Raw genomic sequence first — 57,671 nt, 5'->3', positions numbered from 1 at the left:
AGCCAGTCATTTAACGACAAATCTTTAGACAATCAGTCCTTTATCCTCAACAACGGTTTAAAGCTATTGATCCAAACCGAAAGCTGGCAGCCCGCCATGCTGGATGAATATCTGGCGCTTTATCATTCGTCCGGGATCAAGCGGCCACTCACCGACAAAGCGCGGATGGCGCAGCTGTTTGCCGGTGCCAACCTGACGCTGAGCGCCCGCATCGACGGCAAGCTGGTCGGGCTGGCGCGTTGTTTAACTGACGGCGCTTTTGTTTGTTATATCTCAGATTTACTGGTCACCGGCGATTTACAACAACAAGGTATTGGTCGGTTGTTGTTACAAGCAGTGGCGGAGACCACCGGGCCGCAGGTGCAACAGTTGCTGTTAAGCGCACCCAGTGCGATGGGTTATTATCCAAAAGTCGGTTTTAGCGCGATCAATAACGCATTTTCGGTGCAGCGCGAGCAATAGGCTTTGAGAGCAGCGGCCGTCATCGCAGTGCAATAATCAGAGGTTTGACATGATCCCGACGTACACCCCGGCACATTATTCGCTGGATAATCCCAAGCTTATCCGGCAATTTTTGCAGCAGCATTATTTTGGTTTGTTGTTAAGCCAGGATCTGCAGTTAAGTGCATTGCCGTTGTGGTTCGACTGGGATTCACCAACCGCGCTGACCGGTACTCTGTATTGCCATCTGGCGCGGCAAAACCCGCAGTTGGCAGCGCTGCAACAGGCAATGCAGCAAGGTGACAGCGTCAAAGTGGTGGTGCAGGGGCCGCATGCTTATGTTGCGGCCGAGTGTTATCGCGAACAACCGCAGGTCGCCACCTGGAATTACAGTCTGGTTGAAATATGCGGTACAGTGCGGTTGCTGGATCAAGCCAGCACTTTGGCGCTGGTACGCAAGCAACAGGCTGCAGCGAGTAAGGCATTGCCACAAGCGGTAAAAGATTCTTTTGCCAAGACGGCTGCTGAGCATCAATCCGATCGCGCAACTAACCTCGCTTACGAAAAACAGCTGTCCGCAGCCATCGTCGGTATCGCCATTTCAATCAACACTCTCAATGCCAAAATGAAATTATCGCAGAATAAAAACCAGGCTGCGCGCGACGACGTGCTGCAGTTTTTACAACAAACCGAACAGCCGCAAAGCGTCTGGCAACTGATGCTGGCGCAGGGCGGCGGCTAAACCTTTATACCCGTCATCCTTGAAGATGCGGGGGTGTTGGCCGCCTTCACTCACCCCAGTCACTTAGAACTGCTAAGCTCCTGGGGATTCGTTCAGTTGCCGCCTACCCGCATCTTCAATGATTTTGGGTATACCCGTCATCCTTGAAGATGCGGGGGTGTTGGCCGCCTTCACTCACCCCAGTCACTTAGAACTGCTAAGCTCCTGGGGATTCGTTCAGTTGCCGCCTACCCGCATCTTCAATGATTTTGGGTGTAGCTTGGAGCGACCTGAACAGTTGTGACAACATGGCGTGCAGGTCGCTTTGATCAGGCTTTCAGAAAGGTAAATAATGCCCGGTAATATTGGTCGGGTTGGTCCAGCCAGCCATAGTGGGCGCAGCCTTTGAGAATTTCCAGCTGGGCATTGGGGAAGCTATGTTGGGTCTTTTTGGCGGTGTCGATACTGATAATGTCCTGGTCGCCTTGCAGCACCAGCACTGGCTGCTTAAATTGCGTGAAACTCTGTTTGTGATCAAATTTGATTCGGGCCATATCGGCAAAGACCAGCTGATTCAATTTCATGTTAACCACTTTTAGCCGCGCCGCGATAAGATGCGCTTTGCTTTGATCCAACACATAAGCCTGCGCCAGAATATTTACCCGCTTTTCATTGGTGGCTGCGCTAGAGTCGCCAGCCGCCTGTTTCAGCTGATAAGCCTTCATTTCGGCTTGCTGTTTGATGCTCAGTTTTTGGTTGATGCGCGGTTGAATATCCGCGACAAAGTCCAAATCGAGGCCACCCGATGATGAAAACACCAGCTTTTCCACCTGCGCCGGATGTTGGCTGGCGTAATGTGCTGCCAACATGCCGCCAAAAGAATGTCCTAAAATAGTCCATTGTTTTAATTGAAGCTTTTTTCGGATTTTCTCCATATCGGCCACCATCAGATCCATGCTGACCGTGCTGTTATCAATAGCGGGTAACGGCGAACGGCCGGTACCCCGCTGATCAAACAAAATGGCCTGAAAACCTTCGGCCGCTATCGCTTTAGCAACAGTGGCAAAACCTTCACTATCCAGCCCAGGCCCGCCATTAATAATCAGCACCGGCTTACCTTCACCAAAGGTTTGATAATATATGCCATCGGCCATGCCTTCGGCGGCGTAAGCGGGGGCGATGATGCTCAGCACGGCCGTTAACAGCAAAACGACCCGGTGCGGGCGGCGCTTCGCTAGCCAGTTGAATAGGGGTGGGATTTGAGACTTTCGAACAAAAGAAAACGACATCACGGGCTCCGGTGTAGCGATACAGCTAAAAAAATTGCACGGGTTTGAACATGCAGTGGCCAGCCCACAACAAGGGCCGCTGGCAAAAGCTAACAGGTTCCGGGGTGTATGTATTGGGGCAGGCAGTTACTGCTTTGTAACAAGATTTAACCTTTGAAACATGCTGGGATGAGAGCGTTTTTGCATTCCGGCGCACTACCGCTAGCGCGGTGAGTGGCGCCCTACGCAAACGTCTGAATTTAATTGAAAAAGTAGGGCGGACTCGGCCGAAGGCTAGTCCGCCGTTGGGTTGCAACATTTGAAAACACCACTACAAAGCCTGGGCAAGTCCGACAAAACTCGCGTCAAGCAACAGTTGCAGTTGCTCAGGCGCAATCTCAATTTCCAGCCCACGACGGCCGGCACTGACATAAATCAGCGGTAAATTTTCGGCGCTTTGATCAATAAAAGTGCGTAGGCGTTTTTTCTGACCCAGCGGGCTGACACCACCCAAAACATAACCGGTACTGCGCTCAACTGCTGCCGGCGCGGCCATCGCCGCCTTTTTGCTGCCGGCGGCTTTGGCCAACTGTTTTAAATCGAGCATATGGCTGACCGGTAGCACAGCCACCACCAATTCGGTGGGTTCCAGCTGCAATACCAAGGTTTTAAATACCAGCTTTGGGTTTAATTGCAGCTTTTCTGCCGCTTCCAAACCATAGGACGAACTTTGGCTATCGTGCTGATAACTGAGCACCTGGAACGGGCAATTGCGTTTTTTAAGCAGTTCGATGGCTGGGGTCATGCTGGCTTCCGTGATATCAAATTCAGGCGCGGTTTCACTAAATACCCAGTTTAATCAAATATCAGCTGTTGCTGCAAAAAGCGGATAAAAGCGCTGATCCGCCCCGATAACGCGGAATGTCGATAATACACCGCCTGCACATTTTCGCGCGGATGGGGGCTTTGCAGCTGACCTGGCAACACTTCTATCAGTTCTCTGGATTTACGCTGTGGCGCCGTCATAAAATCCGACAATAGGGCAATACCATGATGCTGCAAACACAGCTGCAACAGGGTTTCGCCACTGCTGGCGGCCAGTGTTGGGGTGATGATTTGGGGTGGCAACAATGGCCAATGATTTAGCCTGCTGTGTTCAGAAAAACCTAATAACTGATGCTGCGCGAGTTGCTCCGGGCGCTGTGGTGTACCGAATTTTTCCAGGTAGCTGGCACTTGCCAGCAGTCGCAGTTTGCTTTTTCCAAGCAAGGTGGCGTGTAAATTAGAGTCCTGCAAGGCGCCGATGCGGATCGCAACATCGGTTCTTTTTTCAATTAAATCAATAAAGTTTTCACTGGAAATTAGCTCCAGCGTCATCTTTGGATACAAGGCGCGGAATTTCGCCATCAGCGGTACTAATTGATGCAGGATAAAAGGGCTGGCGGCATCCACCCGCAATAAACCGCTTGGTGAGCTTTGCTGCAGGTTCAGCTGCTCTTCGGCCAACGCCAGTTGTTGCAGCGCCGGGCGCACTTGTTCAATAAACAGCTGCCCATCGGCGGTGGCTTCTACCCGCCTTGTCGTTCGGTGAAATAAGCTCACCTGCAATGACGTTTCCAACCGTTGAATAGCACGGGTGACTTTGGCCACCGGCACATTCAGCTGACCAGCCGCCGCGGTAAAGCTACCGCTGTCGAACACCGCCAGTAACATTTCGAGATCGGCAGTTTGCGATATTATTGTCATAAGTGAAAAAGTGTTTTGTTGATTGTGCTATTTTTTGAAATAGTAGCAAGGCTCATACTGCGCGGCAACTTCATCTAAACCAATATCATTGAAGTTGCAGGTAGGCGACAAGTGAACGAGACCCCAGGAGCATAGTAGTCCTATGTGACTGGGGCGAGTGAGCGAAGGCAACAACCCTGCAGCTTCAAGGAGGAGATTGTTATGCCACTCGCTTTATGGGCGCTGACACTTAGCGCGTTCGCCATCGGCACCACCGAATTTGTGATTGTCGGATTGTTGCCCACCTTAGCCCGGGATCTGGGCGTGTCGTTACCTTCGGCCGGTTTACTGGTCAGTTTATATGCACTCGGCGTTGCCATTGGTGCGCCGGTTTTGACGGCGTTGACCGCCCGGTTTCCACGAAAAACCGTGTTGCTGGGACTGATGGCGCTGTTTATCGCCGGCAATCTGCTGGCCTGGTTGGCGCCTGGCTATCAAAGCCTGATAGCAGCGCGCATCTTAACCGGCCTCGCGCACGGGGTGTTTTTCTCAATTGGCTCGACCATCGCCACCGGTCTGGTCAGTAAAGACAAAGAAGCCAGCGCCATCGCGCTAATGTTTACCGGCTTGACCGTTGCTTTGGTGACCGGCGTGCCGCTCGGTACCTGGATTGGCCAGATGTTTGGCTGGCGCGCGACTTTCCTGATTGTGTCGGTGCTGGGTATGGTGGCGTTGATTGGCAGTGCTTTATTGGTGCCGTCGAATTTAAAACAAGCCAAAGCCGCGCCGCTACGCAAGCAACTACAGGTGCTGACCGAACCACGGTTATTGCTGGTATATGCGATGACGGCGGTTGGATATGGCGGTACTTTTGTTGCTTTTACTTATCTTGCGCCGATTTTGCAGCAAATCAGCGGTTTTGAAGCCGGTGCGATTAGTTTGATTTTATTGGTGTACGGCGTGTCGGTGGCGGTGGGGAATATCTGGGGTGGCAAGCTCGCCGACAAAGCCGGGCCTGTGACTGCGCTCAGTTATATATTCTCGGCTCTGGCGCTGGTGCTGTTTATCTTTACCTTCACTGCGGGCAATCCGATCACCGCCGTGCTGACCGTTTTAGTCTGGGGTGCCTTTGCGTTTGGTAATGTGCCGGGATTGCAGGTCTATGTGGTCAAACTGGCCGAAAAATATACTCCGGATGCGGTGGATGTCGCTTCGGGTTTAAATATCGCTGCTTTTAACGTCGGGATAGCGGCAGGCGCTTTGGTCGGCGGGCTGATTGTTGAGGAAATGAGTTTGCTGGATACCCCCTGGATTGGCGGCGTGATTGTGCTGGGCGCACTGGCGCTGACCCGTTGGTCAGGACGGTTGGATCAACAAACTGACTATCAACGGGGAGTTGCCACAAAGCCAGCGCCGGCCACGCTTACTGACTCACGCTAACTGACTCACGTTAACTACAATGGCGGGCGAGGGCTATCACTGCTTGTCTGCCCGCTTTTTTCTGCAAAATATGGTGTTGTTGCCAGCACTTCGCCCCCTCGGTAAAAATGGCGCTGCGGTAATTCTGCTGATTTCTGCCTACTTGCGCTTGACGGTAAGTCCGGCGCATTGGATAACTGTAGTTTGTAAGTGCTTACATGAGGTTTTCCGATGACATTTAGCCGTTGTAGTCTGCTGAGCTGCGCTTTGCTGCATGCTGTTTTCACCCGGCCGGTGCTGGCGCAAGATGCCGCGATGACCGCAGTCGCACCGGCAACATGCCAGGCGGCACCAGCAACAATGCACAGTCTGCACAAAAGGACATACGCTGATAAGGTCCATGGGTTCTGGCTGGGACTCAGTATCGCGAACTGGACCGGACTGGTGACCGAGATGGATAAAATTGGCGGTACTGGGCCGACCGGGGTCTTTTATACCCGCAAGGACTGGCAGGCCAAAGATCAGCCAAGTATTTGGGGACAGGGTATTCCAAGCCAGCTCTCAGCGACTATCGATTGGGTGGTGGCAGATGAAGACGAGATCTGGGGCTCGGATGATGACAGTGATATCGAATACATCTACCTGCAGCTGATGTATAACCATAAGCAGCCGCTACTGAGTGCCAGCCAAATTCGCGACGGTTGGCTGGCGCATATTTATCAGGACTCAAAGACGCCCTATAAAACGGCAGAAGGCAAACCTGAAAATTTTTTATGGGTGTCCAATCAGCAAGCCTTTGATTTAATGCAACAGAATATTCTGCCCCCCTTCACCGGCATGCCTGCGTTTAACCCCCATTACGACATGATTGACGCGCAGCTCACCACCGAACTGTTTGGCATTCTGGCGCCATTTAGGCCGGATATCGCGGCTCAGTTGGCCTATTTGCCGATCCGCACCACGGCCTATGGTGAAGCTGCCGATATTGCTGATTTTTATGTAGCGATGCACGCACTGGCCGCTGGGGTGGATCCGAAACAACCCATGGCGCCGCAGCTGCAACAGATCGCCCGGCAAGCGCGCCTGGCTTTGCCATCGAACCAATATCCGGCCAAAATGTTTGACTATGTCTGGTCGTTGTATCAATCGGGGATACCCTGGGAAGCCGCCAGAGATCAGCTATATCAGCGTTATCAGCTCGAATCAGAGGACGGTTATGAAATCACCGGCAAAAAGCTGTACTGCAATGGTTGTTTTGCCGCCGGGATTAATTTTGCGGCTAGTTTAGTCAGTTTATTTTATGGCGAAGGCGATATGCAGGAAACCATCAAAATAGCGGTGCTGGCGGGCTGGGATTCAGATAATCCGGCCGCAACCTGGGGTGGGTTATATGGTTACATGTTGGGAAAAACCGGTGTCGAGCAAGCCTTTGGCCGCCCCTTTTCGTCGAAGTTTAATATTCACCGCACCCGGACCGGCTTTGCCAATCAAGGTATCGATGATTTTTCTCAAATGGCAGCAAAGGCATCCGCCATCGTTGAGCAAATGCTGACCCAGCAGCTGGCGGTACCGCAGCCTGCTGCAGCTGAGTGCTGGCAGATCCCGAAGTTGCTACCACATAAGATAAGCCCATTGTAGCTTGGCGTTGTAGCGGGTAGACGCGCGTAATTGGCCTAAACGCTGGCTTTGTTGAATTGTTGCTTTTCACTGAAAGCGGAAATTTCAGGAAATCAAATTAACTGTACCTCTTGAATATTCAGAGACAACAGCGCATTGCCAACAAAGGTTAATAATGCGAGGAATATTCATATTGCGTTCCAAGATGTCATCGGTTTTTGGACTTTAACTCTATGTGACCTGATCCAATACTTTTGGACACCACGCTAAGTGAGTAAAATGACTTAACGAGATGAATATGACAACCAAAAAGACCAGCAAGACTCACACTGCTGAATTTAAAGCTGAAACCCTGAAACTAGCCGAACGTGTCGGTGTTGCTGAAGCGGCCAGGCAGCTCAAAATCTACGAACCACAACTTTATAACTAGCGCTCTGCCATTGAAAAGAAATCTACAACCAGCCAACGTGAAGCCGAGCTTGCTGCTGAAGTTGCCAAGCTAAAACGCCAGTTAGCCGACCAGGCCGAGGATTTAGCCATCCTAAAAAAGGCGGCTGACCTACTTCGCGAAGAATCAAAAGTAAACCGATTCGAATTTATGCTCGAACACCAGCACCTGTTTCGCCTAAAGCCAATGGCGACAGTTTGAGATTAATGCCTTTTTACGTTAACTTTGCAGTATATTAAAAAATAAAAGGGTTAACCCCGCTTTAAAACGTGGTTTTTCCTTTTGATGAAATTGTTCGGCAGACAGGACAATAGTGCTCTGAGGTACTGGACATGTACGAATTCCTAGCAGCCCTCCCCGCAATACTCGGCATTCTGGGCTTCGTGGTCTACCTTCTCCTGCGGTCGTCCGGGAAAGGTGACCCGGAGACTCTCAGAATCGTCGAGAAGCTTCGCGCCCAGCACCCGGAGGGCTTCGCAACCAAGAGCAAGTTGACATCGACGCAACTCTACGGATTGCTTCAAAGGAACCAGACACTGCAGCGTGAGGTCGGCAATCAGGACTTCGTCCTCCTTGGCCAAGCTCTGCGTCAGCAGTTTGTCAAGTCCCTCGTTGTCTACATAATCTGCGCACTCCTGTTCTTGGTCGGCGTTGCACTTTTCGTGTATCAAGTGAATCGCCCAGCCCCAACTTCTCTGTCGAATCTTCAGGTCTTGAGCTCGGAGTCTACCTCGGGAGGGCTACTCGTTGATCTCGACGCGTTGCGTGTAACGTGGCAAGCGGACGGCCGCGCGTCTGACATCGTGGTGTATTTGGAAAACCTCGACACCGGGCAACGAACGCGTGGTCTCCTCACACGTTCGGACGCTGGCGATGTCTCGCTTAAGCATGACGACTACACTTCTATCTTGAGTGAGCGTCGCTTTGGTCAATCAAATCGAGTTCGCGTTGTCGCCCAGTCTGGCGAGCGGGCTTTCTATTCTCGCGAGTTCCTTGTGCAAGTGGGTCTGACCGTGCTAGCCGTTGCATTCGACAAGAGCGTGAAGATTGCGGCAATTATCGACAACAGTCTGGTGCCGGGGTACAACTTTGAAGCTCGCCTCGTGGTTCCGATGAAGGGCGTCGTGGACTACCACTCGCTTGGCGGAAGCATCAGTGGCGGTCAGCAGGAGTACCCGATCGAATCCACGTCAATGTATGACTGGGCTTCAGCGAAGATCGCATACCTCGGGCCAGATGATCGTCGCTTAGTCCGATACGACATTGTGTATGAATAATCGCGTATCAAATGATTGCCGAACAACCGGTTGCCGCGGACGGACCGCTGCGCGGCCCGCCGCTGAACCGGAACGTTAGGATTTAAAATGGAGAGACAACTTGGCTCGTGATGATTTTACAAGGCCTTTGATAGAAAAGCTCAAGGCTAGAGTTGCACATAGGTGCTCTAATCCTGATTGTCGTGTTCCAACGTCCGCACCATCAGGCGAGGAGAAAGTAAATAATATAGGAGTGGCAGCGCATATAACTGCTGCTTCCCCTGGTGGTCCTAGATACGCTCCCACTATGTCTCAAGAAAAAAGAAAATCCATTGAAAATGCCATTTGGCTATGTGCTAATTGTTCAATAGATATTGATAGAGATGAAGATAGATACTCTACCGCTTTGCTAAATGAATGGAAGATAAAGGCAGAAGATATTGCACGAATCGAATTGGGTAGAAAACTACCTAGCAATGACGATGCAATTAACTCTGTTTCAGCGGCATTGACTGGGTTTCCAAAAAGTTATATTTCCACTGCTATATCAAATGTACACAAAGCTTCCGAAAAATCTCTGGAAATGCTAGATCCGCGATTTTTAGTAAAAACATCACATGATAACGGTAAAACATCAATCGGAATCTATGCTAAAGAAAATGTCCAATGCTCAATGAAAATTAGCAGTGAACATGCAAAGCAATATATAGAAAAATATCAGCAGCTATTCGAACATGGAAAAGACCTTGAAATTGATTCCGACGCAATTACCATCGAAGGTTCAAAGTTGCTAGAGGAAATTTTTGGAACAACTAAGGGTGTATTCAGTATTTCATCACGTAAGATGGAAGCAACTCAAAAGCTGTGGCTAGTTCAAGATGAAACTAACGTCATAGAATCATTTGATGATATCAAAGGTGTTATTTCATTCGGTGTGAAATCGTTTACGTTTGAAGGGGATTCGTGTAATAAGCTATTTAGCTTTAGTTATCAAAAGTCACTGGATGAAAAGGATGACAAAGCAAACATCAGCATGTCCCTTTGTTTTGAACAATGGGATGGTGCTAGCATAATGTTCTTGCCCTATTACGAAAAGCTATACTCCTTATATAAAAAGATGTCCGAAGGCTGGGTGTTATTTACATCACTGGAAATTAATGGAATAAGGGTGTTGTTAAGTAAAGGAATGACTGTTAGCAAGTGGGATTATGTCTTAGATACTGTTAGCTTTCTACACTATATAAATTACAGCAAGGTAGTTTCTGATTCATTTAATTGGGATATACGATTTGTCTCAGATGTTTCGTACACCTCAGACGAGTTTAGACAAATATGTGATGTTTCAGACGTTTTAAACGGGAAGCAAGTGTATGAGGAGGGGGCGATCACCAGCAATGCAACGTGCGAACTCATAGTGGGCCAGAACTGTTTAAATATTAATGAGTTGTCTAAAATTGACCAAGCCATAAGTATGAAGATGGTTCAGAGCGAAGGAGAAGATATATTAATCTTTGGAAAGCAGTTTACTCTACCCCCAAAGATAATCGCTTTAGATTACGTTCTTCCTAAAATTCATGCTGAAATAGCTACATTGAAGGAAAACGACATTGTAAAAGTTGAATGGCTGCCACAGTCTAACTTTAAATGCGAAGTTAAGTATGAAACCTAACAACCGCATACTGTAATGGCACACTGAATTCGGCCACCTAATAAGAAGTGTTATTGCATGCCGTGCTCTCGAAAAAAACGAACGTCTGCAAATAAGGCAGGCTGTGTAAAAACTCACATTTAAGATAATTGAGCCTTTATTCTCGGTCCAATAACTGCTCTATGCGCTTCAGGTGCGTTAAGAATTTTATGAGTAATAGCTGGTACAATTTTGGTAAGGGCACTAAATCGTTCTATAAACACGCTATAAGGTGAATAAAATAATAATGAAGCAGCTGTGTTAGCTGGTTAGCTGTCTCATTTTCAAAGACAGTGATTCAACGCCCCAGATAGACAGCATTCGTTTCAGGTTGTAAGCCAGAACATGCAAGCTCATTTCTGTACTGACGTTTTTAAATCGACGTGTCAGGAAGTGAGTTGCCCCCATCCACATTTTGATAGTGCCGAACGGATGCTCGACCGTTTGTCGGCGAAGGACTATCGTCTCTGGGTCTGCATCAAGACGTTCCTGCATATCCTCCATTTCATCTTCATGTACCCATCGGCGGATTTTTCTGGGACCACGTTTTGCTGTGGTGCATTTTGCCCGGCTTGAACAATTGCTGCATGCGATATTGTTAAAGTACATATCTTGCTCTAAGCCGTCCTCCATCACGGTGAAACGGTTTTGTAATTCCTGTCCTGTCGGGCAGATGTATATATCCTGCTCGCGATCATATTTGAAGGCTGAGCGGTTAAACAAGCCTTTGCCGTCAGCACCCGATGTATCGCCTTTTGGGATCATAGCTGTCACGCCTTCATCTTGTATGGCTTTGATATCTTTACGGCTGTAATAACCCTTGTCGGCTAGAACCGTCATATTCTTCTGACCAACTGCTTCTTGGGTTAATTTTGTGACTGCCAATAGTTGGCCACGATCAGTGGTGTTCGTCACTTCATGCGCCACTATCAGGTGGTGCTTCGTATCAACAGCTGCCTGCACGTTGTAGCAAACCTGCCGATTCATATGGTGCGTTTTCATCAACCGAGCATCCGGATCTGTCAGCGATAATTGCTTATCCGGCAACTGCTCCAACGTGCTTTGTATTTTTTGTAACTCACCAAGTCTTTGCTTCAGCCATGCCAATTTGGTAGCCATCAGCTCGGTGTTGGCATCGGATTGATGGTTTTTGTCTGCCTCATCAAGCTGGCACAGATACTTGTGAATGTTCTGCTCGATACGTTCGATATGGTCTTTTGCTTTTTGTAGCGTGAAGTTGTTCGGTTTACCGTTGACTGCCTTGAATTTACTGCCATCGATGGCGACAACGACATCGGTAAACATATGCATTTGTCGGCATAACTCGATAAAAGTGCGACAGGCATTTTTAATGCCTTTGCTGTTGTTCTTTCTGAAGTCAGCGATGGTTTTGAAATCAGGAGTCAGGCGCTCGAGAAGCCACATCAGCTCCACATTACGATGAGATTCTTTTTCCAGTCGGCGTGACGATTGAATGCGGTTTAGGTAACCATAGATGTAAAGCTTGAGCATCGTTGCCGGATGGTAACCTGGGCGCCCAGTCTGTTTTGCATCGACACCTTCAAAGCCGAGCGTTTTGAGCTGCAGGCTATTCACAAAGACGTCGATGACTCTGACTGGATTATCTTCGCTGACAAAATCATCCAGTGCTTCTGGCAGCAGCGTCACTTGGTATCTGTCCTGGCCTTTAATGTGTTCGGTCATTTTTAGCGCACACTATTTTAATTCGTATGCTGATAATTTTAGTATCTACAAACCAAGCAAGCTGAAGCATATCCAGACTGATTGATCATAAAAACCAGGTATTTAGACCAAAAGGTGATCAGCAGTTTTCACACAGCCTCAAGGCTAAGCAGAAATTGGTTTTTCGTGAGCGCCAAATCGAGAGCAACAAACTCACGCCAACACCTACTGGGTTTTTAACACCACCACCGGAATATCTTCCGGGTTTTTGATCAGTTGGCGTTGTGGTAGATAGGTCAATAAGATCGCGGTTTCTTTTTTCACCACTTCGTAGCATTCACAACTTAAGTGTTCCAGCTCGTCGCGGTCGATGACTTTAATCAGGCCGCGGGAATAGGAAATCACGCCCAGTTGCTGTAGTTTCAACGCTGCCTGAGTCACCCCTTCGCGGCGAACACCGAGCATGTGGCCGATAAATTCCTGAGTCATGGTTAAGTGGTTGTGTGACAAACGGTCCATCGACAGTAGCAACCAACGGCAGAGTTGTTGGTCAATTGAATGATGGCGGTTGCAGACGGCAGTTTGCGCGACCTGGGTGATCAAGGCCTGGGTATAACGCAGCATCAGCAGCAACAGCTGACCGTGGCGGTTAAATTCTTCTTTGACGTGCGGCCGGGGTAGCCGGTATGCGTATCCGGCGCTTTGTACCACCGAGCGGCTGGGGGTGCTTTCGCCGCCCATAAATAAAGTAATGCCGAGTAACCCTTCGTTACCGACCACCAGAATAGCGGTGGAGGCACCGTTTTCCATCACGTACTGCAGCGATACAATCGAATCGGTTGGAAAATACACATGGCTCATGCTGGTGCCTGATTCGTACATCAGTGCCCGCAAGGGTAAATGGACCAGCTCCAGATGCGGAAATAACCGGCTTTGGACGTCGGGCGACAACGCGGCCAGTAAATGATTCTGCTGGGGATTCGGCTGCGGCTTGGCAGGTGATCGTGGGGGCATATAAGTACTCGGTTAATGGACTGAACAGGCAGCATACAGCTGATGTCCCTCCAGCGTACTGTTTATATTTTTATCGCTCTGTGTGTTGTCGCACATAAGCTGGCGAAACTTGCTGGAAGGACATGTTTATATTGCATATAAACCTGATTTTTTCCAGTTTTGGTGGTTTTGGTCCGTTATTGAGAATGCTGCATTAATGCCGGCGATGCAGGCTAGAGAGCAGTAAATCCCGGTGTTGAACACCGGGCTTACTGCAGCTGCTGTTCAAACTGATGCTGCAAGGTGATCAGCACCGCAGCCGCTTCGTCAAAATCGTATTGATTAATGTGTTTGCAAAGTTCGGTTAAGGCGTTCTGACAGTTGCTGCCTGCGAGCAGTGGCTCCAGCTGTTCGGCGATATCGACCGCAGCGGTGTCGTTATCGGCAATCAGGTTATGCAGCTGTTGTAGCATACCGCGTAGCTGGTCCGGATCGACGGCCGGTTGTGGCGCCGGCGTCGCTGTGGTGCTGGTCAGTTTTGCTAAAGATTGCAGCACAATCAACAATGCATGGTTTACCGCTGCCAATGGTTCGGTCAACGACAGCTGTTGATTACAGGCTTGTTCCAACGTGGTTGCAGCACTTTGCACGGCGCGGGCACCGATATTACCGGCAGCGCCGCGTAAACTATGGGCGCAGCGGCTGGCGGCATGGGGGTCGTCACTTTGTAAGGCTGCGGCAAATTGCGCGGCGAAATTCTGGTTACTTTCCGAAAACCGCTGCAGTAATTTTAAGTACAGTTTGAGGTTTTGTTCAGTGGTCACCAGGCCGGCTGCAGTATCGATACCGGTCAAATGCGGTAAACTTGAGACAAGAGCGAAATCAGCGGCTTGCTGCTGCAACGCTGGCGTTTCGTCATGAGCTGAGCCATGTTCTACAGGAAGCTGCGTTAAGGTGTTCGCCGCAGCTTTGATCCATTTTGCCATCGTCAGAAACATTTCAGCGGGAAGAATAGGCTTGCTGATATGGTCGGTCATGCCGCTATCGCGGGCTTTTTGAATATCGGCGGCCATCACGTTGGCGGTCATCGCCAGCACCGGCAATTGCTGAAACTGCGGCATTGCCCGTAATGCTTTGGTAGCTTCGTAGCCATCCAGCACCGGCATCTGACAATCCATCAGCACGCCATCAAAATCTTGTTGCAACAGATGGCGCGCTTGTATTAAATCCAGCGCCTGCTGACCATCCTGCGCCAGCGTCACGTGCATCCCTTTACTGGTCAGCAGCTCAATGGCAAGCTCCTGATTTAGTTCATTATCTTCGGCCAGTAAAATATGGGCGCCCTGTAACTGGCGGATTGCAGTGGCTAACTTTTTTTCAGTGCTTGGTGTTTCAGCATACTGCTGCGATAACTCAGCCAGTTCGACCGGCGTGGTAGCCGTAGCATTTAACAGCGCCTGGCAAAACGCGCTGCGGGTGACTGGTTTACTTAAAAAACCATCAATGGTCAGATGGGCGGCGGCTAGTCTGGCATCTTCAGTGCTGTAAGCTGTGACCATCAATACTTTGGGCGGATGCTGCAGTTGTAATTGCGGCAGTTGCTCCAGGGTCTTGATGCCATCGAGCAGCGGCATTTTCCAGTCGAGACACCACAGCTGATAAGGCTCTAAAGCCGCATCAGCGCTGGCCAGCATGCTCAGCGCTTCGTGTCCGGAAGTGGTTGGCGTGACCAGACAACCTTGTTCAGTCAGCCACTGGCCAAGAATTTCGCGGGCAGTGGCGTTATCGTCTGTTACCAGCACCCGCAGATCCCGCAAACTTTCCGATGCGGTTTTCCAGAATGGCGCAGGCAGCGCATCCGGCGAGCCCTCACCCAACAAGACGGTAAAATGAAAAGTACTGCCTTCACCTTCAACACTTTCCACCCAAATCTGACCCTGCATTAATTCAGTTAAGGTTTTGCAGATGGCGAGCCCAAGTCCGGTGCCGCCATATTTGCGGGTGGTGGAACTGTCAGCCTGACTAAACGATTGAAACAAGCGTGCTTGTTGCGCTGGTGTCATACCGATGCCGCTGTCTTTCAGTGAAAAATGCAACATGATTTGCGGATTTGACTGGGAATTCAGCTGTCGACCAGGCTGACGTTGGCCGCTGACTGACAACAAAATTTCACCGGCTTTATCGGTAAATTTCACCGCGTTATTGCCAAGATTGGTCAGGATTTGCCCCAGCCGCAGCGGATCACCCAGCAACACCGGCGGCAGGTCGGCTTCGACCGCAAAATGCAGTTCAATCTGTTTCTCGGCGGCTTTTAAGCCAACTAAATCGGTCATGTTTTCCAGCACATCTTCCAGGCGAAACTCCACCTGTTCAATATCCAGTTTGCCCGCTTCAATTTTGCTGAAATCCAGAATGTCATTAATGATACCCAGCAATGACATGGCGCTGCGGTGTACTTTGTCGATGTAATTGCGCTGTTTACGATCAAGTTCGGTCTGCAGCGCCAGATGACTCATGCCAATAATGGCGTTCATTGGCGTGCGGATTTCATGCGACATGTTGGATAAAAAATCCGATTTGGTTTGGGTGGCGGTTTCGGCTTTTTCTTTGGCCTCCAACAGTGCCAGTTCCATGGCCTTGTGTTCGCTAATATCGAGCAAAATGCCAAACACTTTTTGCTGTACTTGTTTGCCCACCACCAATACCCATTTCCATCGGCCGCTGTGGCTTTTCATCCGCAGTTCGACCCGATAAATGTCGGTTTGCCCTTTTAAATGTTGTACAAAAGCGGTTCTCGCCATCGTCAAGTCATCGGGATGCACCAGTTGACTCAGTTGTTCGATGCCGTGGCCATATAAATCAGTCAGTTGCTGTGGGCTGTAGCCTAATAACGTCGCCCAAATCTCATTGGTGATAAGCTGCCCGGTTTCGTTATCGAGCTCCCAGGAACCAGCGTTGGCGCCGACCATGGCCATTTCAAACCTTTGCCGGGTTTCCGATAACTGTTGAAATGACAAAGCATTCGATACCGCAACTGCGGCATGGCTGGTGATGATCCGCACGATATTAATTTGGTCGTTATTAAAGGCGTGCGGCTGGTCACTTTGTAGCGTCAAAATGCCCAGCACCTGAGTGCCAGCGATCAGTGGCTCACAAATCACCGTTTGGGTGGCGGCGCCATTCAGGCAATCCGCGGCCTGCATACCAAACTTTGCCCAATCTTCCGGACAAGCGGCAATAAATTCCTGTTGCTGCTGTAAACACCAGGCGCTAGGGCGGCCGCTGGTTTGCTGATGGCTGCTTGGTGTCGGTAATCGCTGGCCTTTGTGCATGGCGAAGATAAAATCCACTTCATCCTGCGTTTGATTAAACAAGCCAATGGCAAAGGTATCGGTCGGCACTATCGCTTGCAGATGGTCATAAATTTTGCGGGCAATCTGGTCCAGCTCAAAGGTGGCGGCGATTTCTTTACCCACATCACCCAGCACAAAAATGTCGTGGGTGCGATGTTCAACTAATTTCGTTAGCTCACGCTCGCGTTGTTGTTGCGCCAGCAACCGAATACGCAAAAACGAGAAAATGGCCAGCGCCAATGTCAAAGGTGCCAGTACTAAAAACAGCGTGGTTTGATACCAGGCCGGTAGCACTTTGATCTGCAGGCGCTGCGGCAGTGGGTTCCAAACGCCATGATTATTGCTGCCAAGCACTTCAAATTGATAACTGCCATGTTCCAGCCTGCCGTAACTCTGCTGATGCTCACCGGTTCTTTTGCTCCAGCTGTTGTCGTAACCGACTAACCGGGTTTGATAACGATTATCTTCGGTTGCCTGAAAATCCAGCGCGGCAAAGTTGATGGTCAGATTTTTAAAATCGTTTGGCAGTTCCAACACCGCGGGCAGTGGAAATGGCTGCAATTTGTCGTCAATTTTCACTGAGGTAATTTCGACCGGTGGTTGCACCTGATTGACGAACACCTGGGCTGGAGAAATCGCGGTTACTCCACCGACACTGCCGAGAAATATCCGGCCATCGGCAGTTTGGGTCACCGCTCTTGGCATAAAACCGTTGCTGCTTAAACCATCATTGGTGCTGAAAAAGTTAAATAATCCAGGTTCCGGATCAAGGCGCGATACCCCATGCGAAGTCGCCAGCCACAACTTACCACTGCTGTCGATGCTCATCGACTGAATCGCGATCACTTCACCTTCAATCAAATGGTTAAAATGCTGCAGCTTACCGCTGGATTTTGCATATCTGTCCACGCCCTGGCTGCTGGCAAACCACAGGGTATCAGCGTCAGATTGCAGCATGGCGGTGATGGTATTGCTGCTCAGGTTATCCGCAGCGGCGCTGTTGTGCTGCAGCTGGTCAACCTTGCTGCGATCGTCGCTGATCCGAAAGGTGCCCTGACCAGCAGTGGCGACCCAGACTTCGTTCTGATCATCAACAAAAGTAAAAGTCGGGTCGACATCTGTTAAAAACTCACGGCGCTGATTGCTGAGCGGATCCCAGTTCACCACGGTATTGGAGGACGCCAGCACCAGCCACAGCTGATCCTGTTTATCTACATTCAGCGACTCAATGCCATCGCCCTGCAGGCTTAGCCAATCCAGCGATAATGGCCGGATCTGCTTGCTGGCAGCATCCATTGCGTACAGCCCGGTATCGGTATTGATATACAAAGTGCCATCGCTGGCGTAGACCATGTTTTTAATCCGAAACCGGGTCAGCTGATTGGGAAAATGACTGGACAGCAGTGGTTCAAAAAGTTGCTTGCCGTCAAAAGCCACCATGCCTTTACCAGTGCCAAGCCATAAACCACCTTCGGGCCGCGCCACGATCGACAGCACTTGGGAAAACAAGCCAGCCATCGAATGTTGTTGCAGGTAATTACTCCAGCCCTGAAAGGCTGGTAATCGCGGAAATACTTTCACCACCCCGGAATAGCGGGTGGCGGCCCATAAAATGCCAGTGGAATCAATCAGCACCTGACGCACATCGTAACTGGCAAGCAGCGACCAATCCCCGTTTAAGGCGGCGGGCACAAAGTTTTTTCTTTCCAAATCAAAATGGTACACCCCGGCTAAGGTCGCCAGCACCAAGAGTTTGCCCTGCGCCGACATACTATTCACGCTCGGCAACTCACCGTCTGGTAAGGCGTGGCGCTGATAGCTGTTGGTCGTAGGATCAAAATGGCCAAAACTGAGTCTGGTTGATACCCAAAGTTGGTCGTTGCTATCAATAAACAATGAACGTACTTCCGGGTGATCTAATGCGCCTTCGGCTACACCATAACTTTGAAATTGTTGAGTAGTGCGGTTGAGCTGATACAAACCGTTGGTGGTGGCGGCCCAAATATTGCCTTTGCTATCTTCGGCGATGCCCCAGATGCGGTCGTTGCCAATGCTGTGCGGGTCTTTTGGGTCGTGCTGATAACGGATAAAAGTGCCACTGCTTTCCTGATACAAATTCAGGCCACCGCCATTGGTGCCGACCCAAATCTCACCGCTGCTACTTTCAAACAACGATTGCACTTTGTCGGCGCCAAGCGAATTGGGTAAAGCTTGGTCGTGGCGAAAATGCCGGAATGACTGGCTGCTGCGTTGGTACAAATTCAGGCCACCGCCCCAGGTGCCAACCCAAAGCCGGTTTTTTGAATCATTCAGCATCACCCCAACATTGTCGTTGGCGAGTGAGGTTGGGTCATCTGGCTGATTGATAAAGGAGCTGAACTGATAACCGTCGTATCTTTTGACGCCCTCAGCGGTGCCAAACCATAAAAAACCATCATGGTCCTTTGCCACGCTAAACATTTGCGGGTTGGCCAGCATGCTGTAGACCGACAGTTTTTCGACTTTTTGCGCGGTACCGGTTTGATCGGCGGTGTTGGGGTGGGCGGCTAAAGCTGATGATATGGCCAATAAAATCAATGAACTTAACCAGCAGAGCATTGATCGTAATCGCAGGCGGCGTGGCAGATAGTGCGAGCAAAAAAGCATAATCATCCTTTGGTTACCGCTGGGTTTATTGATAGATCCCGTAGCATCCTGCAAAGTGGCTTTGGACATTTGGGCTGCACCGGCTGTTGCATGGGAAGTGCAAGCAACAACAGGTCTTGAACAACTGTCATGCATGGACGGATATTCGTCAAGTCAGCGGGTTGCGACGACTAGATATTCCCAATCGGGAAAAAAACTACTAACCTAAAACGACTCGCTAATGACCATTTCGCTATGGTCAACTGGTGCCATTGCGCAGGCAACGCCAAAACTCAAAGGACGGAACAATGGAATCGGTCGCCAACCCAAAAAAAACCTACCCGCAAATGACGGTACTGCTGGCCGATAGCAGCGATATTGTGCGGGATACCGTGGCCAATATGTTGTTGGATTTGGGTTTTGCGCAAGTACTGCAGGCGTCCAATGGCGAACATGCGCTGGGTATTTTGTCACAGCAAAAAGTCGACTTTATTATCGCCGAATGGGATATGCCGAAAGTCAGCGGCCTGGAGCTGCTGCAAAAAGTCCGCGCCGATAAACGAAACTCCAGCACGGTGTTTATGATGATGTCGGTGGTGATTGAACAAGCCGCCGTGGTTCAGGCGATCAAAGCCGGGGTGTCCGAATATGTGGTGAAACCTTTTTCCACCAAAATTCTGCGGGAACGGGTGCAACGGGCGATTGAAGGGCCACAAAAAGCCAGTGCTGGTGCGAAAAAGCCCAGTGACGCCAGCACCGAAACTGCGACCAGCGAGCCACAACAACTACGCATTCTGGTGGTAGACGATGTGGTGGATAACATTCAGGTGATCAGCGAAATCCTGCGCAAAGATTACAAAGTCGGCGCTGCCACCAGCGGTGAAAAAGCGTTAAAGATCTGCGCCGCCGAACCGCAACCCGATTTGTTATTGCTTGATGTAATGATGCCTGAGATGAACGGTTTTGAAGTCTGCAAAAGACTGAAAGCCAATCCGCTGACCCAGCATATCAGCGTGATTTTTTTAACCGCGCTCGATCAAACCGAAGATATGGTACGCGGTTTTGAACTCGGCGCACTGGATTACATCACCAAACCGGTCAATCCGCCGGTGGTCAAAGCCCGCGTAAAAACCCATGCCGCACTTATTCAAAGTGTGAAACAGATGCGCCAGCAAATTGATACGCTGCAGGAAAATTACCGGTTAAAACAACAGGTTTCCAGAATGCTGCAGCAACAAGTGTTACCCCAGCTGAGCACGATGCAGCAAAGCCTGCAGCAACTCGACCAAGCCCCTAGCGACAGTAACAACGTACAACAACAAAGCACCACGCTGCGGTCTTCTTGCTCCTATTTAGGCCAACAGCTGGAGGATTTATTGGCGTTGACCAAGCAGGATTAGTCAGTCAGTGAAGCCATTCGTTAAAGTCGGCTTGAAAGGTCGATCTGGCCACATGCGACTCAGCCTTCGTCGCCTACCCGCATTTTCAATGATTTTGGGTCTATATCGATATACCTGATAAAGTATGCACCTTAAAAACCAAATTTTCGTCCTTGCGGAGCAATTTTGTAACAGCAAAGTTGTGCAATCTCCGACCTGTAGTGAAGGGAAAACGTTAGAACCATGGCAATCAAAAAAACCGAACTCTATTCATCCTTGTGGGCCAGCTGCGACGAGCTGCGTGGTGGGATGGATGCCTCGCAGTACAAAGACTATGTGTTGACCATGTTGTTTATGAAGTACGTGTCAGACAAAGCTAAAAACAACCCTTATGCCATGATTGAAGTGCCGGACGGCGCCAGTTTTGACGAGATGGTGGCGCTCAAAGGTAAAACCGAGATTGGCGAAGGTATTAACAAAATTATTGCCAAACTCGCCGAGCAAAACGATTTAAAAAGTGTGATCGACATTGCCGATTTTAATGACGAAGACAAAATCGGCAAAGGCAAAGAAATGGTCGACCGCTTAACCAAATTGGTGGCCATTTTTGAAGGGTTGGATTTATCCGGCAATCGCGCCGATGGTGACGACCTGCTAGGCGATGCCTACGAATATCTGATGCGCCATTTCGCCACTGAATCCGGCAAATCCAAAGGTCAGTTTTATACGCCTGCTGAAGTGTCGAAAATTCTCGCGAAAGTCATTGGCATTAACGAACACACCTCACAAGAAGCATCGGTGTACGACCCAACATGTGGCTCGGGCTCTTTGCTATTAAAAGCCAACGATGAAGCCCCGCGTGGTTTGTCGATTTTTGGTCAGGAAATGGATACCTCTACCAGCGCTTTGGCGCGGATGAACATGATTTTGCATGATAACGCGACTGCAAAAATCTCCAAGGGCAACACCTTATCGGCGCCAGAGTGGAAAGACAGCAATGGCGAGTTGAAAACCTTCGACTTTGCCGTCGCCAATCCACCGTTTTCCAATAAAAACTGGACCAGCGGCATCAATGCCGAACACGATGAATTTAAACGTTTTGCCTGGGGCGTACCGCCGGAGAAAAACGGCGACTACGCCTTTTTGCTACACATCATCAAAAGCTTAAAAAGCACCGGCAAAGGCGCGGTCATTCTGCCGCACGGCGTGTTGTTCCGTGGCAATGCGGAAAGCCGTATTCGTGAAAACCTGCTGAAACAAGGGTATATCAAAGGCATTATTGGTCTGCCGGCTAACCTGTTTTATGGCACCGGTATTCCAGCCTGTATTGTCGTCATTGATAAAGAAACTGCGGTTAGCCGCATGCTGAAAGATCCGCTCGACCTTGGCAAAACCGCAGGCGGCATTTTTATGGTTGATGCCAGCAAGGGCTTTGCCAAAGACGGCAATAAAAACCGCCTGCGCGCGCAGGATATACATAAAATCGTTGATGTCTTTACCAAACAGCTGCAACTCAAAGGCTATAGCCGCTTAGTGTCGTTAAAAGAAATCGCTGGTAACGACTATAACCTGAATATCCCGCGTTACATCGACAGCAGCGAAGGCGAAGACTTACACGATTTATCCGCCCATTTAGCCGGTGGTATTCCAGAGCGTGATGTCGCTGCACTTGATAATTACTGGCAAGTGCTACCGAGTTTACGCGCGACTTTATTTGCCCCGCAGCGCCCAGGTTATCTAGACGCTAAAGTCGTCGCCCGCGATGTGAAACCTACCATTTTGCAACACACCGAATTTACAGCCTTTGCCAGCATGGCTGTTGCACCATTTCAGCAATGGTTTGCCGCAATGGCGCTCGACAACATTGATGGTAATGAGCTACCAAAGGCGCTGATCGATCGTATTAGCGAAGCGCTGTTAACTGCTTACGACAATATAGCGCTGCTTAGCAAATACGACGTTTACCAATTGCTGATGGATTATTGGCAAGAGGTGATGCAAGACGATGTCTATGTGCTGGTGCAAGACGGCTGGGACGCAGGCAAAAAGCTGCGTGAACTGATTGCTGTCAAAGGCGATGCTAATTCTTCTAAGAGCAGCGCCAGTAAAGAAGTGCCGGATTTAGTCATCGGTAAAGCCAAATACAAAGCCGAACTGTTGCCACCCAACTTGTTGGTGAAACGCTTTTTTTCCGCAGAACAAGCCGAACTCGACCACCTACAAAGCGAGCTGGATAGCATCAGCCAAGAGCTGGAAAGTTATATCGAGGAACAGAGCAGCGATGACGGCTTGCTGGCTGATGCGCTGAATGACAAAGACAAAGTCACCGCAGTATCCGTCAAAGCGCGGCTAAAACTGGCATCCGACCTGGACGAGCGCAAAGCCTTGCAACAAGTGCTGCGCCTGTTTGATAGTGAAGCAAGCCGCAAAAAAGCCGTGAAAAAGCAGCAAGACAAGCTCGACCTGTTGGTGTTTAAACGCTATTTCATGCTGACAACCGCTGAAGTGAAAACCCTATTGGTGCAAGACAAATGGCAAGCCACACTGCAAGCCAGCATCCAGGCCGAAATCGAACGCATGGGACAACAACTGGCCAGTCGAGTTAAAGACTTGGAAGAGCGTTATGCCGAGTCACTGCCGCAGATTAGTCAGTCGGTGGAAGTGTTAAGTGCCAAAGTTGCTGAGCATTTGAGGGCTATGGGTTTGGAGTGGTCGGTATGAATCCAGCTATCAGTGAAATGATCGCCACTTACCTAGTTGATGCTACCAATAGTGCTGTACCTCAAGGTTACAAGCAAACTGATGTTGGAATTATCCCGGATGATTGGTTGTGTACAGATATTGGGGCATTAAACCCCTTTGTAACAAGCGGTTCTCGAGGATGGGCTGAGTTTTATGCTGAATATGGGCAGCCATTCGTAAGGATCACTAATACAAAACGGCATTCTATCTATTTGGACCTTTCAGATCTGAAGTTCGTAAATTTGCCTGAAACTTCGTCTGAAGGGACAAGAACCTCTCTTTTAAACGGTGACGTTTTAATTTCAATCACAGCAGATATCGGTATAAGTTCATATGTTGATGACTCATTAGTTAAACCTGCCTATATAAATCAACATTTAGCCCTTGTACGATTCAACCTTGATGAAATCAACTCAAAGTTTGTTGCATACTTTTTATCCTCAGAAAACGTACAAAAGTTATTCCGTAGTACGTCAGACCAAGGTGCAAAGGCCGGGCTCAACTTAGATTCGGTAAGGAAAATTAAGCTTGCTTTACCTTCGCCCGACGAACAAACCACCATTGCCAATGCCTTATCGGATGTGGATGCGTTAATTCAGGAACTGGAAAAGCTGATTGCGAAAAAGCAGGCGATTAAAACTGCGACCATGCAACAACTGCTCACCGGCCGCACCCGCCTTCCGCAATTTTCCCACCACCCCGACGGCCGCAAAAAAGGCTACAAACCCAGCGAACTCGGCGAAATCCCAGAGGATTGGGAGGGAAGAAAACTTAAAGACATATCCACATCCCAAAGTGTTGGACTAGTAATTAACCCGTCTTCTTATTATTCAGACCGAGGTGATGTACCGATGTTGGTTGGTTCTCACGTCAATGAGAACAAAATCACTTGGGAGACAGCAAATAGAATAACCAAAGATAGTAATGCGAAGTTGCCAGCATCAAGGCTTAATTGTGGTGATCTTGTTACTGTGAGGGTTGGTGCGCCAGGCATAACTGCTGTGATCCCACCTGAACTAGATCAAGCTAACTGCGCTTCAATGATGATTATTAGAAAGGGAGATAAATTCGACTCTAGTTGGCTTTGTTTTCTGATGAACTCGCATATTGGTAGAGCCAGAATTGAGGGGGTACAGTACGGAACAGCTCAAAAGCAGTTCAATATTATTGATGCAGTAGATTTTCTTTTTCCATTTCCTTGTAAAAAAGAACAAACCGCCATAGCCACCATCCTCAGCGATATGGACCAAGAAAACCAAGCCTTAGAACAACGCCTAAACAAAACCCGCCAAATCAAACAAGGCATGATGCAAGAGCTGCTCACTGGCAAAACCCGTTTAGTGCAACCCGGAGGGACTCCGAACCATGCCAATTGAATTAACGACCCAGGATTTAATCAGCCTGGTAAAAGAGCTGTGCCGCTTGCCGCGGGAAACCGAGTGGGTCGAGTTTAAGCTTAATGCCGATGTTGAAGTGATTGGTGAGTATATTTCTGCGCTGGCTAATTCGGCGGCTTTACACCGTAAACAACAAGCTTATCTGGTGTTCGGTATTGATGATGAAACCCATCAGATCGTTGGCACTACCTTCAAGCCGTCGCTGCAAAAACACAAGCATCAGGAAATCGAAAGCTGGTTGCTGCAGAAAATTTCGCCCAAAATCCATTTCCGGTTTTACGAGTTTGATGTGGATGAGCATAGGTCGGTGGTGTTGTTAGAAATTCAGCCGGCCAGCCACAATCCGGTGCAGTATGAAGGCGTAGAGTATTTTCGGCTTGGCAGCTACAAAAAGAAGCTAAAAGAATTTCCGGAAAAAGAACGGGCCTTATGGCGTATCTTTGATAAAACGCCCTTTGAACAGCAATTAGCCGCATCGAATTTGCCAGCAGATGAAGTACTCAAGCTATTGGATTATCCTGCTTATTTTGACTTAATGGGTTTACCGCTGCCAGAAAACCGCGCCGGCATTCTGTCTGCACTTTACGCGGATAAGCTGATTCAAGAAGGTACGGCGGATAAGTGGCATATCACCAATTTAGGTGCCATTTTGTTTGCCAAAAAATTGCAGCAGTTTCAGCATTTAGGTCGCAAAGCGGTGCGACTGGTGATGTACAAAGGTAACAGCCGGATTGAAACTGTGCGTGAAATTGAAGGCAACAAAGGTTATGCCTCTGGTTTTGAAGGGCTCATTGATTACCTGAAAACCTTGTTGCCATCGAATGAAGAAATTGGCAAAGCTTTTCGAAAAGAAGTGCCGATGTACCCTGAACTGGCGATCCGGGAATTGGTTGCCAACGCTATTATCCACCAGGATTTTTCTGTGTCTGGCACTGGCCCCATGATCGAAGTATTTGAACAGCGGATGGAAATTACTAATCCCGGCATTCCGTTAGTCGCTACCGAACGATTTTTAGATTCGCCACCCCAAAGCCGAAATGAAGCGCTCGCCTCTTTTATGCGCAGGGTAAATATTTGCGAAGAACGTGGCAGTGGTATTGATAAAGTCGTCTTTCAAACGGAGATCTATCAACTACCAGCACCGGTGTTTGAAGTGACGACCAACCATACCCGTAGTGTGCTGTTTTCCTACAAAACCTTTGCTGACATGGCTAAAGCAGAAAGGGCGCATGCCTGTTATATGCATTGTTGCCTGAAATACGTGAATCGTGAGCCGATGAATAATCCAAGCTTGAGAGAGCGTTTTGGCATTGAGGCGAAAAGCAAATCGATGGTGAGCCGTGTGATCAAAGATGCGGTTGAAATGGCGCTGATCAAGCCTTACGACGCCGATGTAGGCGCAAAAGCGCTCAGATATATACCCTTTTGGGCATAAATATTGGTTGACTGCCAGTAAAAATTTGCGCTTTACAGCCTGTTGAAATGTACATAAATGTATCGTAAGTTATTTATTTATATTGTTTTTAATTTGGTTGACTGATGGTTGACTGGAACAGGCGAAGGATTGACAAATGACCAACGTTGGCCAAAAAGAGAAAATCACCCAACAACGTATCATCGAGCTTTTCACCAAGCAGTTAGGCTATCGCTATCTAGGTGATTGGAAAGGTCGGCCGAATAATCGCAATATCGAAGCACAGATACTGACTGAATGGTTGCACAACCGCGGTGTTTCTGCGGTGTTGGTTGAGCGATCACTGCGCCAACTTGATAAAGCAGCCAGCCTGGGTGAAGGCCGAAACCTTTATTTTGCCAACAAAGATGTATATCAGCTGCTGCGCTATGGCATTAAAGATAAAGAAAGTGCCGGTGAGCAAAACCAAACGATATGGCTGATTGATTGGCAAAACCCAGCAGCTAACGATTTTGCGATTGCCGAAGAAGTCACGGTGAAAGGTGAAAACAAAAAACGCCCTGATTTGGTGCTGTACGTGAATGGCATTGCGCTTGGCATCATCGAACTGAAAAGCTCCCGCGTGTCGGTGTATGAAGGCATAGCGCAAAACCTGGACAACCAGAAAAAAGACTTTATCCGTAACTTCTTTACCACGATGCAACTGGTGATGGCGGGCAATGACACCCAGGGCCTGCGCTATGGCACCATTGAAACTTCTGCTAAGCACTACGTCGAATGGAAAGAAGAATGCAGTAACCCATATGAGTATTTGCTAGATTTTCACTTAAGTCGTATCTGCAATAAAACCCGTTTTTTAGAACTTATTCATGACTTTATAGTGTTTGATGCGGGCCGGAAAAAGACCTGCCGCCACAACCAATACTTTGGCATGAACGCCGCCAAAAAATATATTGCCCGGCGTGAAGGCGGTATTATTTGGCATACCCAGGGTTCTGGTAAAAGCCTGACCATGGTGTGGTTGGCGAAATGGATCCGTGAAAACGTGAATGATGCCCGGGTTTTAGTCGTGACCGATCGTACCGAACTTGATGAACAAATTGAGAAAGTATTCACCGGCGTTGCTGAGGGTATTTACCGGACAAAAAGCGGTGCCGATTTGGTTGAAAAGCTTAATCAACCCCAGCCTTGGTTGATTGGCTCGTTAGTACATAAATTTGGTCGCCATGGCGATGACGAAAGCGACGAAATGGGCAGCGCCGAAGATTTTATTGCCGAAATGAAAAAGAGCCTGCCTGGCGATTTCAGGCCGAAAGGCGACATTTATGTGTTTGTCGATGAATGTCACCGCACCCAGTCGGGTTTATTGCATGCGGCAATGAAGTCAATTTTGCCAAATGCCGTCTTCTTCGGTTTTACCGGCACACCGATATTGAAGGAAGACAAAAGAACATCTATTGAGATATTCGGGCCTTATATCCATACCTATAAATTCAATGAAGCGGTCTCGGATGGCGTGGTGTTGGATTTACGCTATGAAGCTCGTGACATCGATCAACGTGTAAAGTCGCAGAAAAAAGTGGATGAGTGGTTTGAAGCTAAAACCAAGAACTTGTCTCGCCTTGGCAAGCTACAAATCAAGCAAAAATGGGGCTCGATGCAAAAGCTGCTATCCAGCCGCTCCAGGCTAGAACAGATTGTCGGGGACATCCTGATGGACTTCGACACCAAACCACGGCTTAAAGACGGGCGCGGTAATGCGATGTTGGTTTGCGCCAGCGTTTATCAGGCGTGCAAGGTGTATGAAATGTTCACCAATGCTGGTTTTGATGGCCGCTGCGCCATTGTCACCAGCTATCAGCCCAATGTCTCAGAAATCAAAGGCGAAGAAGCTGGTGCCGGTGCCACTGAAAAGCTCAGTAAATACAAAATTTACCGCAAAATGCTGGCTGAGTTTTTTGAGCAATCAGAGGACGAAGCGGCCAAGCGGGTGGAAGAATTTGAGCTCAAGGTAAAGAAACGTTTTATCGAAGCACCAGGCCAAATGCAGTTACTGATTGTGGTCGACAAGCTGCTGACCGGTTTTGACGCCCCATCGGCGACCTATCTGTATATTGATAAAAAAATGGCCGACCACAACCTGTTTCAGGCGATTTGTCGTGTTAACCGGCTGGACGGTGATGATAAAGATTACGGCTATATTATCGACTACAAAGATTTATTTAAATGCTTAGAAAACACGGTCAAAGATTACACCAGTGAAGCATTAAAAGGTTATGACAAAGAGGATGTGGCAGGTCTGCTAAAAAACCGCTTGAAAATGGCCAAAGAAGATTTGGATAACGCATTAGAAGTGGTTAAAACATTGTGTGAACCTGTCAAAGCGCCAAAAAATCAAATCGATTATCAGCACTACTTCTGCTGTTTACCCGGCGCCAGCGAAGACACACTTGGCGAAAAAGAAGCCTTACGTCTGACTTTGTACCAATGCGTTGCAAAACTCATCCGCTGCTTTACCAATATTGCCAGTGAGATGCCACAGGCTGGTTATACCAAAGCACAAGCAGACGCCATTCGGCAGGATGTTGAGCATTTCAGCAAAGTGCGGGATGAAATTAAAATTGCCAGTGGCGATGTGGTCGACATGAAGCATTTTGAACCAGCGATGCGGCAAATGCTGGATTTGTATATTGATGCGGATCCGGCAGAAACCTTGATGGACTTTGAAGAGCTTGGCTTGATAGAGCTGATTGTGCAAAAAGGTGCGGCAGCATTGCAAGGCCTGCCAAAAGATCTGAAAAACAATCAAGAAGCGATGGCCGAAGCGATTGAAAATAACGTTCGTAAAACCATTGTTGATGAAAACCCGGTCAACCCGAAGTACTACAAACAGATGTCGGTGTTGTTGGATCAACTGATCGCGCAGCGCCGCCAAGAGGCTATTTCCTATCAGGAATATCTGGAAAAAGTGCGGGAATTGGCAAAAAAAGTGAAATACCCGGCGAGCAACACGACCCAAAGTTATCCAGACAGTGTTGATACCATGGCAAAACGTGCTTTGTATGACAACCTGGGTAAAGACGAAGTGTTGGTGACCAAAATTGATTCCGCAGTGCGCTACACCAAAAAAGCCGAATGGCTTGGCGATAAATTGAAAGAAAAGGAAATTGCCTTCGCCATACAACAGGAAACAGCTGACTATGAAGTAGATGTTCAGGCGGTGATGGACCTGGTCAAAGCGCAAAAAGAGTATCACTGATGGCAGAAGTAACCATTGGTTCTATCACGCTGGACCTACAGCGCAAAGACATTAAAAACCTGCATATTTCGGTACTTCCGCCTGAAGGCAAAGTACGGGTCTCAGCGCCAGAACATCTGAGTGACACAGCCATTCGCATGGCCGTGGTCAAACGTATCGCCTGGATCAGACAACAACAAGCCGATTTTGCCGCACAGCCACGCCAATCAGAGCGTGAGTTGTGTACCGGCGAAACACACTACCTTTGGGGCCGTGGCTATCGTTTGGATGTCACCACGGCCGAGCAAGTCAGCGTCAAACTAAAAGCGGGTCGTATTGTATTGGCAAGCCGAACGGCGGTCGAGGCAGACAAACGCCAGGAGTTATTGCATAGCTGGTACCGGCAATTGCTACGTAAACGCATCGAGCCGCTGCTGCTGCATTGGCAAGAACGTTTAGGCGTCAGCGTTAATTTTGTCGGGATAAAAAGAATGAAAACCAAATGGGGCAGCTGCAACGCCAGCACCGGCCGCATCTGGCTCAATCTGGAACTCGTCAAAAAGCCACCCGAGTGCCTTGAATTTATTATTGTGCATGAACTGGTGCATATGCTGGAGCGGCATCACAACGAAAGGTTTAAAGCACTGATGCACAAGCATCTGCCGAAGTGGCCTGAGTACCGGCGCACACTTAATCGATCGCCGCTGGCGTTTGATAAGTGGGGGTATTGAAAACAAATCCAAAAAATTACGACGCGAATCACACCTACAACATCAACCGATAACCAATCCCTGCCTCAGTTTTCAGATACTTTGGCTGGGTCGGATCATCGCCGATTTTTTGCCGGATATGGCTGACCACAATGCGTAAATAATGGGTGTCCTGACCGTGGGTTGGGCCCCAGATTTGTTCCAGCAATTGTTTTTGGGTAATCACGCATTGCCGGTGCTGTGCCAGCGTTGCCAGCACGGCGTATTCTTTTGGAGTAAATTCAACGGCCTGGCCTTCACGTTGCACCAAGCGGCGGGCGAGGTCGATTTGCAGATAACCGTCATCGAGTAGCACCGGGGTTTTATCCGGCAAGCGATCCCGCAGTTGCGCGCGCACCCGTGCCAGCAATTCTTCCACGCTAAAAGGTTTACTGACATAATCCTGCGCGCCTAAATCCAGCGCTTTGATTTTATCGCTATCGCCATTTCGTACTGACAACACAATCACCGGTACTTTGGAAAAACTACGCAGCTCGGCCAACAGTTCCAGGCCATCACCGTCCGGCAATCCTAAATCTAAAATCACTAAATCCGGTTGCTGGCGCACCAGCGCGCTTAAGCCGGAGCCCACCGACTCTGCTTCGGTGACATCGTAGCCGACACTTTTCAGCGCAATCCGCAGCATTTTGCGGATTTGCGTTTCATCATCAATCACTAAAATGCGCGCTGACAACAGGGTTAGTCTCCAGTACTTGGTTTAGGAAAAGGTAGTTCCACGACAAAACGGGAACCGCTGCCACTTTTGGCGGCCTCGGCTTTGACGGTGCCGCCGTGCGCGCCAATCATGCCGCGGCAGATGGCGAGGCCCATGCCGGTATTGTGCCTTTTGCTGTCACCGTCGGCTACCACATAAAACATATCAAACACTTTTTCGCGTAGCGGCTCCGGGATGCCGGGGCCGCTGTCTTCGATTTCGATGCGGCAGATGGTTTGCGACGGACTGCCAACCTTACTGACCCAGACTTTTATCGCTTCGCCGTCCGGGCTGTATTTGGCAGCATTTTCCAGAATATTAAACAAACCTTGTTCCAATAAAGCGGCGTGGGCGTACAGCAGCGGCATTTCCGGTTCAGTTTGGTAATCGAGTTCCACCTGCGGGAAAAACCGTTTTAGACGCTGACGGGCGCTACCAATGATATCGTCCACCGACACCCAATCACGTTGTAGTTTTAAGGTGCCGTGGCCCAAGCGGGTCATATCCAGCAGATTCTGAATGTAGCGATCTAATCGCTGGCTTTCCAACATGATGGTGTCGAGTAACTCTTTGCGATCTTCATCCGATAATTGCCGGTCCAGTACCTGCAAACTTTCAGCCGAGCCCATCATCGCTGCCAGAGGCGAGCGTAAATCGTGTGACACCGACGACAATAATGCCGAGCGTAACTGCTCCATTTCTGCTTTCAGTTTGGAGCTTTCCAGCGCGCTATTGAGCTCAATCCGCTGCCAAACGCTGACCGCCTGCTGGCTTAAACTGGTGATCAAATCCAGTTCATCCGGCCGCAGTACTTGCTGGCGCTCGGGCAGTTGCAAAATGATCACCGCGATGGTTTGGGCCTTTCCCTGATGAGAATTGGTTGTTTGGGCATTCACCAGCAGTGGTAACGCTGTCCAGCGACTGGCATTTAAGGTATCGCTAAAGCGGCCAGCCATTTGCTGATGGCGGCGACACCAGTCAATCATCGCCTGATCAATCGCCAGCAATGGGTGCGGCAATTCCGGCATCTGGTGCTGCTGTTGTTCATGCCAAATCACTAAATGCACGTCACAGCGCAGCGCTTGTTTTAGCTGCGTGGCTAAAGTTTCCCATAAAGTGTCGGTTTGGTGGATCACCGTCAGCTGCCGGGCAAAATCGCGTTGTAATTCGGAGTCGCGGTTGGCGGTTTTTAGCAGCAACAATTGGCGGCGGATGCGCGAAGCGGCTGGGCCACAGACCATACCAATCACTAACATAAACAATAAGGTAGCGACGTCGTCGTTTTTGTTGACGTTAAAGGTGAAATACGGCTCGGTCAGGAAAAAGTTAAAACTGAAAAATGACAGTAGCGCCGTGAAAATAGCCGGCCTGGCGCCATATTTCAGGCCACAGACCACCACTGCCAGTACAAAAATCAGTACCAGGTTACCACTGTCTAAAAACCGGTGCAGCCCAACAGCCAACAGGCTGGCAAGTGCGGTGACCAACACGCCAAAACCATAACCGGCGGTTTGGCCAAAAGTGCCTGACGAAGAGGCAGGGGTCGTGACTGGTGTAGGCGTGCTGTCCGCCCGGTAGACTGAAACTTCTAGCGGTAAGCCGCTGTTAATCAGCTGCTGATACAAAGGTTTACGCCAAGGCTGCCAGGGGCGGCGGGTGCCGGCGCCGACCAATACTGAATTGATCCGGTGTTCGACAATGTACGGCAGGACCATTTGTAAGGTGGAAGGCCCGCGCAGAATATCGGTTTGTGCGCCAAGTTCCCGCGCCAGCGCAAAAGCCGACTGCAATCGTTGTTGCATCGACTGATATTGTAATTTGCCGGTATCAACCCACACCACCAGCCATGGCATCTGTCGTTTTTCGGCAACGCGGCGGCCAATACGGATCAGGTATTCATGATCCCGCTGGTTGGAAATCAGCACCAACAGTTTGTCCTGAATGCGGTAATCACTGCGTTTGGCTTTGCTGTCCTGCTCGGTTTTTAACGCGGCATCGACATGACTCATCACCCGTTTCATCGCCATTTCGCGCAGCGCAGTCAGGGTTTCCAGCTGGAAAAATTGCTGGGCGGCGGTGGCTGCGTAGTCGGCAAGATAAACTTTGCCTTGTTGCAACCGCTCCAGCAGATGGTTTGGCGCTAAATCAACAAATACCAGCTGCTGCGCGGCGTCGATGAACTGATCCGGCACCGTTTCACTGACGCGGATGCCACTGACTTGCAGCGCTAAATCATTCAGACTGGCAATATGCTGCACATTGACCGTCGTGTAGACATCAATGCCTGCCGCCAATAATTCAGCGATATCCTGATAACGTCTTTTGTGACGTGAGCCCGGCATATTGCTGTGCGCCAATTCATCGACCAGCAATAGCTGCGGTTTGGCGGCCAAAGCAGCGTCTAAATCAAATTCAGTCAGCTGCTGGCCCTGATAATCAATTACCCGCCGTGGCAACAGCGTGAAACCTTGCAACAAAGCTTCGGTGTCGGCGCGGCCGTGGGTTTCCACCAGACCGACCATTACCTGACAACCCTGTTGCTGACGCTCGCGCGCCGCATTCAGCATGGCGCAGGTTTTACCCACACCCGGCGCGCCGCCTAAAAAGATCTTCAGCTGGCCACCTTGGCGCTGCTGCAGGTTTTTCAGCAACGCATCTGCTTGCTGGCTTCTGGCGTCTGTTGCCATGGCGTTATTCCTCTGCAATCAATTAAAAGCTTTTGCTGACGCTGACTAAAACGCGGTTATCACATAGCGCGGTGCAAGCTGCTGCATCCACCGATGTTCCGGCGTACGCTAAACCCCAATCGAACCCGAGTTGGGAGGTCTGTAGTTTCAGCTGCCAGTCGGCATAACCCTGATCAGACTCATTGCTTGCTGCCATAAAGTTTTTATATTCCAGTGCATTAGCAAATTGATTGTACCCCAGATGCCATTGTAGCAGCAGCTGATTGCTAAGCTGCTGGTTCCAGTCAGCGCTCCAATACGCAAATTTACCAACACCGGCGGCAAAGTAGTCGTCGGTGATGGCGAGACCCACCGTCAGTTGCTGGTAACTCAGTTTGCCGTAAGCCTCAACAAAGTTAAATTCAGTGCTTGAGTTATCGCCTTTTGGATAACGGTATTGCATCAGGCCGAGATCGAGTTTCCAATCCGGGTTTAATTGCCACAGATAACCGGCCGATAAATCGAGTTCCATACTGCCGTCACCAAATTTGATATTGGAACCCCAGGCACTGACATAAGCGCCAGTTTGATGTTGCAGTGTCAAACTTGCTTGCAGCGCCGGACCTTCATTGGTTTGGGAAATACCACGGTACAGATAATCGGAAATCAGCGTGACTGAGGCGGCGCTTTTAAACTCTTCCGCCTGCAACGTGGTGGCGGTGATCAAGGTTAACGTCGCCAGTAACAAACCGCGTTTTACACCTGAAGATACATTCTTAGATAACAAAGTAGACATCACAAAATCCTGTTAAATCGGGAAGAAAAAAACTGCAGCAACATACCCGTCATCCTTGAAGTTGCGGGGGTGTTGGCCGCACTCGCTCGCTGGAGCGCCAGTCCGACCCAGTCACATAGACTGCTATGCTCCGGGCCGGGCTGGCGTTCCAGTCTCGCTCACTTGCCGCCTACCCGCACCTTCAATGATTTTGGGTATGTAAGCACATGAGGCCATTTGCTGCAGCGGCCGGATGTCCCGTTTTACGTCCGGCCTAAAAGTAAAAAGATTGGTAACTTTTCGTTGTGATCAGTCGTCGTTATTTGCTGAGCGGAAATTGTTGATCCAACGCCAGATTCAGCAGCAACACGTTCACCCGCGGCTCACCCAATAAGCCAAACTGCGGGCCTTCAATCTGTTGTTGCAACAAAGTCTCCAGCGCGGAGTGCTGGATGCCACGGGCTGTCGCCACTCTGGCTAACTGCAAGGCTGCCGCGGCTGGCGAAATATGCGGATCAACACCCGAGCCGGAACTTGCCAGTAAATCCACCGGTAGTTCACTGGCTGCGACCTGATACAACGCAGTTAATTCGGCGCTGGTCGCTGCAACCCGTTCACGTAACGCCGGATTGGACGGTGCCAGGTTGCTGCCGCCGGTCGACATTGGATCGGTGCCAACGCTTGATGGCCGGCCGTGAAAATAATGCGCAGCGCTAAAGGGCTGGGCAATCAGCGCGGAGCCGGTGAAACTGTTATCTGCAGTGCTCAGCAAACTGCCATTGGCCTGGCCTGGAAAAATCCAGCCGCCGATAGCCGTGACCGAAACGCTGTACAGCAGGCCGCAGCAGAGCAACATAGTGCCGGCTAAACCCAGCGCCGGCCGCCAGTAGGCATGCTGCAGTTGTGGGTTAAACACTGTTTGCGCAGCTGCTGGTGTCTGCCGTTGGCTAGATTGTTTAAGCAGTTGTTGATTCAGTTGTTGAGTCTTAAGTGGTTTCGTATTCATCATCAAATCATCCAGTTCAGCACAACATCAATCAGTTTGATTGCCACAAACGGCAGCAAAATACCGCCAAATCCGTAAATCAACATATTGTTTCTAAGCAGTTTTTCGGCACTAATAGCGCGGATTTTCACGCCTTTTAACGCCAATGGAATCAGCGCCGGAATAATCAGTGCGTTAAAAATCAGCGCTGACAACACCGCGATTTCTGGATCAGGTAACTGCATAAAATTCAGCGCGCCAATCCCAGGCATCGCCACCGCAAACACCGCCGGAACGATGACAAAGTATTTCGCAACATCGTTGGCCAGCGAAAAGGTGGTGAGTGCGCCGCGGGTGATCAGCAGCTGTTTGCCCACTTCCACCACCGCCAGTAATTTGGTCGGATCTGAGTCTAAATCCACCATATTGCCGGCTTCTTTAGCCGCCTGAGTGCCTGAGTTCATCGCGAGGCCAACATCGGCCTGCGCTAGCGCCGGGGCGTCATTGGTACCGTCACCCACCATCGCCACCAAGCGGCCTTTGGCTTGTTCCCGGCGAATCAGATCAAGCTTATCTTCCGGCTTGGCTTCAGCGACAAAATCATCAACTCCGGCAATAGCGGCGATAGCGCCAGCAGTGATTGGGTTGTCGCCGGTGACCATCACAGTGCGTACACCAAGGGCACGCAGCTGGGCAAAACGCTCAGCCACACCTGGTTTAATCACGTCAGACAGTTGGATCACACCAAGGATTTGTTGCTGATTGGCGACCACTAACGGCGTCGCACCTTGTTGTGCCACTTTAGTTACCAGCGGTTCCAGCGCATTAGGCACCGCAATACCGCGGCTTTGTGCCCATTTTTTTACGGCATCAAAGGCGCCTTTGATCCAGTGACCGCCATCGTCACAGGTCAGGCCCGACAGCCGGGTTTGTGCGGTAAACGGAATAAATTCAGCATTGTCAGGTGCGGTCTGCTCGGCAAAACCTTCCTGTTGCGCCAGCTTTAATACTGATTTACCTTCAGGCGTTGGATCCTGCAGCGAACACAACTGTGCGCCTTGCACCAGTTGGCTCATCGCAATACCTGGCAGTGGTAAAAAGTTGGTGGCCTGACGGTCGCCAAAGGTGATGGTGCCGGTTTTATCCAACAGCAGCGTGTCAATATCGCCAGCCACTTCCACCGCTTTACCTGATTTGGCAATCACGTTGGCACCAAGCGCTCTGTTCATCCCAGCGATCCCAATGGCTGGCAGTAAACCGGCGATGGTGGTTGGAATTAAACAAACGACCAGCGCAATCAGCATCAGCAAATCCAGCTCGATCCCGACAAAACTGGCCAGCGCCGGTAAGGTCGCCACAGCAATTAAAAACACCAGCGTTAAGGCGGCCAACAGCACAGTCAGCGCCAGCTCGTTTGGTGTTTTCTGCCGATTGGTGCCTTCGACCAGGCGGATCATTTTATCAAGGAAACTATGACCGGCTTCGGCTGTAACCTGGACCGTGATGGTGCCGCTGAGTACCGTGGTACCGGCAATCACGCCTGAGTGATCAGTCCCAGCTTCGCGCAGCACTGGCGCCGATTCACCGGTTAAAGCTGACTCGTTGATGGTGGCAACACCGGCAATAATTTCGCCATCTGCCGGTACAAATTCACCGGCTTGTACCCGCACCTGATCACCGGCTTTCAGCTGGCTGGCGGCTACTTTCGACAGCTGGCCAGAGCGGTTCAGCAACTGTGCGGTTAAATCACGGCGGCTGGCTTTCAGGCTTTGCGCCTGACCCCGGCCACGCGCTTCAGCAATGGCTTCGGCGAAATTGGCGAACCATAAAGTGAAAAACAAAATCAGACTACAGGCCAGCGCAAAACCATAAGATTGGCCTTGCTGGATTTGCCCGGCGGTTAAAAATAGCGCCAGTAAAGTACCGACCCAGACCACCAGCATCACCGGGCTTTTTACGGCCTGGGTTGGTGTCAGTTTTTGAAAAGCAGCCAGACTGGCTTGGGTTAACACGGCCGTATTCATTGGGCACCTCCGGTCACGGATTGCAGCTGTGTAGTGATGGCAGATGTTTGTTGGGATATCGTTTCAATATGGCTTTCAGCTAATCCTTCACCAATTGGTCCCAGCACCATCGAAGGTAAAAACGACAGGAAATTCAGGATTAAAATCACCGTCAGCAAAGTCACGCCAAAGGTCACATTCGCCAGCGGTAAGCTGGCCGCGCTTGGTGGGATCTGGCGTTTTTTCGCCAGCATGCCAGCGATATACAGCGGGATCACCAGCGGCAAATAACGACCAAGCAGCAGCACGATGACGCAGGTGATATTCCACCAAGGTGTGTTGTCAGCCAATCCTTCAAAACCAGAACCGTTGTTGGCAAAAGCCGAGGTGTATTCATAAAACACCTGCGAAATACCGTGTAAACCTGGGTTGCTGTTGCCGATAAGCGCCGGAAAACTCAGGGTAATAGCGGTAAATAACAGGATCACTGCACTTGGTAATACCAACAGTACACCCAGTGCGCTGAGCTCAGCTTTTTCAAGTTTGCGTCCGAAAATTTCCGGGGTGCGGCCAATCATCAGACCCGCGATAAATACCGCGATCCAGACATACACGATAAAGTTGACAAAACCACAGCCGATGCCGCCCCAAATGGCGTTGATCAGCATGCCGGAGCGGGTAACCAGGCCAGCCAGCGGGTTCAGCGAGTCGTGCATCGCATTGACCGAACCGTTGGAGGTTTGGGTGGTGAGCGTCGCCCACAGCGCCGATAAATCGGTGCCAAACCTTACTTCTTTGCCTTCCATATTGCCGCTACTTTGTGCCAGTTCAGCAAAAGCGATGTTCGGTTGTTGTTCGCTATAGACCGCAGCTGCAACACAGAGCAGGCTTAAGAAACCCATCACGCCAAGTGACATCAGCGCAAAACCACGCTGGCGTAACATGCCACCGGCCATAAAGACCACGGCGATTGGAATGAGCACTAAGGCAATGGTTTCAATCAGGTTGCTCAGCGGGGTTGGGTTTTCCAGCGGATTGGCACTATTCGGACCATACCAGCCACCACCATTGGTGCCGAGTTGTTTAATCGCGACCATCGCCGCCACTGGGCCTAATGGGATTTTTTGTTCGGTCAGGCTTTGCCCTTGTTCCAGCACGCTGACGGTTGGACTTGGCTGATAAGTCGAGGGAACACCCTGACTGCTCAGCGCCAAAGCAACGATGGCCGCCAGTGGGATCATCAAGCGCAATACGGCACGAACGGTATCCTGATAGTAGTTACCCAGATCGCGCGCTTCACCTTCTTGCGCAGTTGCTTGATTACGACCGCCAAGCAAACCACGCAGCACACCCAGACAGACCGCTAAGCCCATCGCCGGTGTCACAAATTGCAAAGTCACAATGACAAAACTCTGGCTTAAGAAGCTTAATTGCGCCTGGCCGGAGTAATGTTGTTGATTGGTATTGGTTAAAAACGACACCGCAGTGTGCAGCGCTAAGTCCCAGCTTAGTGGGCCAACGCCGTCCGGATTTAATGGCAGCAGGTGTTGCAGCATCAGCAGTAAAAAAGCGATTACGCCCAGCAGCAGGTTGCTGAGTAAAAAGGCAATACCAAAACTCTTCCAGTCCATGCCTTGCTGTTGGTTGATCCCCAGCACTTTAAAGATCCCCCGCTCCAGCGGGCCAAACAGCCGGTCACTCCAATGCGCCTGACCGGAAAAAATTCCGGTCATATAAACGCCGAGCGGCCAGGCCAGCAGCAACGATAAGGTTAATATCAGCATAATTTCCATCGCTGGCTCCTCAGAATTTTTCCGGTGCCAACATGGCGTACATCAACAAAACGCTTAACGCGCTCACCAGTAACAATAACAACCAGCCCATGATGGATTCCTCTGTGCAAGTTTTGAGTGGATATATTCCGGTGACAAGGTTAAGGCGGGGCGGCGTAAAGGCTCCAGCGGCCAAAACCGTGGAGGCGTAAAGAGATCGTAAAATTGCTGCGGGCATTTGCATTCAGTGCCGGATCCGGCCAGAACAAAACATCACTCCACGATAAGCTGCGCACTCATTCATTCACTCAGCACGGAGCTTGCAGATGAGCACTAATACCGACACAACAACCGAAACAGCAACCAAAAAAGCAACCGAAACAACCAGCGACACCTTTTTTAAATTGCATCAGGCGGCGACGCCTTTGGTGCTGGTTAATATCTGGGATCCCATCAGCGCGCTACTAGCGCAACAACAAGGCGCTAAGGCAGTAGGCACGTCCAGCGCGGCACTCGCCTGGACTTTGGGATATGCCGATGGTGAGCAGTTACCGAAGGACGAATTATTGGCGGCGGTGCGCCGGTTGTTGCGGGTCTGTCAGGTACCACTGACGGTGGATATCGAACTGGGTTATAGCTCTGAGCCACAGGCGGTCGCGCAGCTGGTGCAGCAACTGGCCCAGCTTGGGGTTGCCGGTATTAATCTGGAAGATGGCGCGGGGACGCCGGAATTGTTGTGTCAGAAAATCGCTGTTTGCCGGGCTTTGCTGGCGGGGCAGCCATTATTTATCAATGTCCGTACTGATGTTTTCTTGCGTGGTTTGGCGACCAGCGACGAGCAAGCGATAGCGATGTGCCGGCAACGGTTTGAGCTATATCAGGCGGCCGGTGCCGATGGTGCTTTTGTGCCGGGGCTAACGTCATTAACACTGGCGCAGGAACTTGGTGAGCACATTCAGTTGCCGCTGAATTTAATGGGCTGGCCAGAAAAAGCTAGTCTGGCTGATTTAAGCCGCGCCAAAGTACAGCGGATCAGCGTTGGACCCGCGATATTTCTGGCCAGCGCCAATGCGACACAGCAGGCCATTGCCGATTATTTACAACAACCAGCGCCAGCAGCTGCACTGAATGGTTCGCAGCTGGATCGGCTGTGTAGTGGAGCCGCTATCTAATGGTTTTGCTGTAAAAAGCTTTGCTGGCTAAAAGCTAATCCAGATCCCACAGCTCATCATCGGCTGCCCACAGCGTCAACAACTGCGCCTGACGGCTGAGTTGTTTCGCCTTTAGGGCTAAGTCGCCGGTAAGTTCTGGGTTACCTGACCAAGCCGCACCTTTATTGGCAGCGGCTGCCAACGCCGTCCACTTGCGGGCAAAAGCGGCCATCGCATCACGCGGTTCAGGTAAATCGGTGGCGCTGATATGGTCAAATGGCACCGGTTGTGGTTGCACTCCGGTGCTGTCACCAGCCAAAATCCAGTGCCCGACAAAGCCCGGATCGTCCGGGTTTTCCACTGCCCATAACCCGACATAAGGCGCGGTATACCATTCCGGCCAGTCGCAAATCACGCCATGCGGAATTTGCTGGGTTTTGACATAACTTTCAATTGCCGCAAACTGACTATCGCACCAGGCCCAGTCTTCTGCTTCGTCCATATCCATCTGTTGCTGCTCCGCTGATAAGATGACATTCAGACGATCATATCAGTTGTTGACCATTCAGTGCGGGATTGTCTGCCTGTCGTCCGCTACAGCAGAAGGGATCTTTTGCTCCTGCCAGTCCGTATCGTCGGAACTGTCACTTTTTGTTGTCACTGTCCGCAACGGGTTCTGCGTCGCTGTGTAGCCTGCCTATTTGACAAAACCACCTTTGCCAGTTCGTTAAAAAATCATTTTCTATCAAAATGATGTTGGTGACATCTGGTTCCATGACAGCACACCACGATGCCTGGAGATGCTGATTTACCCAGCTCTCCGACTATCTCAGCAGCTGGTCTGTCTATATTACTTGACACTTTTCAGCGGCCTTTGCCGGTTGCATTCGAGGATCTGAAAAGCGGCCAGCTTGTCGCTTAATTTACGGTTTACTATTTTTACCGGGTCGCAGATGGAGATGCGTAACAACAAACCAGGATGGTTTTGCTGTCAGAAGTTCCGATTGGCCTTTGTTGTCATTGCCATCTGCCTGTGGTTCCGCGTGCGGCACCGTGCTGGGCAAAACGCAAAGTCAGTGCCGCTTGTTGGAACAATTCCCCTCAATGGAAGGAGATGTCTGATGGCCAGTAAAAAAAGTGCTGCGGCTGAATCGCCCGGTCTTGAGACCCACCCAAGTGCCAATTTAATCGACAACAATCTGCATCCGGATTATCTGGCTGCAACACTCAGTGATGACAATGCCACATTGTCCGGTTACACCCCGGTTCCGGATGGACCTGTACTGCCGTATCCGTCACTGCCAACCCCAATTCCGATCCCAATACCAACTCCAATTCCAGGTCCAATTATTCCGTTACCCCCGCTGCGGATCTGTGCTGCTGTCAGCGGGAAATATAGTTACAGTTCTGCCAGTACACCTTTGAATTTATTATCGGTACTGGTGCGGGTAGACGTGGACAGATTTTATCCACAACAGCGAATTTCAATTGAGGTATCAAGATTATTCCCACGCGCCACCACCCATATTATTGCCAAAGTGTCCTCGGATCAGTGTCTGGGTTACAACCAACGCCGGATCGAAGCCGCCGTCACCTACCGGGATGGTTCTGCCGCTTTGTTACCCGGTACGCAGCTGGTGTTTGAGGCCAGCCGCAGTGGCGGTAGCCTGACGTATAACAACTACAAACTGACCATCAGCGGCGGTGGAGCGACTTACAGCTATAAGTTGCAGTTCCAGTCCATCTATTTTGACAGTGTCGATTTTGAAGTCGATCGGGTGGCCAATGCCGGTAGTGTGGTAACGACCTTTGATACAACCAGTCATGCCAATAAACCTGCTGATCTTGCCGCAGAAACAATTTCGTTGGCATCAGTGTATCAACGAGCCGGATTTGACGTTTCGATGTCGCCGCATACGTCGGTGATCCCAATTGCCGACACGGGAGCCAACGGTACCTGGTCAGACAGTGAAATGCATAACGCCATGCAAACCTACTGGCAAAAGTTCGCCAATAAACCGCAGTGGTCAATGTGGGTGTTGTATGCCGCCAGACATGACTCTGGTCGAGGTCTCGGCGGGGTGATGTTTGACGATATTGGTGGCAATCACCGTCAGGGAACGGCCATTTTTACCGACAGTTTTATTCAGGATGCGCCCGCCGGAGACGCTCAGGCCGCAGCCTGGCGGCAACGGATGGTGTTCTGGACGGCTGTGCATGAAATGGGTCACGCCTTTAATCTGGCTCATGCGTGGCAAAAAGCGTTAGGGGTAGTGCAAGGTGCTCCAGGGGATCCATGGATCCCGCTGGCAAATGAACCGGAAGCCCGCAGTTTTATGAATTATCCGTTCCGCGTCAGTGGTGGTCAAAGTTCATTTTTTGCCAATTTCCGTTTTCGCTTCAGTGATGATGAATTGATATTTATGCGGCATGCGCCAAGGCGTTTTGTACAGATGGGTAATTCAAACTGGTTTGAAAACCATGGTTTTGAAGCGCCGGATCTGATCCGGCCCGGCTCGGCCTGGCAATTATCAATTCGGCCCAACCGGCTACAAAACAGTTACAGCTTTCTCGAACCGGTGGTGATGGAGCTGAAATTGCAAAATGTTGGCCAGCAAGCGGTTGCGATTGATGAGCACTTGCTGCAGGACGGTCAGCACGTCAGTATTCTGATCCAGCGCGAAGGCGGCGACGCCCGGTTGTGGCGGCCAATGATCAGCCGCTGCCATCAGGAACATACTGCGGCCTTGCCAGCCGGGGCGGCGATTTACGGCGCGCATACCATAAGCACCACCACCAGTGGCTGGTTGATAGATCAGCCTGGCTTTTATAAGGTGCAGGCGGCCTTGGATCTGGGTCATGAAGTGGTGGTGTCGAATGTACTGCGCCTGTATGTCGCGATGTCCGGATCGGCGGAAGAAAACCGGCTGGCGGCTGATTATTTCACTGAAGATGTGGCGCGGGTGTTGGCCTTTGGCGGTGCACCGGCATTACCGACAGCGACAGATACCTTGCAGGAGCTGGTGGCCCGATGTCCAAAAACTGTGGCGGCGTTACATGCCAAAGTGGCATTGGCAACACCACAATTGCACGATTATAAAGTGCTGGAGCAAAACAGCGGGCAAGAAGGTCTGGTCATCGGTACTTTAAAGCAAGACCCCAAAGCGACCGCCAAAACCCGGCAGGTGTTGTTGGACGACACGGAACTGGCGGCTGACACACTCGGCCATATCGGTTATTTTTCTGCCTTAAACCATCTGGCGGATGTGCTGAAAATTGATGGCGATAACAAAGGGGCAAAAGAGGTGATGTCGGCCACTGTGACTTGTATGAAACAACGCAAAATTCTGCCTGCGGTGGTGGACGATGCCGAGCGAAAAACCGCAAAACTGAAATAGCTGTCCTCTGATCGGTGAGCAACGATCCGCGGGTGCTGCAATAGCTGCCACGCCGTCGTTCACTCCAATAAAAAGCTGACCTCAATTTAACTGAGGTCAGCCTTCCAAAGATGCAATTGGACGCCAAACCGCTGCAAGTTCAAAATTCAGCTCAGACCACGCTTGCTGAAGCAATGTTACAGCAGTGTGGTATGCACCCAACATTCGCTGTCGTGCGAGGTTGTTTGTCTGAACTTAATTTGCTGGAGTTTAACCATGATCTCACAACGTTTTAGCCCTTATGTATTTTCGTTTTTTATGTCATTGCTGATGTCCGGCATCATGTCCGGTTGCATCACGATGTTGAACCTTGGCTTGGTTGATGGCCTGCTGCAACTTTGGTTACAGGCCTGGGCTGGTGCTTTTGTGATCGCCTTTCCGACCATTGTGCTGGTGACGCCGCTGGTGCGGGCATTGGTGCAGGCGGTGGTGAAACCCAATCCGCAGCAGGGTTGAGAGCATTGCTCAAACTGATTACGGCATTAAATTTGGAGTACTGAAATGATTGATGTATCGCCACTGCTGGCGGCCGTTTTGATCGGAGCGGGCGCCACTGCGCTGCTGGATTTATGGTCGCTGCTGCTGAGTAAAGTATTGAATATCCCATCGTTAAGCTTTTGCCTGGTGGGGCGCTGGTTCAGTCTGATGCGCTTTGGCCAGTTCCGGCATGCCAAAATTGGCAGCGCCCCGGCGCAGCCGTTGGAGTGCGCCCTTGGCTGGACAATCCATTACCTGACAGGCATGCTATTTGCGCTGCCGCTAGTATTGTGGGGCGGCGGCCAATGGCTGGTTGAACCTGGTTTGCAGTGGGCGTTAGTGTTGGGAGTCAGCACGGTGTTATTTCCATTTTTGTTGATGCAACCGGCATTTGGTATGGGCTTTGCTGCGGCGAAAGCGCCAAAACCATGGTCAGCCAGAACAAAAAGCCTATCGAGTCATACGGTGTTTGGCTGCGGTTTGTATCTGGCGGGTATGGGGTATCAATGGGCTGTGACTCAGTTTGGGTTTGCGTAAAACGGCGCACGCCAGATAAGTACGAACACAAGTACGAACAGCAGCACCCAAATATCACTGAAGATTTCAGTAAACAGGGCAACGGATGGACATTTATCAGCTCAGAACTTTCGTCACTGTGGCGCGCCAGGGCAGCATCACCAGAACCGCGGAATTGTTGTTCCTGAGCCAACCGGCGATCAGCGCCCATATCAAAACGCTGGAAGACGAGCTGGGTTTGACTTTGTTTGAACGCACGCCGCGTGGTATGAGTTTGACGGCGCAAGGGCTGGCGTTGCTGGCCAAAGCGGAACAACTGCTGGCGTTGCATCAGGAAATTAAAAGCGATGCCCGGCAATTAACTGGACAGCTCAGTGGCCGGATCCGAATCGGTTCGAACCGTACGCCAAGCGCACAAGTACTGAGTAAACTGCTGGCGCAACTGGCAGAAACTTGTCCCAGGCTCGAAGTCAGTCTGGAATATGGCAGTGCGGCTGAAATTATCGACGGCATCGAAAAAGGCCGGATTGACGCTGGCTTTTACACCGCTGATACGTCGCCTAGCGCATTAATGCAGCTGCCGGTCGACAGTTTTGGCGTGTATCTGGCGGCGCCGGTCGGTTGGGTTGATGCAACGCAGCCAGCGGATTGGCAACAACTAAGTCAGTTGCCGTGGATTTGTCCGGCCACTAACACTTGTTGTGGCCGGCTGGCCGAGCAGCTGTTTACAGAACACAACTTTCGGCCGCTAAAAACCATTCATGTCGATCAAGAACATGTCACCCGCACCTTAATTGCTGGAGGCGTCGGTTTAGGTTTGTTGCACCAACCGACGGCTTTGGATGCGCAGAGCAAAAACGAACTGGTATTGCTTGGCCCGGCGTTGCAACAGGTGCAGGTTTGGTTCGGCTTATTGGCGCAGCGCCAGTCCGAACCCCTATTGCAAGCTGTGTTGCAGGCCGTGTCGCAGGCAGGGGCTCAGGCCGCCAGGCAAATGAGTCCGGAATAACAACGGCTTTTAGCTTACTCCATTTGCTCCAGCGTTTTGCCGCGGGTCTCGCGGATATACTTCACCACAAAGAAAATGCTGATCAAGGCCGACAGCGTATAAAAACCATAAGCGCCAGCCAGGCCGACCGAACCCAGTAAAATCGGGAAGGTCATGCTGATGGCGAAGTTGGCAATCCACTGCGCGCTGGCGGCCACCGCCAAAGCGGCACCACGAATGCGATTATTGAAGATTTCGCCCAATAATACCCAGACCACCGGCCCCCAGCTTAATCCGAAAAATACCACAAACAGATTGGCGGTGACCAAAGCTACTGTGCCCATAGTTTCGGTCAATGCCAGCTTGCCCGCTGCATCAAAACCGGCGGTGCCAAAGATCAGCGTCAGTACGCCGAGGCTGACAAACATGCCAATACTACCGGTCAACAGCAGTGGTTTGCGGCCAATTTTGTCAATCAGCGCAATGGCAATAAAGGTCGATACGATATTGGTGGTACCGGCTAATACGTTGATAAATAACGATTGCGACTCATCAAAACCAGCTGCTTGCCACAGTTCAGCGCCGTAATAAAACACCACGTTAATGCCAACAAATTGCTGAAATACCGACAAGGCAATACCGACCCAAATAATTGGATGCAGCTTGCTGCTACCGGCAATAAACAAATCGGCTATGCTCGGTTTGTGGTTACCGCTCAGAGACTTACCAACATCTGCCAATTGTTGATCTTCAGTACCTGGGCTAATCCGTCGAAACACGGCTCTTGCTTGCTCCAGCTTGCCTTGCGCCACCAGATAACGGGGTGATTCCGGAATAAACAATACGCCCAGTAAAAACAATACCGACGGTACTAATTCGACCCAGAACATCCAGCGCCAGGCGGGTAATCCCAGCCAGAAGGCATTTTCAGCACTGCCCGCGGCGGAAGCGATTAAATAATTGCTGACAAAAGCGGCGAACAAGCCTAAAACAATAGCTAATTGCTGCAAAGTGGCGAGTCGGCCACGCAGTGCGGCGGGGGAGACTTCGGCAATATAGGCCGGTGCCAACACCGAAGCAGCACCAATGCCTAAACCACCAAATACCCGGTACAGAATAAAGGCGGTGGCACTTTGTGCATCGCCCGAACCCCAGGCGCTGATGGCAAAGACAATAGCGGTGACTATCATCACCGGTTTGCGACCAAACCGATCGGCGACCGGACCTGCGACCAAAGCGCCAACAGCGCAGCCGAGTAACACCGAAGCCACGTTAAAGCCGGTGGCGACTGCGGTTGATTGAAAAGCTTTGCCAAGCGCCGTGACAGTGCCGTTAATCACACCTGAGTCAAAACCAAATAAAAATCCGCCAATAGCAGCGATGGCAGAGATAAACAGCACATAAGCGACACTGCCGGTTTGCCCGAAGGGTGTCATAGAAGTCGCGGCGGCAGCCGACATAGGCATCGTCATAGATTGTCCTTGCTTGATCTTATTGTTATGTAGTGTCATCACCAAATCTTGCCAGCAACACAGTTCATCTCATCGCTGGCAGCCTGGTTATCCTTCGAACTTCAGTAATATTCTGTCGCGGCTTAACCGCTCGTGGCTGATATTAAAATTACTTTTAAATACCGCCAGTAAGCCATTCACATCACCGGTTTTAAACATGCCGGCGACATGGATGTCTTTGAGTTTGGCGTCATCAGCCAGCTCAAATTGGATGTCGGTATAACGGCTGATTTCTGCCACTGCTTCGGCCAGCGATTCGCCACGGAAAATCAAATTGCCAGAGCGCCAGGACAAGCTGGCGGCGATGTCCACCGCATCTATTTTCAGCACTTTTTCTTCCTGCTGACCACTGGCATCCAAATCAACTTTTTCGCCTTTGGAAATAGCCAGCGCGGTTTCCGGTAAGCGGTTGGCCAGTCTGTGTTCGTCGGCAATCATTTCGGTGAGGGCAGTTTCAACCCGCACCTTGCCGTCGGTGACAATCAGTTCAACCTGACGGTCGCGCACCTGCACATTAAAGGCGGTACCCACCGCCTGGATGATCTTGCCACCGGCCAGGACACTGAGCGGCCGACTGGTATCATGTGCCACATCAATCAGAATTTCGCCACGTTGCAGCTCGATGATCCGCGCTTTGGCGCTGTATTTCACCACCACAAAACTATTGGTATTCAGCACCAGTTTGCTTTGATCCGGCAGTTCAATGGTGTTGGTTTCGCCAATCCGGGTCTGATAACTGCTTTGGGTCGACACAATCGCCGAAGTTGCGGTTGCTGACGGGGTCAGCAGTTCTGGTTGCCACCATAAGGTCAATAACGAAGCGACCAGCGCGACTGAAGCGGCCAGCCCCCAATGTTGCCATTGTGGCCGGACATTTTTTTCCGCCTGCGGGAATAAATCCGCTAAGCGCTGCAGCGTATCCATCTTGTCCCACAATGCCGCCACTTCTAATAAGGTGGCGCGATGCTCTGGCGACTGTGCCAGCCATAGTTGCAATGCTTCGGTTTCCGCCGGCGTCAGGTTGCGGTCCAGCTTGGCAATCCAGTCACTGGCCTCTGCTAAACGCTGCTCATCCAGGACGGCTTGCTGGCGTTTCGACTGCAGAGGGATCGGGTGAATGTTGTTAGTCATATGATCCTCCTTTTGATTGTCGTTGCACGTTGATCTGGCCCTGTCCTGTGTCGCCCGCTGTTGCTTTACGCATAAACAGCGTGCAACTTTTTAAACCGGTGGCGATATGTTTTTCTACTGTACTTTCACTTATTCTTAATTTCACTGCTATTTCCCGCTGCGAAAAACCGTAGACTTTTTTCAGCACAAACACCTTGCGGCATTGCACCGGTAACAGTCTGACCGCTTCGCAAAACATCGCAAACTCACTGTCCGATAACGCCTGATCATAAACTTCATCGCGACAGTTGTCGGACAACAGCTGATCAATCAGTTCGATATCTTCAACATGGTCGACCTGTTTTACATTGGCTTGTTTCTGATAATCCAGCGCCAGGTTGCGGGCGATGGTAAACATAAAAGATTTTGGCGAACTAATGTTCTCTTTGTGTTCTATCTGGCAAATCCGCACATAAGTTTCCTGCACAATATCTTCAATCTCGTGCGGTGGTACGATGCGGGATACGGCGCGCCACAGACTGCGTCTGGATGCCAGATAAACCTTATAAATCAATGAATCGTTTGACATTTTTCCCCGTCTTTCTTTTTTATAGTCGCCCGGGCGTTGCACCGTCTGTCGCGGCGCATAGCATCCCTGAAAAGTAAGACGAATCAGCTTCAAATTTCCGCTATAGCTTGGTGAAAATTTTTAAATTTTTTTTAGAGCATTAGTTTTAGCACATCAACTCAGCTGCAAAAAGCTGCTGATGGTTAGTCTGCCTTGTCTTGGGTCGGCCGATAAATCCGAGGCTTCGCGGATATCCCCTGAATGCAACAAATTGCCCGGGTAAATAATAGCGCGATTGGGTTTGGCGTCGACCTGATAAATTCGCTGGAACAGCGAGGTATCCCCATCGATATAACCGGGTTGCAGGTGCAGCTGTGCTGCCTGGGCTTCGGCTTTAAGTTTGGCGCTATAACCAGCTAAGCGCTCGGCGCTGATCCGTGCAAAGCCGGTTTCACGATGGCGATAAAATGAGGTGCCGCCATGTTCTGACCCGCACAGATAATGCACCATCGCTAGTTGGTTAGGGGTGGTGGCATCAATATGCGGCAACATCTGAATCGGCCGCAGCTGTGTCGCGGGTGTGGTCGATAAAGAAAATGCCGATTGTAGGCTGTGTATGCGGCTGGCTTGCGGGCTAAACACCGCTTGCAGCAACGGCAGTAAGGCAGTTTGTATGGCTTGTTGGTAGAGCTGCGGCGCTGGTTTACGGATGCCAGGGTAAAAATTCGCCGGATCGGTCTGAAAATCGCTGCCTTGCCCGGCGGCCTTTATTATCCAGTCGAGGTCGGTGACCAAATCATCAATAATCAACAGCGGAGTGGCTTCATCACCAATGCGCAATTGGCGGATGCCTTGGGTCAGCGGGCGGATTTGTACCATCAGGCCGCTCCGGTCAACTGCTGGTTTTTCCGCGCGATCAGCGGATAAAGCTGCGCGGCCGAGGCGATGATGGTGTAAATCGGCGCCAGCCAGCCGGCCTGATGCAGATTGACCAAAGTTGCTGCATCCAGCGCTGCCAGTTTTTGCTGATCGATAGTGTACAGACCATTTAGCCGGGTTGACTGTTGATTGGCAAAGGTAATTTCCAGCGACAATGGCTGAATAAGGTTGGCCGCTAATAACGCCTGCACCAGTTGTTGCTGTTGTTGTTCGCCTTGCAACAGTTCAGCCAGCACGCCTTTGATTTGCTGTAAATAGGGGCTATCAGAGCCATCATCCTGAAACAGGGCTTCGGTTGCTGTTTCGGTTGCAGTGCTGTGCTGTTCCTGAGCAATCGCCGGACTGTCGGGATCGATACAAAGCACGTAATCGCCTTGACCACTGTCGTCAGCCTGACCTAAAAAAAACGGCTGGCGCTGCAGCTGCAATGGCAGATAAGTACCTTGCCAGCTGCCATCGGCAAACCACAGATTTTCACCCGGCGCAAAACCGAGCATCGCCACTGTCACAAACTGGCCGGTCTGGCCATTTTTGGTCAGCACAATCGGCGACTGGGTGGCGATGCTGGCAAATTCCGCTGGCACCACAGGTAGCAACTGAATACCCCGGCTATGGAATTCGGCTTGTTCCGGCTGGAACCGTAGAGTGGCATGAAGTTTTGGGTTAATTGCAATCAGTTCGGCCATGCGTTGCTGCTCTTGTTGTTTTTGAAATAAATGTTGTTTCAGAATTAAACCGGGCTTTTTATTTAAAGAGCATTGAGCCCATAGTCGCGAATTTTAGTGATCAACTCGCGGTTGGTCGGCAGCATGCTAAGCGCCTGGTTAATCATTTTCTGATTCTGGGCAAATTGCTGGGTGGCAAAATCCCAGTTATCCAGCAAATAACCGCTGTGGCTGTAATCGGTTTTAAAGCCCATGCCATACAGCACATACTGATAACTGGCGGCCGGAAACACTTCATTATTGCTGGTAAAGTCCAGATCGCCGGGTGCGCGATACCGCCATAACTGCAGTAAATCCAACAAACTCTGTGGAATGGTGGCGGGGTCGCGGTTGTCGCGCCAGAAGGGTTCATCGCGTTGGCTGAGCAAATAATGAAGCTTCAGAAAATCGATAATTTTATCCCAGCGATATAAAAAGGTGTCGTTAAACCTTTTGGCGACGATGTCCATTAATGCGCGATTGGCCGGCAACTGCTCGCTGATCATTTGCGCCGACAGCTCGACCAGCACCAGGGCCGATGCTTCCAGCGGCTCCAGAAAGCCGGCGGATAAGCCCACGGCGACACAATTGTTTTGCCAGAACTTTGTGCGATGACCACTGACAATCGGAATTTTGCGCACAGTTAAACCTTCAATCGCCGGGCCGACATACTGGGCCAATGTGGCGCGGGCGTCTTCCTCAGTGCAATATTTGCTGGCATAGACATAACCAACACCGCGCCGGTGTTGCAGGCCGATATCCCAAATCCAGCCGGCTTCTTGCGCGGTAGAAATGGTATGCGACGCAATAGGGGAGTCGGCATTTTCATAAGGCACTTGCACCGCCAGTGCGGTGTCGATAAACAAAATATCGTCGCAGGCCTTAAACGGCACCTGATAATGTTTGCCGAGCAGCAATGAAGAAAAACCAGTGCAATCAACGAATAAGTCCCCGGAGATAGCGCCGTGGTTTTTCGTCTCGACGGCGGCAATATCGCCATTTGCGGCATGATTGCCATCGGCTACGCTGTGGATGGCAATCACATCATCCAGAATATGAGTCACGCCGAGTTTTTCAGTGCAGTGCTGCTGTAAAAACTGACCAAATTTGCCGGAATCCAGATGATAAGCGTAATTGGCGACGGCGCTAAATTCGGCGGTGCGGATGGTTTTTGGCGCTAAACCTTGTTCACAGATGGTTTCCTGGTAGCAAAGCGCATTTGAGAATGAAGATGCAGGGGAAAAAGAAGGCATACCTGCGGTCGCGTGCTGCGCCTGCCAATAGGCCGCCATATCGGCTTTGCCAAAACCTTGTGGTAACACCAGCGGGTGGTAATAAAAATCGTCTTTGCTGCCATCGACCCAACGGGCGAATTTGGCGCCTTGTTTAAAAGTGGCGTCGCAGTGGCGGATAAAATCAGTTTCACTGATACCAAGGGCAATCAGGGTGCTGCGCATGGTCGGCCAGGTGCCTTCACCGACGCCAATCGGCGCAATCGTTGGTGATTCCACCAGAATGACTTTCACGCCTCCCTGCTTGGTTTTATGTTTGGCCGCAATACGGCCTGCGGTAAGCCAGCCGGCGTTACCACCACCGACGATGACTACGGTTTTGATTGCCACCGAATTAATTGGAGCTTGGGCTGTTGTCATAAGACCACCATTGAAAAACTTCCGGGCCGAAAATCTTTTGGAAAGAACTGCCAAAAACAGGGTCTTGGATACAACCAAGACCCTGGTCAACAAGGGACTGTCTGTCCAGGGTTTCCAGTCAGTCCGTTTTATCAACAAAGGCTAAAAAGTACCGCGCACGCCAAAGGCGATCCGGCGACCACTGTCCTCAATCAGCAATAGCTGATTGGCAAAGCGGCCACGTTTATGCACGTATTCATTGGTCAGGTTAATGCCTTCAATCACCACCGTCAGCTGCTCGGTAATATCGTAGCTGGCGGTCGCATCAATCTGGGCATAGTCCTCGACAATCACCACGCCATCACCGTTCGACTGCGTTAATGACTGCACAAAGGTATCGCGCCAGTTGTAGGCTAAACGTGCCTGGAATGGGCCTTCTTCATAAAAGCCCACCAGATTGTACGAATCGCTTAAACCAGTCAGCGCAAACACCTGGCTGATATCGGCCGGATCCAGTTCGGCATTGCTGCCAACCAAAGTCGCGTTCGCCATCACGCCAAAACCCGAATCAAAACTATGCTGCAGCGCTAGTTCAAAACCATCAACAATGGCCGATTCACCGTTATTTGGCAGGGTGTTGGTAAAGACTGCCACCGCATCCTGACTGTCTGGCGCACCACTGTTAGTGCCGGTCGATGGATCGGTCAGCAGGTTGCCATTACCGAGCGTGAAGGTTTTATCTTCGGTGGTGTTGACGATAAAGTTGGCGACGTTTTTGCGAAAATATCCGGCGGACAAATAACTGGCCGGGGCGTAATACCATTCCAGCGAGAAGTCGAGGTTGGTCGAGGTAAATGGATCAAGTTCCGGGTTACCAGACGTTGAAGTTAAATCGCCACCCTGGCGGGTGGTGCCAATGACTGTCACCGGCGACATACTTTCCAGCGTTGGCCGGGTCAGGGTTTGCGAAGCGGCAAACCGGCCCACCACATCATCGCTGATATCCAGCTTGACGCTGAAGTTTGGCAGTATGGCTTCATAACTGGATTTTTCGTTGATTTGCACGGCATTGCCAAACTGCGCCAGCATTTCAGTTTCGTCCAGAATACTCAGGCCGGTCACCGGCGCATCGGTGCCATCGACGCCAACGCTGGTGCGTTCATAACGAACACCGGCGGTGCTGGTCAGCGGCATGCCAGCTAATTCACCTTCAAAATCCAGTTCCAGATAAAACGAAGCGGTATCTTCGGTCACTTCATAAGATTTGTTGCGTTTGACCGCATCAAAGCTGATTGGGTTACCCAGCGACGCGGCGTATTTTTCAAGAAACGCAAAATTCGCTTCACCGTCATGCGCCAGCCAGGAGGTTGGCATCCGGCCACTGCCACTGACACCACTTAAAAAGTCACTGCCGGCATTAAAGACATATTGCGGAAAACCGGCCATATTTGGCGCGTCCGGGTACCCACAGAAAGTACAGTGAATGCCGACACCTTCGTTGTCCCAGCGATCAAGGTTTTTGCTTTCCGCTGAATAACCGGCACCAAATTTCACTTTGGTTAAACCGCTGGTCGCGTCTTCATTCCAGATGCCGTCCCAACGCAGTTGGTCGATGCTGTCTTCGACCGCCCAGCCACGGCGAAGCATCACGTGTGCTTTGCTATTGGCCGGATTTAAATGATCAGAGACCCCGGCTGGCGTGACGCCTGGCTGATAAGCCGTGCCGTTTAATTCTTGCTGGCCACTATAAATATTCGGATTGGCTGCAGCAAACTCGCTGGCGTATGGCAGGATCTGGTCGTCCAGCTGGAAACGCACGCGGTTGGCGTAACCTATCAGTGAGAGCTGATCACCACGGCCATTATTCGGCTCGCGCTCAGCGCTGGAGTGGCTTAAGTCAAACTTCATATTCAGGTTGTTATTCACATCCCAGTCGAAATTTAAGCCAAGAGAAATGGTATCGGTTAAGCGGTCAAACTTCTTGGCGTGCATATCGGTTGCCAGACCGACTTCCTGATACAAATCAATCACAGTACCGTTGGCATCGACCACCGGGCCTTTGGCATTGCCAAAGCCTTCCAGATTGGGCGCGGTAAACCAGTGACCGTAAGAGGTGGTATCGGCTTTGATATCAAAGTCGGAATAGAGCGCATCGGCGGTGACCACTAAGGTATCTGAAGGCGCATATTGCAATACCAGATTGGCGTTGGTGCGGGTACGTTCTTCGGTGGTGACTTTATGGTCATAGTTACGCGGCGAAAAGATATTGCCGGTATAAGCCTGGCCACTTTCGGTGACCGGGTTTGGCACACCAACGTTTTCCAGCCAGCCGTCAATTTGTGCCTGGTTTAACCGGGTATCACGTTGTTGATGTGATACGGCAAGTAAAGCACCGAAGCTATCATCGGCGAACATATCGCTAATCAGGCCAGAGACTTGTGGTGTGGTTTGCTCGCTGTTTTCGTCATACACGCCTTTGATACTGCCAGCGACTTTAAAACCACCAATCGCAAAAGGCTTGGCCGTATTGACGTTGACAGTAGAACCGATGCCGCCGGATTGCATGGTGGCGCTGGAGGTTTTATGCACATCAAGGCTACGGACTAACTCGGAGGCGATGGTGTCAAAACTAAAAGCGCGGCTTTGGTTTTCCGACGCCATTTGCCGGCCATTGACCAGCACAGTATTAAATTCAGGACCAAAACCACGCACTGTGATCAGCTGGCCTTCGCCGCCGGAGCGGTCAATTGACACACCGCTGATCCGCTGCAGCGATTCTGCCAGGTTGGTGTCAGGGAATTTGCCGATGTCTTCAGCTGAAATGGAATCGACTACACCACCAGCTTCGCGTTTGGAATCCATCGCGCGGCCAAGTGCACCACGAATACCACGAACTTCAATAATTTCCGGCGCTTTTTCTTCGTTGTCCTGTACTGCCAAAGCGGGCGTTGTGGCAACGGTACTCAAAACCGCCATTACCGCAGTCGCCACTTTATTTTTGTTATAGTGAGCCATGTCGTCATTACTCTCGAAAGTTGGATCTATCAAGATAGATACCTGCCCACTTTCGCTGATCTCAGGTTTCAGACCGGTGTCTTTTAACAGGATCATCAAGGCATCGATGAGACTGTAACGACCCTGCAGCAGATTCGTTTGCTTGCCTTCCATCTGGTCCAGTGGAAATAACAAGGTGATGTCTGCTTGCTCTGCAAAACTGATCAACGATAAGTCGGCTCTTTGTCTTGGAATATTAAAAGCAATTTCTGACGGCTGATCTTTGGCCATCGCCACGCCTGACAGGCAATAAACGATGAGCAAACACAACAGCAACCGCCGCACGCTTTGCAATCCCCCCCGCATGTGCTGATGCCATGCAGTAAACAAAGACGACAGAGCCTGAATTTTCCTCCATAGAAATTTGAAAATTGTAATGAACAATTTGATCTGCCTGCTCCCCGGTCCATTTATACCCTTCATCCTTGACGTTGCAGGGTTGTTGGCCGCCTTCACGAACCACAGTCACATAGTACAACTATGCTCCTGTGGTTTCGTTCAGTTGCCGCCTACCTGCAACGTCAATGATTTTGGGTATAGCTATTTGTTTTTATTATTATTTATCAAAGCTGCCTGTGATGCAGCGAAGGCTTGGTGCGCTGTACCTCTGTGGATCCTGCTGCTGCCAAGCTGGGCTCATCAAACATTAATTAACGCTAAAATTCAAGTTCGCCGCGAATTCAGTGCTTTTCGTCGCGCGCATCACGACACTATCGCAACGATCAGCGCTGAAAAAATATCGCTACCGCAGAAAATAAAGGTTGATTTTCGTACAATGGTAAAATATGATGTTCATCATATTATCTGGCAAGGCAAACCGTGATGGCAATTTCAGGCAAAGCAGTTGCTGCGAAAAAAGAAAGCAAAAAGGAACTGACGCATCAGCGGATCCTGGAAACGGCAGCGCGCATGATTCGCCGGGATGGTTTTGAAGCCTTGGCGGTTGCTGATGTGATGAAGCATGCCGGGTTAACTCACGGCGGTTTTTATGCTCATTTTGCCAATCGCGATGCGTTGCTGGCAGAAGCTTTAGCTTATGCCGGAACAGATAGCCAAAGCGCGATGGCTAACGCTTGTGCGTTGCACAACCTGAACGCTGCAGCGAGCTCAGAGCAACCAGCCAGTACGCTGCAAATGTTCATTGAACTGTATCTGTCAGAACAACATTTATTCGCTGCCCAAAGTGGCGCCGGTTGCCCGGTCGCGGCGCTCGGTGGTGAGTTTCACCGGCTGGATCTGTACAGTCAGACCGTGGCGGCGAAAGTAGTTACAGCGCTGGTGGAGCGATTAGTGCAGTTGGGCGAGGGGAGTATCAGCCAGCAACAGGCGTTTTTATACAGTAGTGCCATGGTTGGGGTGATCCAACTGGCGCGGGCTCTCGATCGTAGCGAAGCATTAGCTTATTTAGACAGCAGCCGGCAGTTATTGCTGGAACAATTTGTAGTACCTGCTGTGTTGAGCAAATAAACACATATACTAAACATTGACGGGTTCGCCCGTTTTTTTAAACTAAAATATGATAAACGTCATATTAAATTAAAGGATCGACCGATGAAACTTGAAAACTCCGTGGTATTTGTCACTGGCGCCAACCGTGGTTTAGGTCTGGTCTTTGCAAAACAAGCGCTGGCACAAGGTGCTCGCAAAGTGTATGCCGCAGCACGTAACCCGGACAGCATCACGCTTCCAGGCGTGATCCCGGTGAAACTTGATGTGACCAATGCCGAAGATATCGCCAGAGTCGCGCGTGATTATCCGGATGTAACCTTACTGATTAATAACGCCGGTGTGGCTGAAATGGGCCCAATGCTGGTGGAGGGGGCAGAGGCGATGTTACGCCGGCAAATGGAAACCAATGTGTTTGGCCCGCTGCGGTTAAGTCAGGTTTTTGCGCCAGTGCTGCAGCAAAATGGCGGTGGTGGCATTATTAATGTGCTGTCGATTGCCAGCTGGATCACCGGGCCACTGCTGGCGACTTATTCAGTCACAAAATCAGCCGCCTGGTCGATGACCAATGCGCTGCGGCAGGAATTGCTGGCACAACAAACTCAGGTGTTAGGGCTGCATGTTGGTTTTATCGATACCGATTTAACCAAGGATCTGGATGTGCCAAAAGTATCGCCGGAACTGGTGGTAGCTGAAACCTTCGCTGGGTTGGAGCAAGGTGCCGATCAGGTGCTGGCCGATGAAGCGACTCGTCAGGTACACGGCGCATTGTCGGGCTATCCGGACATATATTTAAAGGCGATTAACCATTAAATCGCTGCGGGCTTGAATTGGTATTGTTTCTGCGTTGAAATACGGCATCAAAGCAGCAGGGCTAAAGCAGCCTGCTGCTTTTTGTTTATCTAATTGTATTTCAAACAGTTTTGTAACACCAACTAAGGACAGCCAGATGCCCGCTCATTATCAGCTTGAACTCACAACGCCTTCAGTCACCGATTATTGCCATTTACGCCTCGCCAGTGGCCTGTCGGCAAAAACCGTTGAAGCGGCCACTATCGGCCTGGCCGC

The 57,671-nt window shown here is 50.5% G+C and carries 43 protein-coding genes and 1 pseudogene (2 of these 44 only partly in view); 22 read left to right on the top strand and 22 right to left on the bottom strand.

Annotated elements, in window-relative coordinates; translation table 11 throughout:
- On the top strand, positions 1 to 462 hold the 3' portion of the coding sequence (locus A5320_RS06980) for a GNAT family N-acetyltransferase (RefSeq protein ID WP_231916663.1). 15 nt of this gene lie to the left of the window's left edge; the window shows 462 of its 477 coding nt (coding positions 16-477); its start codon lies off the left edge, out of view; the stop codon is at positions 460 to 462.
- Between the two features lie 49 nt (positions 463 to 511).
- The gene (locus A5320_RS06975) at positions 512 to 1,183 is read left to right on the top strand and encodes an FMN-binding negative transcriptional regulator (RefSeq protein WP_068062671.1); all 672 of its coding nucleotides are present in this window, start codon (positions 512 to 514) and stop codon (positions 1,181 to 1,183) included.
- A 308-nt stretch (positions 1,184 to 1,491) separates the two neighbouring features.
- On the opposite strand, the gene A5320_RS06970 is transcribed toward A5320_RS06975, so the two are convergent.
- The 3 genes from A5320_RS06970 to A5320_RS06960 form a co-directional block, all read right to left on the bottom strand.
- The gene (locus tag A5320_RS06970; RefSeq protein WP_082971577.1) at positions 1,492 to 2,451 is read right to left on the bottom strand and encodes an alpha/beta fold hydrolase; all 960 of its coding nucleotides are present in this window, start codon (positions 2,449 to 2,451) and stop codon (positions 1,492 to 1,494) included.
- A gap of 310 nt (positions 2,452 to 2,761) precedes the next feature.
- On the bottom strand, positions 2,762 to 3,235 hold the full coding sequence (gene ybaK / locus A5320_RS06965) for a Cys-tRNA(Pro) deacylase (protein ID WP_068062668.1): 474 nt from the start codon (positions 3,233 to 3,235) through the stop codon (positions 2,762 to 2,764).
- A 50-nt stretch (positions 3,236 to 3,285) separates the two neighbouring features.
- Complete coding sequence (locus A5320_RS06960) at positions 3,286 to 4,176, bottom strand: LysR family transcriptional regulator (protein WP_068062665.1); 891 nt, start codon at positions 4,174 to 4,176, stop codon at positions 3,286 to 3,288.
- A gap of 201 nt (positions 4,177 to 4,377) precedes the next feature.
- Between A5320_RS06960 and A5320_RS06955 the strand changes: the two genes are divergently transcribed.
- The 5 genes and pseudogenes from A5320_RS06955 (at position 4,378) to A5320_RS06935 (ending at position 10,564) form a co-directional block, all read left to right on the top strand.
- Entirely contained in the window at positions 4,378 to 5,595 is a 1,218-nt protein-coding gene (locus A5320_RS06955) for an MFS transporter (protein WP_068062662.1), read from the top strand.
- 210 nt (positions 5,596 to 5,805) lie between these two features.
- Entirely contained in the window at positions 5,806 to 7,212 is a 1,407-nt protein-coding gene (locus tag A5320_RS06950; RefSeq protein ID WP_068062659.1) for an ADP-ribosylglycohydrolase family protein, read from the top strand.
- 277 nt (positions 7,213 to 7,489) lie between these two features.
- Positions 7,490 to 7,837: pseudogene (locus A5320_RS06945) on the top strand (transposase); the annotation flags it as partial.
- A 134-nt stretch (positions 7,838 to 7,971) separates the two neighbouring features.
- Positions 7,972 to 8,916, top strand: coding sequence for a hypothetical protein (locus A5320_RS06940; RefSeq protein WP_068062656.1), 945 nt, complete (start codon positions 7,972 to 7,974; stop codon positions 8,914 to 8,916).
- A gap of 100 nt (positions 8,917 to 9,016) precedes the next feature.
- Positions 9,017 to 10,564: a hypothetical protein gene (locus A5320_RS06935; RefSeq protein WP_068062653.1), complete on the top strand. Its 1,548-nt coding sequence runs from the start codon at positions 9,017 to 9,019 to the stop codon at positions 10,562 to 10,564.
- 279 nt (positions 10,565 to 10,843) lie between these two features.
- On the opposite strand, the gene A5320_RS06930 is transcribed toward A5320_RS06935, so the two are convergent.
- The 3 genes from A5320_RS06930 to A5320_RS06920 all read right to left on the bottom strand — a co-directional run bounded on the left by A5320_RS06930 (position 10,844) and on the right by A5320_RS06920 (position 19,179).
- Positions 10,844 to 12,286, bottom strand: coding sequence for an IS1182 family transposase (locus A5320_RS06930; RefSeq protein ID WP_068062650.1), 1,443 nt, complete (start codon positions 12,284 to 12,286; stop codon positions 10,844 to 10,846).
- Positions 12,287 to 12,490: 204 nt separating this feature from the next.
- Positions 12,491 to 13,279: a Crp/Fnr family transcriptional regulator gene (locus tag A5320_RS06925; RefSeq protein WP_068062647.1), complete on the bottom strand. Its 789-nt coding sequence runs from the start codon at positions 13,277 to 13,279 to the stop codon at positions 12,491 to 12,493.
- A 248-nt stretch (positions 13,280 to 13,527) separates the two neighbouring features.
- A complete protein-coding gene (locus A5320_RS06920) occupies positions 13,528 to 19,179 on the bottom strand; it encodes a response regulator (RefSeq protein WP_197490009.1) in 5,652 nt (1,883 codons plus the stop codon).
- Between the two features lie 365 nt (positions 19,180 to 19,544).
- Between A5320_RS06920 and A5320_RS06915 the strand changes: the two genes are divergently transcribed.
- From A5320_RS06915 to A5320_RS06890, 6 genes are all read left to right on the top strand, one after another.
- A complete protein-coding gene (locus A5320_RS06915; protein WP_068062641.1) occupies positions 19,545 to 20,636 on the top strand; it encodes a response regulator in 1,092 nt (363 codons plus the stop codon).
- Between the two features lie 222 nt (positions 20,637 to 20,858).
- Positions 20,859 to 23,336 carry a type I restriction-modification system subunit M gene (locus A5320_RS06910; RefSeq protein ID WP_068062638.1) on the top strand — a complete coding sequence of 826 codons (2,478 nt, stop codon included), beginning with the start codon at positions 20,859 to 20,861 and terminating at the stop codon, positions 23,334 to 23,336.
- Complete coding sequence (locus A5320_RS06905; protein ID WP_068062635.1) at positions 23,333 to 24,733, top strand: restriction endonuclease subunit S; 1,401 nt, start codon at positions 23,333 to 23,335, stop codon at positions 24,731 to 24,733. Before A5320_RS06910 ends, A5320_RS06905 begins: the two co-directional genes overlap by 4 nt.
- Positions 24,723 to 26,189: an ATP-binding protein gene (locus A5320_RS06900; protein ID WP_068062632.1), complete on the top strand. Its 1,467-nt coding sequence runs from the start codon at positions 24,723 to 24,725 to the stop codon at positions 26,187 to 26,189. The genes A5320_RS06905 and A5320_RS06900 overlap by 11 nt, the downstream gene beginning before the upstream one ends.
- Positions 26,190 to 26,325: 136 nt before the next feature.
- Positions 26,326 to 29,427: a type I restriction endonuclease subunit R gene (locus A5320_RS06895; RefSeq protein ID WP_068062630.1), complete on the top strand. Its 3,102-nt coding sequence runs from the start codon at positions 26,326 to 26,328 to the stop codon at positions 29,425 to 29,427.
- Entirely contained in the window at positions 29,427 to 30,137 is a 711-nt protein-coding gene (locus A5320_RS06890) for a M48 family metallopeptidase (protein WP_068062627.1), read from the top strand. The genes A5320_RS06895 and A5320_RS06890 overlap by 1 nt, the downstream gene beginning before the upstream one ends.
- A gap of 34 nt (positions 30,138 to 30,171) precedes the next feature.
- Here A5320_RS06890 and A5320_RS06885 read toward each other — a convergent pair whose 3' ends face one another.
- From A5320_RS06885 to A5320_RS22430, 7 genes are all read right to left on the bottom strand, one after another.
- Positions 30,172 to 30,849 (bottom strand): response regulator, encoded by a 678-nt coding sequence (locus tag A5320_RS06885; RefSeq protein WP_082971575.1) that lies wholly within the window; start codon positions 30,847 to 30,849, stop codon positions 30,172 to 30,174.
- Between the two features lie 5 nt (positions 30,850 to 30,854).
- On the bottom strand, positions 30,855 to 33,557 hold the full coding sequence (locus A5320_RS06880; protein WP_068062624.1) for a sensor histidine kinase: 2,703 nt from the start codon (positions 33,555 to 33,557) through the stop codon (positions 30,855 to 30,857).
- 22 nt (positions 33,558 to 33,579) lie between these two features.
- Complete coding sequence (locus tag A5320_RS06875; protein WP_068062621.1) at positions 33,580 to 34,332, bottom strand: TorF family putative porin; 753 nt, start codon at positions 34,330 to 34,332, stop codon at positions 33,580 to 33,582.
- 298 nt (positions 34,333 to 34,630) lie between these two features.
- Positions 34,631 to 35,320: a potassium-transporting ATPase subunit KdpC gene (gene kdpC, locus A5320_RS06870; RefSeq protein ID WP_231916662.1), complete on the bottom strand. Its 690-nt coding sequence runs from the start codon at positions 35,318 to 35,320 to the stop codon at positions 34,631 to 34,633.
- Positions 35,320 to 37,320, bottom strand: a complete 2,001-nt coding sequence (gene kdpB, locus A5320_RS06865; protein WP_068062618.1) for a potassium-transporting ATPase subunit KdpB — start codon at positions 37,318 to 37,320, stop codon at positions 35,320 to 35,322. Before kdpB ends, kdpC begins: the two co-directional genes overlap by 1 nt.
- A complete protein-coding gene (kdpA, locus tag A5320_RS06860; protein ID WP_068062615.1) occupies positions 37,317 to 39,092 on the bottom strand; it encodes a potassium-transporting ATPase subunit KdpA in 1,776 nt (591 codons plus the stop codon). The genes kdpB and kdpA overlap by 4 nt, the downstream gene beginning before the upstream one ends.
- Positions 39,093 to 39,102: 10 nt before the next feature.
- Positions 39,103 to 39,183, bottom strand: a complete 81-nt coding sequence (locus A5320_RS22430) for a potassium-transporting ATPase subunit F (RefSeq protein WP_420849778.1) — start codon at positions 39,181 to 39,183, stop codon at positions 39,103 to 39,105.
- A gap of 214 nt (positions 39,184 to 39,397) precedes the next feature.
- On the opposite strand from A5320_RS22430, the gene A5320_RS06855 reads away from it, so the two are divergent.
- On the top strand, positions 39,398 to 40,243 hold the full coding sequence (locus A5320_RS06855) for an isocitrate lyase/PEP mutase family protein (protein WP_082971574.1): 846 nt from the start codon (positions 39,398 to 39,400) through the stop codon (positions 40,241 to 40,243).
- Between the two features lie 34 nt (positions 40,244 to 40,277).
- Here A5320_RS06855 and A5320_RS06850 read toward each other — a convergent pair whose 3' ends face one another.
- The gene (locus A5320_RS06850) at positions 40,278 to 40,730 is read right to left on the bottom strand and encodes a DUF4826 family protein (protein WP_068062612.1); all 453 of its coding nucleotides are present in this window, start codon (positions 40,728 to 40,730) and stop codon (positions 40,278 to 40,280) included.
- A 613-nt stretch (positions 40,731 to 41,343) separates the two neighbouring features.
- Here A5320_RS06850 and A5320_RS06845 point away from each other — a divergent pair.
- The 4 genes from A5320_RS06845 to A5320_RS06830 all read left to right on the top strand — a co-directional run bounded on the left by A5320_RS06845 (position 41,344) and on the right by A5320_RS06830 (position 45,661).
- Positions 41,344 to 43,620, top strand: a complete 2,277-nt coding sequence (locus A5320_RS06845) for a hypothetical protein (RefSeq protein ID WP_197490008.1) — start codon at positions 41,344 to 41,346, stop codon at positions 43,618 to 43,620.
- Between the two features lie 255 nt (positions 43,621 to 43,875).
- Complete coding sequence (locus A5320_RS06840) at positions 43,876 to 44,115, top strand: DUF2798 domain-containing protein (RefSeq protein WP_068062608.1); 240 nt, start codon at positions 43,876 to 43,878, stop codon at positions 44,113 to 44,115.
- Between the two features lie 45 nt (positions 44,116 to 44,160).
- Entirely contained in the window at positions 44,161 to 44,673 is a 513-nt protein-coding gene (locus tag A5320_RS06835) for a DUF2938 family protein (protein ID WP_068062603.1), read from the top strand.
- A gap of 85 nt (positions 44,674 to 44,758) precedes the next feature.
- Complete coding sequence (locus tag A5320_RS06830) at positions 44,759 to 45,661, top strand: LysR family transcriptional regulator (protein WP_068062600.1); 903 nt, start codon at positions 44,759 to 44,761, stop codon at positions 45,659 to 45,661.
- 14 nt (positions 45,662 to 45,675) lie between these two features.
- Here A5320_RS06830 and A5320_RS06825 read toward each other — a convergent pair whose 3' ends face one another.
- The 8 genes from A5320_RS06825 to A5320_RS22125 all read right to left on the bottom strand — a co-directional run bounded on the left by A5320_RS06825 (position 45,676) and on the right by A5320_RS22125 (position 55,635).
- Complete coding sequence (locus tag A5320_RS06825; protein WP_082971573.1) at positions 45,676 to 47,112, bottom strand: sugar porter family MFS transporter; 1,437 nt, start codon at positions 47,110 to 47,112, stop codon at positions 45,676 to 45,678.
- A gap of 87 nt (positions 47,113 to 47,199) precedes the next feature.
- The gene (locus A5320_RS06820) at positions 47,200 to 48,282 is read right to left on the bottom strand and encodes a FecR family protein (protein WP_082971572.1); all 1,083 of its coding nucleotides are present in this window, start codon (positions 48,280 to 48,282) and stop codon (positions 47,200 to 47,202) included.
- Positions 48,275 to 48,850 (bottom strand): RNA polymerase sigma factor, encoded by a 576-nt coding sequence (locus A5320_RS06815; protein WP_068062596.1) that lies wholly within the window; start codon positions 48,848 to 48,850, stop codon positions 48,275 to 48,277. The genes A5320_RS06820 and A5320_RS06815 overlap by 8 nt, the downstream gene beginning before the upstream one ends.
- A gap of 153 nt (positions 48,851 to 49,003) precedes the next feature.
- A complete protein-coding gene (locus A5320_RS06810; protein ID WP_068062593.1) occupies positions 49,004 to 49,708 on the bottom strand; it encodes a DUF6445 family protein in 705 nt (234 codons plus the stop codon).
- A complete protein-coding gene (locus tag A5320_RS06805) occupies positions 49,708 to 50,454 on the bottom strand; it encodes a SapC family protein (protein WP_068062590.1) in 747 nt (248 codons plus the stop codon). The genes A5320_RS06810 and A5320_RS06805 overlap by 1 nt, the downstream gene beginning before the upstream one ends.
- A 62-nt stretch (positions 50,455 to 50,516) precedes the next feature.
- The gene (locus A5320_RS06800) at positions 50,517 to 52,124 is read right to left on the bottom strand and encodes a tryptophan halogenase family protein (RefSeq protein WP_068062587.1); all 1,608 of its coding nucleotides are present in this window, start codon (positions 52,122 to 52,124) and stop codon (positions 50,517 to 50,519) included.
- A 141-nt stretch (positions 52,125 to 52,265) separates the two neighbouring features.
- Complete coding sequence (locus A5320_RS06795) at positions 52,266 to 55,388, bottom strand: TonB-dependent receptor (protein WP_197490007.1); 3,123 nt, start codon at positions 55,386 to 55,388, stop codon at positions 52,266 to 52,268.
- Positions 55,354 to 55,635 (bottom strand): hypothetical protein, encoded by a 282-nt coding sequence (locus tag A5320_RS22125; protein WP_068062584.1) that lies wholly within the window; start codon positions 55,633 to 55,635, stop codon positions 55,354 to 55,356. The genes A5320_RS06795 and A5320_RS22125 overlap by 35 nt, the downstream gene beginning before the upstream one ends.
- A gap of 66 nt (positions 55,636 to 55,701) precedes the next feature.
- Between A5320_RS22125 and A5320_RS22120 the strand changes: the two genes are divergently transcribed.
- From A5320_RS22120 to A5320_RS06770, 4 genes are all read left to right on the top strand, one after another.
- Positions 55,702 to 55,980, top strand: coding sequence for a hypothetical protein (locus A5320_RS22120; protein ID WP_068062581.1), 279 nt, complete (start codon positions 55,702 to 55,704; stop codon positions 55,978 to 55,980).
- Positions 55,980 to 56,624 carry a TetR/AcrR family transcriptional regulator gene (locus tag A5320_RS06780; protein WP_068062578.1) on the top strand — a complete coding sequence of 215 codons (645 nt, stop codon included), beginning with the start codon at positions 55,980 to 55,982 and terminating at the stop codon, positions 56,622 to 56,624. Before A5320_RS22120 ends, A5320_RS06780 begins: the two co-directional genes overlap by 1 nt.
- Positions 56,625 to 56,708: 84 nt before the next feature.
- A complete protein-coding gene (locus tag A5320_RS06775; RefSeq protein ID WP_068062575.1) occupies positions 56,709 to 57,416 on the top strand; it encodes an SDR family oxidoreductase in 708 nt (235 codons plus the stop codon).
- 136 nt (positions 57,417 to 57,552) lie between these two features.
- Positions 57,553 to 57,671: the beginning of a GNAT family N-acetyltransferase gene (locus A5320_RS06770; RefSeq protein WP_068062572.1), read on the top strand. It continues 304 nt past the right edge of the window; only the first 119 of its 423 coding nucleotides appear in the window; its start codon is at positions 57,553 to 57,555; its stop codon lies beyond the right edge, outside the window.

It is taken from the genome of Rheinheimera sp. SA_1 (genome assembly GCF_001669775.1).
Taxonomy (GTDB): domain Bacteria; phylum Pseudomonadota; class Gammaproteobacteria; order Enterobacterales; family Alteromonadaceae; genus Pararheinheimera.
Note: the sequence above shows the minus strand (reverse complement) of the source record. Positions and strands in the feature narration are given on the sequence as shown.

Coding starts and splice junctions, on each gene's coding strand:
- A5320_RS06975 (WP_068062671.1), top strand. CDS start 512: ATGATCCCGACGTACACCCCGGCACATTATTCGCTGGATAATCCCAAG.
- A5320_RS06970 (WP_082971577.1), bottom strand. CDS start 2,451: ATGTCGTTTTCTTTTGTTCGAAAGTCTCAAATCCCACCCCTATTCAAC.
- ybaK (WP_068062668.1), bottom strand. CDS start 3,235: ATGACCCCAGCCATCGAACTGCTTAAAAAACGCAATTGCCCGTTCCAG.
- A5320_RS06960 (WP_068062665.1), bottom strand. CDS start 4,176: ATGACAATAATATCGCAAACTGCCGATCTCGAAATGTTACTGGCGGTG.
- A5320_RS06955 (WP_068062662.1), top strand. CDS start 4,378: ATGCCACTCGCTTTATGGGCGCTGACACTTAGCGCGTTCGCCATCGGC.
- A5320_RS06950 (WP_068062659.1), top strand. CDS start 5,806: ATGACATTTAGCCGTTGTAGTCTGCTGAGCTGCGCTTTGCTGCATGCT.
- A5320_RS06940 (WP_068062656.1), top strand. CDS start 7,972: ATGTACGAATTCCTAGCAGCCCTCCCCGCAATACTCGGCATTCTGGGC.
- A5320_RS06930 (WP_068062650.1), bottom strand. CDS start 12,286: ATGACCGAACACATTAAAGGCCAGGACAGATACCAAGTGACGCTGCTG.
- A5320_RS06925 (WP_068062647.1), bottom strand. CDS start 13,279: ATGCCCCCACGATCACCTGCCAAGCCGCAGCCGAATCCCCAGCAGAAT.
- A5320_RS06915 (WP_068062641.1), top strand. CDS start 19,545: ATGGAATCGGTCGCCAACCCAAAAAAAACCTACCCGCAAATGACGGTA.
- A5320_RS06910 (WP_068062638.1), top strand. CDS start 20,859: ATGGCAATCAAAAAAACCGAACTCTATTCATCCTTGTGGGCCAGCTGC.
- A5320_RS06905 (WP_068062635.1), top strand. CDS start 23,333: ATGAATCCAGCTATCAGTGAAATGATCGCCACTTACCTAGTTGATGCT.
- A5320_RS06900 (WP_068062632.1), top strand. CDS start 24,723: ATGCCAATTGAATTAACGACCCAGGATTTAATCAGCCTGGTAAAAGAG.
- A5320_RS06895 (WP_068062630.1), top strand. CDS start 26,326: ATGACCAACGTTGGCCAAAAAGAGAAAATCACCCAACAACGTATCATC.
- A5320_RS06890 (WP_068062627.1), top strand. CDS start 29,427: ATGGCAGAAGTAACCATTGGTTCTATCACGCTGGACCTACAGCGCAAA.
- A5320_RS06880 (WP_068062624.1), bottom strand. CDS start 33,557: ATGGCAACAGACGCCAGAAGCCAGCAAGCAGATGCGTTGCTGAAAAAC.
- A5320_RS06875 (WP_068062621.1), bottom strand. CDS start 34,332: ATGTCTACTTTGTTATCTAAGAATGTATCTTCAGGTGTAAAACGCGGT.
- kdpC (WP_231916662.1), bottom strand. CDS start 35,320: ATGATGAATACGAAACCACTTAAGACTCAACAACTGAATCAACAACTG.
- kdpB (WP_068062618.1), bottom strand. CDS start 37,320: ATGAATACGGCCGTGTTAACCCAAGCCAGTCTGGCTGCTTTTCAAAAA.
- kdpA (WP_068062615.1), bottom strand. CDS start 39,092: ATGGAAATTATGCTGATATTAACCTTATCGTTGCTGCTGGCCTGGCCG.
- A5320_RS22430 (WP_420849778.1), bottom strand. CDS start 39,183: ATGGGCTGGTTGTTATTGTTACTGGTGAGCGCGTTAAGCGTTTTGTTG.
- A5320_RS06855 (WP_082971574.1), top strand. CDS start 39,398: ATGAGCACTAATACCGACACAACAACCGAAACAGCAACCAAAAAAGCA.
- A5320_RS06850 (WP_068062612.1), bottom strand. CDS start 40,730: ATGGATATGGACGAAGCAGAAGACTGGGCCTGGTGCGATAGTCAGTTT.
- A5320_RS06845 (WP_197490008.1), top strand. CDS start 41,344: ATGGCCAGTAAAAAAAGTGCTGCGGCTGAATCGCCCGGTCTTGAGACC.
- A5320_RS06840 (WP_068062608.1), top strand. CDS start 43,876: ATGATCTCACAACGTTTTAGCCCTTATGTATTTTCGTTTTTTATGTCA.
- A5320_RS06835 (WP_068062603.1), top strand. CDS start 44,161: ATGATTGATGTATCGCCACTGCTGGCGGCCGTTTTGATCGGAGCGGGC.
- A5320_RS06830 (WP_068062600.1), top strand. CDS start 44,759: ATGGACATTTATCAGCTCAGAACTTTCGTCACTGTGGCGCGCCAGGGC.
- A5320_RS06825 (WP_082971573.1), bottom strand. CDS start 47,112: ATGACGATGCCTATGTCGGCTGCCGCCGCGACTTCTATGACACCCTTC.
- A5320_RS06820 (WP_082971572.1), bottom strand. CDS start 48,282: ATGACTAACAACATTCACCCGATCCCTCTGCAGTCGAAACGCCAGCAA.
- A5320_RS06815 (WP_068062596.1), bottom strand. CDS start 48,850: ATGTCAAACGATTCATTGATTTATAAGGTTTATCTGGCATCCAGACGC.
- A5320_RS06810 (WP_068062593.1), bottom strand. CDS start 49,708: ATGGTACAAATCCGCCCGCTGACCCAAGGCATCCGCCAATTGCGCATT.
- A5320_RS06805 (WP_068062590.1), bottom strand. CDS start 50,454: ATGGCCGAACTGATTGCAATTAACCCAAAACTTCATGCCACTCTACGG.
- A5320_RS06800 (WP_068062587.1), bottom strand. CDS start 52,124: ATGACAACAGCCCAAGCTCCAATTAATTCGGTGGCAATCAAAACCGTA.
- A5320_RS06795 (WP_197490007.1), bottom strand. CDS start 55,388: ATGGCCAAAGATCAGCCGTCAGAAATTGCTTTTAATATTCCAAGACAA.
- A5320_RS06780 (WP_068062578.1), top strand. CDS start 55,980: ATGGCAATTTCAGGCAAAGCAGTTGCTGCGAAAAAAGAAAGCAAAAAG.
- A5320_RS06775 (WP_068062575.1), top strand. CDS start 56,709: ATGAAACTTGAAAACTCCGTGGTATTTGTCACTGGCGCCAACCGTGGT.